At 67.9% G+C, this 47,696-nt stretch carries 53 protein-coding genes; 11 read left to right on the top strand and 42 right to left on the bottom strand.

What is annotated here, in order from left to right; translation table 11 throughout:
- From KME80_RS14105 to KME80_RS14135, 7 genes are all read right to left on the bottom strand, one after another.
- Positions 1 to 232 (bottom strand): transposase family protein (locus KME80_RS14105; RefSeq protein WP_219505121.1); only part of this gene is annotated, 232 nt, incomplete at its 3' end.
- Between the two features lie 40 nt (positions 233 to 272).
- Positions 273 to 620 (bottom strand): histone-like nucleoid-structuring protein Lsr2, encoded by a 348-nt coding sequence (locus tag KME80_RS14110; protein WP_219505122.1) that lies wholly within the window; start codon positions 618 to 620, stop codon positions 273 to 275.
- A 1,165-nt stretch (positions 621 to 1,785) separates the two neighbouring features.
- Positions 1,786 to 2,049: a hypothetical protein gene (locus KME80_RS14115; RefSeq protein ID WP_219505124.1), complete on the bottom strand. Its 264-nt coding sequence runs from the start codon at positions 2,047 to 2,049 to the stop codon at positions 1,786 to 1,788.
- Positions 2,042 to 2,395, bottom strand: coding sequence for a DUF6247 family protein (locus KME80_RS14120; RefSeq protein WP_219505126.1), 354 nt, complete (start codon positions 2,393 to 2,395; stop codon positions 2,042 to 2,044). Before KME80_RS14120 ends, KME80_RS14115 begins: the two co-directional genes overlap by 8 nt.
- A 115-nt stretch (positions 2,396 to 2,510) precedes the next feature.
- Complete coding sequence (locus KME80_RS53175) at positions 2,511 to 2,732, bottom strand: helix-turn-helix domain-containing protein (protein WP_219505356.1); 222 nt, start codon at positions 2,730 to 2,732, stop codon at positions 2,511 to 2,513.
- The gene (locus KME80_RS52705; RefSeq protein ID WP_219505127.1) at positions 2,660 to 2,878 is read right to left on the bottom strand and encodes an AraC family transcriptional regulator; all 219 of its coding nucleotides are present in this window, start codon (positions 2,876 to 2,878) and stop codon (positions 2,660 to 2,662) included. The genes KME80_RS53175 and KME80_RS52705 overlap by 73 nt, the downstream gene beginning before the upstream one ends.
- Positions 2,879 to 4,319: 1,441 nt before the next feature.
- Positions 4,320 to 5,258 (bottom strand): lytic transglycosylase domain-containing protein, encoded by a 939-nt coding sequence (locus KME80_RS14135; protein WP_219505130.1) that lies wholly within the window; start codon positions 5,256 to 5,258, stop codon positions 4,320 to 4,322.
- A 217-nt stretch (positions 5,259 to 5,475) separates the two neighbouring features.
- Between KME80_RS14135 and KME80_RS14140 the strand changes: the two genes are divergently transcribed.
- The 10 genes from KME80_RS14140 (at position 5,476) to KME80_RS14185 (ending at position 15,923) form a co-directional block, all read left to right on the top strand.
- Complete coding sequence (locus KME80_RS14140) at positions 5,476 to 5,862, top strand: hypothetical protein (RefSeq protein ID WP_219505131.1); 387 nt, start codon at positions 5,476 to 5,478, stop codon at positions 5,860 to 5,862.
- Complete coding sequence (locus KME80_RS14145) at positions 5,859 to 6,236, top strand: hypothetical protein (protein WP_219505133.1); 378 nt, start codon at positions 5,859 to 5,861, stop codon at positions 6,234 to 6,236. Before KME80_RS14140 ends, KME80_RS14145 begins: the two co-directional genes overlap by 4 nt.
- A 204-nt stretch (positions 6,237 to 6,440) precedes the next feature.
- Complete coding sequence (locus KME80_RS14150; protein ID WP_219505135.1) at positions 6,441 to 7,028, top strand: hypothetical protein; 588 nt, start codon at positions 6,441 to 6,443, stop codon at positions 7,026 to 7,028.
- The gene (locus tag KME80_RS14155; RefSeq protein ID WP_219505137.1) at positions 7,025 to 8,689 is read left to right on the top strand and encodes a hypothetical protein; all 1,665 of its coding nucleotides are present in this window, start codon (positions 7,025 to 7,027) and stop codon (positions 8,687 to 8,689) included. Before KME80_RS14150 ends, KME80_RS14155 begins: the two co-directional genes overlap by 4 nt.
- A gap of 8 nt (positions 8,690 to 8,697) precedes the next feature.
- Positions 8,698 to 10,140 carry an SCO6880 family protein gene (locus KME80_RS14160; RefSeq protein WP_219505140.1) on the top strand — a complete coding sequence of 481 codons (1,443 nt, stop codon included), beginning with the start codon at positions 8,698 to 8,700 and terminating at the stop codon, positions 10,138 to 10,140.
- A 52-nt stretch (positions 10,141 to 10,192) separates the two neighbouring features.
- Positions 10,193 to 10,714, top strand: coding sequence for a hypothetical protein (locus KME80_RS14165; RefSeq protein WP_219505142.1), 522 nt, complete (start codon positions 10,193 to 10,195; stop codon positions 10,712 to 10,714).
- Positions 10,711 to 12,225, top strand: a complete 1,515-nt coding sequence (locus tag KME80_RS14170; protein WP_219505143.1) for a putative type IV secretion/conjugal transfer ATPase — start codon at positions 10,711 to 10,713, stop codon at positions 12,223 to 12,225. The genes KME80_RS14165 and KME80_RS14170 overlap by 4 nt, the downstream gene beginning before the upstream one ends.
- A gap of 79 nt (positions 12,226 to 12,304) precedes the next feature.
- Positions 12,305 to 14,086, top strand: a complete 1,782-nt coding sequence (locus tag KME80_RS14175) for a type IV secretory system conjugative DNA transfer family protein (RefSeq protein ID WP_219505144.1) — start codon at positions 12,305 to 12,307, stop codon at positions 14,084 to 14,086.
- Positions 14,087 to 14,681: 595 nt separating this feature from the next.
- Positions 14,682 to 15,149 carry a DUF4913 domain-containing protein gene (locus KME80_RS14180; RefSeq protein ID WP_219505147.1) on the top strand — a complete coding sequence of 156 codons (468 nt, stop codon included), beginning with the start codon at positions 14,682 to 14,684 and terminating at the stop codon, positions 15,147 to 15,149.
- A 33-nt stretch (positions 15,150 to 15,182) separates the two neighbouring features.
- A complete protein-coding gene (locus tag KME80_RS14185; RefSeq protein ID WP_219505149.1) occupies positions 15,183 to 15,923 on the top strand; it encodes a hypothetical protein in 741 nt (246 codons plus the stop codon).
- Positions 15,924 to 16,464: 541 nt separating this feature from the next.
- Here KME80_RS14185 and KME80_RS14190 read toward each other — a convergent pair.
- From KME80_RS14190 to KME80_RS14350, 33 genes are all read right to left on the bottom strand, one after another.
- Complete coding sequence (locus KME80_RS14190) at positions 16,465 to 17,727, bottom strand: FAD-dependent monooxygenase (RefSeq protein WP_219505151.1); 1,263 nt, start codon at positions 17,725 to 17,727, stop codon at positions 16,465 to 16,467.
- Between the two features lie 1,409 nt (positions 17,728 to 19,136).
- Entirely contained in the window at positions 19,137 to 21,626 is a 2,490-nt protein-coding gene (locus tag KME80_RS14195) for a relaxase/mobilization nuclease domain-containing protein (RefSeq protein WP_219505153.1), read from the bottom strand.
- The gene (locus tag KME80_RS14200) at positions 21,623 to 21,973 is read right to left on the bottom strand and encodes a hypothetical protein (RefSeq protein WP_219505155.1); all 351 of its coding nucleotides are present in this window, start codon (positions 21,971 to 21,973) and stop codon (positions 21,623 to 21,625) included. Before KME80_RS14200 ends, KME80_RS14195 begins: the two co-directional genes overlap by 4 nt.
- A 917-nt stretch (positions 21,974 to 22,890) precedes the next feature.
- A complete protein-coding gene (locus tag KME80_RS14205; RefSeq protein WP_219505157.1) occupies positions 22,891 to 23,142 on the bottom strand; it encodes a hypothetical protein in 252 nt (83 codons plus the stop codon).
- Between the two features lie 402 nt (positions 23,143 to 23,544).
- A complete protein-coding gene (locus KME80_RS14210) occupies positions 23,545 to 24,105 on the bottom strand; it encodes a hypothetical protein (RefSeq protein WP_219505159.1) in 561 nt (186 codons plus the stop codon).
- A 700-nt stretch (positions 24,106 to 24,805) separates the two neighbouring features.
- Positions 24,806 to 25,132: a hypothetical protein gene (locus tag KME80_RS14215; RefSeq protein ID WP_219505160.1), complete on the bottom strand. Its 327-nt coding sequence runs from the start codon at positions 25,130 to 25,132 to the stop codon at positions 24,806 to 24,808.
- Positions 25,133 to 25,386: 254 nt separating this feature from the next.
- Entirely contained in the window at positions 25,387 to 26,271 is an 885-nt protein-coding gene (locus KME80_RS14220) for a YgjP-like metallopeptidase domain-containing protein (RefSeq protein WP_308125760.1), read from the bottom strand.
- Positions 26,272 to 26,327: 56 nt separating this feature from the next.
- Positions 26,328 to 26,870: a hypothetical protein gene (locus KME80_RS14225; protein WP_219505162.1), complete on the bottom strand. Its 543-nt coding sequence runs from the start codon at positions 26,868 to 26,870 to the stop codon at positions 26,328 to 26,330.
- The gene (locus KME80_RS14230; RefSeq protein WP_219505163.1) at positions 26,857 to 27,117 is read right to left on the bottom strand and encodes a hypothetical protein; all 261 of its coding nucleotides are present in this window, start codon (positions 27,115 to 27,117) and stop codon (positions 26,857 to 26,859) included. The genes KME80_RS14225 and KME80_RS14230 overlap by 14 nt, the downstream gene beginning before the upstream one ends.
- Positions 27,118 to 27,318: 201 nt before the next feature.
- Positions 27,319 to 28,347 (bottom strand): hypothetical protein, encoded by a 1,029-nt coding sequence (locus tag KME80_RS14235; RefSeq protein WP_219505164.1) that lies wholly within the window; start codon positions 28,345 to 28,347, stop codon positions 27,319 to 27,321.
- Between the two features lie 69 nt (positions 28,348 to 28,416).
- Positions 28,417 to 28,830: a hypothetical protein gene (locus tag KME80_RS14240; protein WP_219505165.1), complete on the bottom strand. Its 414-nt coding sequence runs from the start codon at positions 28,828 to 28,830 to the stop codon at positions 28,417 to 28,419.
- 2 nt (positions 28,831 to 28,832) lie between these two features.
- On the bottom strand, positions 28,833 to 29,366 hold the full coding sequence (locus tag KME80_RS14245; RefSeq protein ID WP_219505166.1) for a hypothetical protein: 534 nt from the start codon (positions 29,364 to 29,366) through the stop codon (positions 28,833 to 28,835).
- Positions 29,367 to 29,650: 284 nt separating this feature from the next.
- A complete protein-coding gene (locus KME80_RS14250) occupies positions 29,651 to 29,821 on the bottom strand; it encodes a hypothetical protein (protein WP_219505168.1) in 171 nt (56 codons plus the stop codon).
- A gap of 903 nt (positions 29,822 to 30,724) precedes the next feature.
- Positions 30,725 to 30,976 carry a hypothetical protein gene (locus KME80_RS14255; RefSeq protein WP_219505170.1) on the bottom strand — a complete coding sequence of 84 codons (252 nt, stop codon included), beginning with the start codon at positions 30,974 to 30,976 and terminating at the stop codon, positions 30,725 to 30,727.
- Between the two features lie 189 nt (positions 30,977 to 31,165).
- Complete coding sequence (locus KME80_RS14260) at positions 31,166 to 31,675, bottom strand: deazapurine DNA modification protein DpdA family protein (RefSeq protein ID WP_219505172.1); 510 nt, start codon at positions 31,673 to 31,675, stop codon at positions 31,166 to 31,168.
- Between the two features lie 6 nt (positions 31,676 to 31,681).
- Entirely contained in the window at positions 31,682 to 31,897 is a 216-nt protein-coding gene (locus tag KME80_RS14265) for a hypothetical protein (protein WP_219505174.1), read from the bottom strand.
- A 311-nt stretch (positions 31,898 to 32,208) separates the two neighbouring features.
- A complete protein-coding gene (locus KME80_RS14270; RefSeq protein WP_219505176.1) occupies positions 32,209 to 32,619 on the bottom strand; it encodes a hypothetical protein in 411 nt (136 codons plus the stop codon).
- 139 nt (positions 32,620 to 32,758) lie between these two features.
- Positions 32,759 to 33,250: a hypothetical protein gene (locus tag KME80_RS14275; RefSeq protein WP_219505177.1), complete on the bottom strand. Its 492-nt coding sequence runs from the start codon at positions 33,248 to 33,250 to the stop codon at positions 32,759 to 32,761.
- Positions 33,247 to 33,546 carry a hypothetical protein gene (locus tag KME80_RS14280; protein ID WP_219505180.1) on the bottom strand — a complete coding sequence of 100 codons (300 nt, stop codon included), beginning with the start codon at positions 33,544 to 33,546 and terminating at the stop codon, positions 33,247 to 33,249. The genes KME80_RS14275 and KME80_RS14280 overlap by 4 nt, the downstream gene beginning before the upstream one ends.
- A gap of 256 nt (positions 33,547 to 33,802) precedes the next feature.
- The gene (locus KME80_RS14285) at positions 33,803 to 34,651 is read right to left on the bottom strand and encodes a class I SAM-dependent methyltransferase (RefSeq protein WP_219505181.1); all 849 of its coding nucleotides are present in this window, start codon (positions 34,649 to 34,651) and stop codon (positions 33,803 to 33,805) included.
- A 162-nt stretch (positions 34,652 to 34,813) separates the two neighbouring features.
- A complete protein-coding gene (locus KME80_RS14290) occupies positions 34,814 to 35,725 on the bottom strand; it encodes a hypothetical protein (protein ID WP_219505183.1) in 912 nt (303 codons plus the stop codon).
- Positions 35,726 to 35,804: 79 nt separating this feature from the next.
- Positions 35,805 to 36,173, bottom strand: a complete 369-nt coding sequence (locus KME80_RS14295; RefSeq protein ID WP_219505185.1) for a hypothetical protein — start codon at positions 36,171 to 36,173, stop codon at positions 35,805 to 35,807.
- Between the two features lie 684 nt (positions 36,174 to 36,857).
- Positions 36,858 to 37,346: an NADAR family protein gene (locus tag KME80_RS14300; protein WP_219505187.1), complete on the bottom strand. Its 489-nt coding sequence runs from the start codon at positions 37,344 to 37,346 to the stop codon at positions 36,858 to 36,860.
- Positions 37,343 to 38,095: a PP2C family protein-serine/threonine phosphatase gene (locus KME80_RS14305; RefSeq protein WP_219505188.1), complete on the bottom strand. Its 753-nt coding sequence runs from the start codon at positions 38,093 to 38,095 to the stop codon at positions 37,343 to 37,345. The genes KME80_RS14300 and KME80_RS14305 overlap by 4 nt, the downstream gene beginning before the upstream one ends.
- Positions 38,096 to 38,103: 8 nt before the next feature.
- Positions 38,104 to 38,490, bottom strand: a complete 387-nt coding sequence (locus KME80_RS14310) for a hypothetical protein (protein ID WP_219505190.1) — start codon at positions 38,488 to 38,490, stop codon at positions 38,104 to 38,106.
- A 119-nt stretch (positions 38,491 to 38,609) separates the two neighbouring features.
- Entirely contained in the window at positions 38,610 to 38,774 is a 165-nt protein-coding gene (locus tag KME80_RS14315; RefSeq protein WP_219505192.1) for a hypothetical protein, read from the bottom strand.
- 84 nt (positions 38,775 to 38,858) lie between these two features.
- Positions 38,859 to 39,773 (bottom strand): DNA-processing protein DprA, encoded by a 915-nt coding sequence (dprA, locus tag KME80_RS14320; protein WP_219505194.1) that lies wholly within the window; start codon positions 39,771 to 39,773, stop codon positions 38,859 to 38,861.
- A 344-nt stretch (positions 39,774 to 40,117) separates the two neighbouring features.
- Positions 40,118 to 40,588, bottom strand: a complete 471-nt coding sequence (locus KME80_RS14325; protein WP_219505196.1) for a L5-gp82 domain-containing phage-derived protein — start codon at positions 40,586 to 40,588, stop codon at positions 40,118 to 40,120.
- Positions 40,572 to 40,949, bottom strand: coding sequence for a hypothetical protein (locus KME80_RS14330; RefSeq protein ID WP_219505198.1), 378 nt, complete (start codon positions 40,947 to 40,949; stop codon positions 40,572 to 40,574). The genes KME80_RS14325 and KME80_RS14330 overlap by 17 nt, the downstream gene beginning before the upstream one ends.
- Before the next feature lie 55 nt (positions 40,950 to 41,004).
- Entirely contained in the window at positions 41,005 to 41,238 is a 234-nt protein-coding gene (locus KME80_RS14335) for a hypothetical protein (RefSeq protein WP_219505200.1), read from the bottom strand.
- 14 nt (positions 41,239 to 41,252) lie between these two features.
- Positions 41,253 to 41,723 carry a winged helix-turn-helix domain-containing protein gene (locus KME80_RS14340; protein ID WP_219505201.1) on the bottom strand — a complete coding sequence of 157 codons (471 nt, stop codon included), beginning with the start codon at positions 41,721 to 41,723 and terminating at the stop codon, positions 41,253 to 41,255.
- Positions 41,724 to 41,913: 190 nt separating this feature from the next.
- Positions 41,914 to 43,443: a YifB family Mg chelatase-like AAA ATPase gene (locus KME80_RS14345; protein WP_219505204.1), complete on the bottom strand. Its 1,530-nt coding sequence runs from the start codon at positions 43,441 to 43,443 to the stop codon at positions 41,914 to 41,916.
- 104 nt (positions 43,444 to 43,547) lie between these two features.
- Positions 43,548 to 44,189, bottom strand: coding sequence for a hypothetical protein (locus KME80_RS14350; RefSeq protein ID WP_219505206.1), 642 nt, complete (start codon positions 44,187 to 44,189; stop codon positions 43,548 to 43,550).
- 124 nt (positions 44,190 to 44,313) lie between these two features.
- On the opposite strand from KME80_RS14350, the gene KME80_RS14355 reads away from it, so the two are divergent.
- Positions 44,314 to 44,739, top strand: coding sequence for a hypothetical protein (locus KME80_RS14355; protein ID WP_219505209.1), 426 nt, complete (start codon positions 44,314 to 44,316; stop codon positions 44,737 to 44,739).
- Between the two features lie 1,416 nt (positions 44,740 to 46,155).
- Here KME80_RS14355 and KME80_RS14360 read toward each other — a convergent pair.
- Positions 46,156 to 46,734 (bottom strand): recombinase family protein, encoded by a 579-nt coding sequence (locus KME80_RS14360; RefSeq protein ID WP_372455357.1) that lies wholly within the window; start codon positions 46,732 to 46,734, stop codon positions 46,156 to 46,158.
- Between the two features lie 187 nt (positions 46,735 to 46,921).
- A partial coding sequence (locus KME80_RS14365; RefSeq protein ID WP_219505219.1) for a tetratricopeptide repeat protein occupies positions 46,922 to 47,696 on the bottom strand: 775 nt, incomplete at its 5' end.

Here is a 47,696-nt window from a genome sequence, read left to right on the forward strand (position 1 = left end):
TCCCGAACAACGGCGCGAGCTGTCGCATCGTCAGGTTGGTGCGGTAGTAGACGGCCACCAGCAACACCCGCTCCGGCAGTGCGAGGCACCACGGACGCCCTCTGCCGCGGCCTTTACCGGGCCCCTCGCCGCCTCGCTCTCTCACCACTCGCACCAGCCGCTGGAACCGGCTCATCGGCAGCCCGGTGAACGTCTCCACCCACAACGGATCAGCCCGTAACACCCCGCCCATACACGAAGAATGCCCGCTCAGCTACTTTCTGCAACAACTTTTAGTGGGCAGCCTCATATTGCTCCACCACGGTGGAGGCGATGCGACCTCGCTCGCTCACTGGCAGGCCCTTCATCTTGGCCCACTGCCGGATCTCGGCGGACTTGTCCCTGCTTATGGCACGCGCTGTGCCCCCGGCCCCGCGTCGTCCTCGGCCGGCCCGCTCGGGCTTGACCGCGCGCGCCTTGGTGAGGAAGGGCGCTAGCGCCTTCCGCAACGCCTCCTCGTTCTTGGCTCCCAAGTCGATTTCGTAAGAGACTCCATCGAGGGCGAATCTGACGGTGTTCTCGGACTCCATCTGACTGCCGTCTAGGTCATCAATGAAAATTTCTTGAATCTGCCTGGCCACGTGGGACTCCATGTTCGCTAGCTTTTCCTGGCTACTGTAGCGAGCTTCAGCAGCTATGTCAGTCTGAAACCCGTCATGCTCGCGTTAAGACGCTCGCGAACCGGCACAGGTGGCATGAAGCCTGCAGTGCGCCTTGCACATCGGGCGATTATGCGGTCATGCTCTGCCAAGAGGCCATGTGACAGGACGGGGCAAGAGAAACCTCCGCCAACCAGCATCCACGCCTCACTCCGCGCGCTGGAGGCGTCCTGCTACTCCCTGCTGACCAGCGAGTCGCTGTTCCTTCCCCGTTCGCCGTGGATGTGGCGTGTCACCCTCGGGCGCCATCATGACGGCCCGGTTCTCTGTCACATTCACGACATGCGAGCTGGAGCTGATCGCCCCTCTATCGGCCGCCCCAGAGCGCGGCCCGCCTCAGCGATCTGCTCGATGATTCCATCGAGACGATACTCTCCTGCGGAAGGCCATGAGGTGCTCACTCTATCGAAGCAAAATTCAAATATTCCGCCACGACGGCCGAAACGCGAACAGTGCAAGGCTGGAGCTGCACGATCAGCGGGCAGGGCTTTTCTGCCCATCGACACCCTCCTGCTGAAGTACGTGGTGACGCTGACGCTTCCGGCCTGGCGCTGTGCACATGGGAAGAGAAGGGCGGTTCTGCCGGGAGGCCAGGCGTGCTCGCTACGCTGTCGCGTCGCCGCGTACGGGGTATCGCCTTCAAAGAAAGCTGGCATCAGGGATGTGAACCCGTGCACCACGATCGGGCGCGAGAATGCCGCGGGCGACCACGCGCCCCATGGTGAACACCGCTGCTTGAACCGCATCGCTCTCCCCCAGCGAGGGGTATCGGCGCCCGCCCGTCGTCAAGAAGGCGCTCATCGTCCATGGGTCCGACCTGCGCGCTGCCGATCCATGCCGGGAGTCAGGTCTTGCCCTTGAGGACTCGTGCGGCCAGGTCGAGGGCGGCGCGGGGAGGGCGCTTGGTCCCTTCGACGATTTCCGTGATGGCGGCGCTGGCCGCTGGATTGAAGGCGATAGGCTCGCCGCTTTGTTGCTCAGAGGCCAGCAGGGCGGTGAGGGCCGCGTCGATGTTGTTGCGACGCAGGTGGCCGTGAGCGAGGTCGATGAGGTGCTGGGCCCGCTCACCGGCACCTTCAGGGCCGTCTCAGTCCAACCACGTGATGCGAACGATCAACACTAGCTGAAGATGTTCGGCGACGATGAAGTGCACGAAACCGCGGCCGCCAAACAGGTCGAGGGTGCGAAGGCCGCCGCCGTGCAACGGGCCTCGGCCGGCGCCGGCCGCATCCGCTCCCAGGGTGGCCAGTTGGTCGGCCAGGCGCTCGACCTCTGAGGTGACCAGAGCGGGCAGCCCGGCGGCGACCTGTTCCTCGTCGGGATCGTACTCCCAGGCCCAGCTGTCACTCACCGGCGGCATCATGACCGGCGGCGTCCATGATCTCCCTGATCTCGGCCAGAAGCACAGTGGCCGTGCGTCGGTCGGAGGCGGCGGCGACTTGTTGCTCCAGCTCGTGCAGGCGGGCAGCCCGTCCGGGAAAGCGGTGGATAGCCACGAACTGGCCCCACTGCGCCAAGAAGGCGCGAAGCGGCGCCACGGTGCTCTGCCGAGCGGCCTGTTCGGTCGCCTGATCGAGATGTTCCACGAACTGGCCAAGGTAGGCCGGCGCTATGTGCGCCACCGCCGCGCGTAGCGCCGCTGTGGTCAGCGGCGGGCGTGGAATCAATGCCTCGCCATCCTGATGCGGGGTGGACACTGGGACCTCCATGTCTGGTTATGTACTCCACCGTATCGCCGTCGGCCCTGATTCGACAGCGATCAGGATCGGTGGGGCTTACGGATGATTGGGATCTCTCCGCAGGGTGGCGTTGTCAGGACTTCAGCGTGCGGGGCGGGATGGCCAGGCGCCTACGGTACTTGCTGGGCGACAGGCCCTCCCGGTCGGTGAATCGTGACGTGAACGTGCCGATGCTGGAGAAACCAACCTCGTGGCTGATGGCTGATGCTGATGTCCAGGCACTCAGTGATGTTGCGGCGAGCAGTCGCTTGACCTCGCGGATCCGAACCGGGACAGGAACTTTCCGAGCGGCAATCCGGTGACCCGCTGAACGAGATGTGAGAAATGAAACTTGCTGTAGCTCACCGTACGGGCCATGTCGTCGACCGTGAGCTGCTCGCCCAGGTTCTCCTGCATGCTCTCAAGCACTCGGAGGATTACTCGCTTGCGGGCGTCGTTCACGGTTGAATGTCGGCTGCAGAATCTCCTCGATGATCGCTGCAGCCGTGGTCGCCTCGTCCCCGATTCGGCTCACGACCGTGGCCATCACCTCGACTGCTGGCGGGGGGATTGCGCTGAATTGGTCGGTGGGAATCTCATCCCCGAGGATCTGATGGTGAGTTGACCTTGAGTCTGTCCGGGCGTGGCGTGCGACGTGCTGCGACTTGGGATGCATGGGGAGTTGTCCCTCCGGGGCCGGACGGTGGTTTAGGTACCAGGTGGTGGGGGTGCCTCAGTGGGGCCGGTCTGAGATGGTTGGTTGTTCTGCTGAGCTCTGCTGGGTGGCGGGGGGGCGTCGGTGGGCCCCATGGGGACCGCAATGTCCTTGGGGCTGGTCGGCGTGGCCGTGGGGCTGCGTTTCACTGTTGGACTGCGCTTGGCCGGGGGTACGACGGTCGGTCCGGCTGTCGGCCGGATTGTGTTGATGGTCGCCGACTTCACCGGTTTGGCTCTAGCCGAGCGGGTGGGTGTGTCGCTGGGTTGGTGGCTGCGTTCCCCTGTGCTGATCGGGTCGGTCGCCTCGGTTGCGGGGGGTGGTGGTGGGCTGTCCAGAATGGGGTCGCTGAAGGACGCCGCCACTGTCGGGGTGGCCGGGGCGGCACCGCCGCTGCTGGTCATGGACCAGATGCCGACCAGCAAGGCAAGGCCTCCTGCTGCCGTGCCGGCCAACAGTCCCAGGGGAATCCGGGTGCGGCGTCGGCGGCTTGCCAGTTCGTCCCAGGGGTCGTCGTCATCGTTGCGGTCGTCATCGTCGTCGTCGGACCAGAATTTGCGATCCGCTGGCACTCCGGCCATGAAAGCCAGTTCCCCGTCGTCGCCATCGGTGGCTGCACCGCGGTGGCGGCCGGATTCGTCTGATTGCCTGGCGGGCTCTTGTCTTGCCAGGTCTGCGAGGGGCTCCGTATGCGGTTGGTGGCTCGACAACTGTGTCAGTGCCGCAGACCCTGACAACGGGGGTCGGTCGGCGTGATGTGCATGCTGATCATCCCGCATAACCGGCGAGCATAGGAAACAGTCATCGCCACAGCAAGGACTTCTCCTGACTTTGTGTAAAGATAGCTATAAACACCTTGTTGGCTGTCGAGCATCCAACGCGACAAACGAATAACGGAGCCGCGCCCTCCCGGCGATTTGGACGTTGGAGGCGTATGGCCCCACCGCCTTGGGAAGCCGTGCCCGGTGCTGCCGTTCTCTTCCGCACCGCCGCGAACACCGCGTCCGGCGGGCGCACTGTCACCACGCGGTCGGCGAGCATCCGGCGTGCGCGTCCTTCGCGAGACCTGTCCACCCAGCATCACTTCGCATCCGCTATCCGGCGCACTCGAATGTGGCGGACCGGCTCCCAGCGCATACGACTTCTTCATGAGCGCGGATAGCTCACCGGATGCTATTGGTCCCTGTTCTACTTCATACTGATGTGCACGTGATCCCAATGGTTCTCGGTGATGGTCCCTCGATCTGACATGGGTCGCCAGCCTTCCCGCGCCCTTTCAAGGCTCCAAATGCGCTGCTTCCAGATGACGTACAGCACGCCTAAGCTGCTGGCGTTGGCTTGGGCCCAGCCTGCGATCGCATCCCCGCGCGCCAGTTCTCCGGGTGAGGGCATGCGCCCGTTCGACGACAGCATGAAGTCGCAGGCGCGGCCGCGTGGATGTTCACCACCGTCCTCGATCGCCCGGTAGCAGCCGATGCCGTGCGGCACTGCGAACTGCCTCTTGATCAGATCACGCATGTGCCGGGTGCGGGGGGTTAACCGGTCTGCGCCACTTTGCTGTTGGGGGGTGAAGCTGCGGCTGGTGCGCGAGGTGGTCGCCGCTTGTCGGTAGGAGCCGGCGATCGCCAGCACCTGCTCGACATAGGCCCAGGAGTGGTTGTAGCCATGTAATGCCTGACGTAGGTCGTCGGCGGCTCCCAGCGCACACAGGTACTTGACAGCTCCGTAGACGGCGTCGGCCCGGTTGTAGACATCGGCCCAGCCGTCTCCGTCGCCATCGGCCGCGTAACCGGTGAAGGGTGCGAACACCCGGATCTTCGTGGCGCCACCCCACGTGGAGATCAGGAACTGCATCGGCCCCGCGGCGCCGGCGGGGTTGGTGCCGTTCTTGACGCCGGGCAGGTTCGATCTGCCGTGATCGGTCTCGACCTTTCCGACTGCGGCCGGCACTGACCAGTGCAGGCCGGGGCAGGTGCGGACGGCGCTGACGTACAGCCGCAGCATCTCCGCGGGGATGCCCTCGACGTCCGTCGGATCCTCGGCAGCCGGTTGGGCGGTGAGTTCGGCGGTGGCGGTGTTGCCCAGCACCAGCAGCACGATCAGCGGCAGAAAGGCGGTGAACAGCACGATCGCCAGTCCGATCGCCGCAGAGGATCTCATTCCTCTTCATCACCGCGCAATCCCTCAACTGCTTATCGCATTTCTTGTCAACACCTGGTAAATATCTCTGTCAGGTGCCTAATCTGGCGGATCTACCCAAAGCGGCGCAAGGGGGTGAACGTTGCGACATGACACACCGGCTCGCTGGACGCTGATCGGCGCCCACGGCGGGGCGGGCACGAGCATGGTTGTCGACCTGCTCAATCATCGCCGCGCCCAGCCGATCGCCTTCGAGTTCGCCGGCCACATCCCCGACGGGCACCGTCCCGCCCTCGTCGTCAAAGCCACGGCCGAAGGCGCCGACCACGCTGCGCGCATGATCGCCTCCTGGCCCGCTCATCTGATGCGCCCGGCGCTGATCATCGTGGCCGACGCGCCGTTCCCCATGCCTCGCCTGGCCCGGTTCCGGCTGCGCGCTGTCAGCGGCGAGACCGCAATCACGGTACGGGTGCCCTACCTGTTCGCCTTACGACAGCTTGACCGCGCGGCGGCTCTGCGGGCCGGCGGCCGTGTTACCCGAACAGCCCGCACGCTGCAGCGGGCTCTGCTCTTGAAGGGCCCAGATTCGTGACCACCACCGCCCATCTCTGGCACGTACTGAACGACGCCTTCGCCGCAGCCGACCAGTTCGGCGGCCTGTTACCGAGCCCCGCCCCCACCACCGGCAACTCCGGCGGCGGCTTTCAGCTCCCCGACGTTCCACCTGCCCCGCCGCCTGAGCTGACCGGCTACTTCAGCACCTTTCTCGGCGCGATCAAGTGGATCGCGGGCGCGGTGGCCGCGCTGTCCCTTGGCGTGATCGCCATCAAGATGACCCTCGGCAAGTCCAACCGGCATCATCTGGCCGCCGACGGCGCCGCGTCGGTGCCCTGGGTCTTCGTCGGATTGATGCTGGCCATGACGGCCGTGTCTGTCGTGGGCTTCGTCGTCCCAAGCGGGAGCTAGCCGATGCCCACCACAGGCGAACTGGACAAGCTGGCACGCCGCCGTGCCCGCGGTGCCCTGGCCGGCGGCGTGCTCCTCTCCATGATCGTGACTGCGGCGGCCGTGGGCCTGCTGTCACAAGATCCCTCGGCCGAGCCTGCCACTCCATCGGCTGCCGGCACTTCACCATTGCCCAAGCCTTCGAACAGCCCGGCCATCGACCCCATGGATCCATCCAGCTACGTGCGCCCCACACGCTGGGTCCACCTGCCAGAACCCTCCGCCCTGCTGGCCGACCGGTATCCGGTGCGCTTCCCGCATTCCCCGGCCGGAGCGGCCGCGGCGGCGGCCGCCCTGTATCAGTCGGCCTGGACCCTTGACGCCGCGACGGCTGCCAGGGCGGTGCAGGTCTACATCGCCCCCGACGGCCGCGCCGCCACCCGCAGCGAGGCCCGGCAAGGGGCGGCCTGGTTCCGGGCTCAGCTCGGTGTCGACGCCGAGGCGGCGTTGCCTCCCGAGGCCAGCATCTTGGTCCAGCCCACCGGCGTGCGGTGGAAGTCGCTCGACACCGACAACGTCGTCGTCAACCTCAACCTCGAGGTCACCTTGCTGGCCAGCAGGCAGGAGCCAGTGACCAGCGCCTCCGCGGCCGTGACCGTGCACATGCGCTGGCACCCCGCCCTGCGCAGCGGCGACTGGCTGGCCGTCCGCAGGCCCGCCGACCAGATGCCCGCCCTGCGCTACGCCGAGTTGGGCACCGCCGAGTTCAACCAGCTCGGCTGGGCCGCCGTCAAGTCTGCGGGGCCGGGATGAACGCCAAGCGGCTCGCCCGCCCCACCCGGCTTCGTCGCCTCCTGCTACTCCTGCTCGCCGTGACGTCGATGGCCTTGCTCGTCGCCGGATCGGGTTGGGTCGGTGAGCGGCCCGCCGCCGCGCAGGACGTCGCGCATGCGGCAACGTCCACCCCCAAGCCTGTCCCGTCCACCACGCCAGCCACACCGGCTCCGAAAGCCGACCCGTGCTCCGGCGTGCAGATTCTGCTTCCTCACTGCACGGTGCGCGAGGTTGGCCAGCGGGCCACCAACGTGGCGGCCAACGCCCTGAACAAGGGCCTTCTTACTCCGCTGTCCGCGCTGATCATCGCAGCGACAGAAACGCTCCTGGGAATCTTCCTGCGCCTCTGGCTAACCCTGAGCAGCTTCGACCTGCACCAGCAGGGAGCCATGAGCCTGTACGGCATGACCATGGCCATCGGCATGATGATCGCCGTCCTGCTGCTCATCTGGCAGGCGATCCGCACGATGGTTCAAGGTAAGGGCCTGCCGCTCCTTGAGGCCTTGCAGGGGCTGGTCATCACCGGGCTGGTGTCCCTGTGCGGGGTTGCGGTCACCGGTGGTGTGATGCGCGCTTCGGATCTGCTGTCGGAGTGGATCCTCGGCGACCTGGTCCGCAACGGGCTGCTGAACAAGCAGATCACCGCCATGACGCTGTCAACGGGCTTGCCCGCCTGGCTGACCATCCAGGTGGCCACGCTCCTCATCCTGGTGCTGATCATCCAGATCATCGTGCTGTGGCTGCGCAACGCGACGATCCCGATCCTGGCCCTGATGCTGCCCATCGCGGCCGCCGGCAGCATCGGCACGAACGCGACCCGCGCCTGGCTGCCCAAGACCATCACGGCGATCTTGACCGTGGCCGCCTACAAGCCGATCGTGTCGCTGATCATCGTGTCGGCCGTCGCGCAGTTCCGCGACTCCACCGAGGTCGCCGGCCTGGTGTACGCGCTGATCATGTTCGTGGCGGCAGTGATCGCCATGCCTGCGCTGGTGAAGATCTTCGCGCCGCTGGGCCTGGCGGCGGGCGGCAGCGGCGCTGGGTCCTGGCTGAGCCAAGCCGGATGGATGGCCGCCTCACGACTGGGTGGCCGGGGAAACAGCGGGGGCGGCGGCAGCGGCGGTGATGGTAGTGGTGGTGCCGCTCCCATGTCAGTGATCGAGCACGAGCAGCGCATGGAGCACAGCCAAGCCAGCCAGCAGCGCACCCAGCAGAGCACGGAGCAGCACAGCGCGAGCCACTCGGGCGCCACACCTGGCATGCCGCAGGCGAGCGCCGACGATCCGCGCGGTACCCCGGCAGCGACCGGCAACCTTCCCGCAGGAGCGACGCCGGCTGGAGGGAGCGGAGCGACAGCGCACGGTCAGGCCGGCGCCACCGCCACGACGGCGGGATCAGCTGGTACGGGAGGCGCCGCCGGGGCGAGCAGCGCCGCCGGCGTGCCAGGGCCCGCCGGTGCCGCAGCAGGCGTGGCGCTGGAAGGCGCCGAGCGTCTCGGCCAGGCCGCTGCCGGGCACGTCTCGGCCCCGGAGCAAGCCGCCGAGCACGCCGGCAGCGCAGCGAGCGCCCATCCGCTGGAGCGCACCGACAGTGACGGTGGCTCAGGCGCGGGCCCCATCGTCGACCGGAACTACGGGTGAGTGAGCCGATGACCAGCACCACCACAGATCTGCACACCTACGGGGGATGGCGTCGCTCGCGCAGCTTGGGGCTGGGATCGTTGGACACCCGGCAGACCATCATGCTGTTGTCGGCGATGCTCGCGCCGTTGCTGGCTGGTCTGCTCATCGGCGTGCGCGCGGCCATGCTCCTGGCGCCGGCCGCGGTGGTGGTGGCCCTGCTGTCCGTCGCCCGCCGTGGCGGTGCCCTGGTGCTGGACGCAGGTTTGGCCTGGGTGCGCTGGCGGTGGGCGGACTGGCGCACGCACACCGTCGCTCTGGGGCAGATGGTCACGCCCATGCCGCAGCGATGGGACCTCCCCGGGGTGCTGGCTCCCACGCGGCTGCTGGACGTGGAGGATCCCGGGCGGGGCCGGATCGGTGTGGTGTGGAATCAGCGCAGCGGGCACATGACCGCCACGCTGCTGCTGTCGCCCGCCGGTGCGCTGCTCGCCGACCCGGCCACGGTCAACCGGCAGATCTCCAACTGGGGCCATCTGCTGGCCAGCTTGGCCGATGACACCGCCATCCAGCATGCCGCGGTGACCATCGAGCTGGTGCCCGAGCCCGGGACCCAGCTCGTCGACCACGTGCAGGGCCGTCTGTCCCCCAGTGCCCCCCAGCTGGCCCAGCAGGTGATCGGCGAGCTCACGGCGATGGCGCCGCGCGCTTCGGCGCAGGTGCGCGCCCGGCTCAGCCTCACCTGCGATCCATCGCTCGGCGCGAGCTCACCACGCGAGGTGCCGCAGGCGGTCGCCGAGGTGCTGCGCAGCCTGGGCGGTCTGACAGTCTCGGCTGCCGGGGCCGAGGTGTTGCGCCGCGCCAGCGCCACCGACCTGATCCGCATCGTCCGCACCGCCTACGACGTCGACGCCGAACCTGTCTCGGCCGGTTGGGAGAAGCTGCGCTGGGCTGATGCCCGCCCGGAGCACGCCCGCGACCGCTACGACCACTACCAGCACGACGGCTCCTGCTCGCTGTCATGGGTCCTGCTGGAGGCACCGCGCCAGCGCGTCTCCCACGACGTGCTTGTCAGCCTGCTCAGCCCCGGCCAGTACCGGCGCCGGGTCACCCTGACCTACCGCACGCTACCCCGTGACGTCGCCGGCGCGCTGCTGGAGCAGGAAGTCAACGCCGCCGCCGTCCGCGAGGAGTACAAGCGGCGCACCCGCCGCGACCCCACCGCCCGCGACCGCGCCGACGCCAGCCGAGCCGCCCGCGCCGCGATCGAAGAAGCGCACGGCGCGGGCCTGGTCCAGTGGAGCCTGTACGTCACCACCACCGCCCCCAGCCGCGCCGAGCTCGCCCAGGCCCGCCGTGAGGTCGAACAAGCCGCCGGACACGCGCGTCTCAAGCTCCGCCTGGCCTACGGCGGCCAGGCCGCCGCATTCGCCGTCGGCCTGCCCTGCGGGGTGTATCCCGATGAGGCGTGAACGGACCCTCAAGCGCAACATCCAGCCGACATGAGCAGAGGAGTAGACGCCGATGATCCTCCAGAAACGTCCGGCGAAAACCGACGACAACCGCGCCCGCATGACGCAGGACATGCGCGCACACGCGGAGGCAGGCCGCACCATGATTCCCCTCCTGAGCGTGCTCAGCGACGAACACCAGCAGGTGGCCGAACTTCGGCATCGGCCGCCGGAAGAGCTCCAGTCGCTGGCTCCCGCGCTCGCCACGCTGTACGAGCAGGTGACGCGGCCCCCGCATGCTCGAACGCCGCCCGGCGGCCTGGCCTTCCTGGCCATCAGAGACATGCCGATGCCTGAGCAGGCGCACATTCACCTGGCCGGCATTCTTGCCGGCGCTGAACCAAGCCAGCTGCGCGCCCTTCTGGCAGAACTGCGATCACTCACCGCCGACCCCGAGCCCGCGCATGTCCGTAGCCTCGCGGCCACCGCGCACACGAACACCACCACGACACAACCCAAGCCCACAGCGAACCAGAACCCCAGGACGGTGACGCCAACGCTCCCCACCGCGCCGCAGCGCACACGTGCACGATGAACAGCCAGAGCCGACGCGGCAACAACGGCGAGGGAGCAGGCGGCAGCCAGCGGCGACGACGCCGGTCACCACAGTCCGCCACCCTCATCCTTGACCCGCAGCGCGTCGCACCACGCCGGGGCTGGCCGCGTGGCCGTGCCGCTCACGTCGAAGCAGGCTCGATCTACCTGGGCACCAGCGTCCAGGTGGCGGGCCTCTTCCCGTTCGTCCAAGCAGGCTCGCTGCCGGCTGAAGGGGTGCCGATCGGCCCGGACCTGCTCGCGCACGAGCTGGTCTGCCTCGACCCGCCCGGGTGGGTGGGCCGGCTGACGACCAACCCGTCGGTGTGGATCCAAGGCCAGCCGGGCGCCGGCAAGAGCGCGATGGCCAAACGGCTGTGCCTCGGCCTGGTCGCCTACGGCTACCAACTGCTCGTGCCGGGCGATGTCAAGGGCGAGTACGCCGGACTGGTCCACGCGCTCGGCGGCCAGGTGGTCCGGATCGGCCGCGGCCTGGACGCCATCAACCCGCTGGACTCCGGGCCGCTCGGCCGCCACCTGACCAGTCTGGTCGCCGACGAGCGAGACCGGGTGCTCGCGGAGGTCAACGGCCGCCGCGGCGAGCTGCTGCACGCGCTGCTGGCCACCCCGCACGGCCTGACCCGCCGTCCCGGCGCTGAGGAGAGCACCGCGATCAACACCGCGGTCCGGCTCGCCGCCGAAGCCCGGCCCACCGGCGTCGACCCGACGATCCCGGACGTCATCGCCGTGCTGCGCGAAAGCCCGCAACCGCTGCGGGACCGGCTCATCACCCGGGACGAGAACGCCTATCTGCGCGCCGTGCGGCCGGTGATCGCCGCTCTGGAGAATCTGTGTGACGGCCCGTTGAGCGGCCTGTTCGACCGGCCCACCACCGCGCCGCTGGATCTGTCCCAGCCCGCGCTGGCGATCGACCTGTCACCGATCCTGTCGGCCGGCGACCAGGTGGTGGCCGCCGGGCTGCTGGCCACCTGGGCCTACTCCTACGCGAGTGTGGACACCGCGCGCGCGTTCGGCCTTTTGGACCGGCAGGTCGTGCTGCCGCTGGACGAGCTGTGGCGGGCCCTGCGTGCCGGCCCCGGCATGGTCGCCGCGATGGATGGCATCACCAGGCTGAACCGGTCCAAGGGCGAGATCAGCCTGATGATCACCCACTCGCTGCAGGATTTGGAGGCGCTGCCGACCGAGGAGGACCGGGCCAAGGCCCGCGGCCTGATGGAGCGCTGCGACACCCTGATCCTGGCCGCGATGCCGGTCAGCGAGCTGGCCAGGGTCTCGGCGCAGAAGCCGCTCACCGCCTCGGAGGTGTCACTGGTGGCTTCCTGGGCTTCCCCGGCCGCCTCGGGACTGGACGCGGCCGCCGCCGCCCATCCCGGCCGTGGCAAGTACCTGATCAAAATCGGGCAGCGCGTCGGCATTCCCGCTCGCCTGCAGTTGACCGACGCAGAACGGCACCTGTACGACACCGACGCGGCGATGCGGAGACGCTCATGAACACCGCCCGAGCCTGCCCCACTATCTCGGCACCACTCCGGCCACCAGGTCGGCATGCGAAGCGCGCAAGGAGAACGCGGTGAGCCCGGACGGGCGAGGCAGCGACCCCGCCGACATCGCCCCCTGGCTGATCCTCACGGGCATGGTGGCCGTGCTCGTTCTCGTCGCCATGATCTGGCTGGGCGGCACGCTCGGCGCTCTGGCCACCGGCGCCGGCTGGCATCCTCCGCCGTTCAGCTGGACGCTGATCCTGCGGCTGGCCGACGGCACGGAACAGCACTGGCCGGGAGTGCCGCCACTGGCGGTCTGGAGCGGCATCGCTGTCACTTTCGGCGCCACCACGGCGCTCGTCGTCCCCGCGGTCATGACCGGCTACCGATGGTTGTCCCGCCACCAGGGTTTGGCCGGGCTGCGGGAGCTTCGCGGATTCACCCCGCGCGGAGCGGCCAAGGGGGCCCGCCGCCTGCGCCCGTCGCTGTCGGGGGCCAAGGACATCCCGCCGGACCAGGCTGGCATGCTCCTCGGTGAGCACAACGGCGTGGAGTTGCGCGGTTCGTGGGAAGACGTCTATCTGGCGCTGATGGCCCCCCGATCCGGTAAGACCACCGCCCTGGTCGCGCCGATGGCCATCCGGGCGCCGGGCGCCGTGCTGATCACGAGCCGCAAGGCCGACGCCTACACCACGACGTGGGCGCCACGCAGTTCCCGCGGCCGTCTGTGGGTGTTCGATCCGCAGCAGATCGGCCACTTCGCGCAGGACTGGTGGTGGGATCTGCTGGCCGACGCGGCCACGGTCGAAGGCGCCCGCCGCCTGGCCGGCCACTTCATCGCTTGCGGCTTCTCCTCCTCCGAGCGCGGCAACTACTGGGCGCTGGCGGCCGGCAACCTGTTGTGCTCCATGTTCCACGCCGCGGCCACCAGCGGCGCCACCATCCACGATGTCCTGGAGTGGCTGGCCAACCCCGCCGACCCTACGCCCGTTGAGGCGCTGCGGCAGGCCGGTGCCATCGGTCTGGCCAGTCAGCTGCAGTCGACCAGCCGGCTGCCCGCCGAAACGCGCGGCGGGGTATACGACACCGCCGGCCAGACGGTTGCCTGCCTGCTCGACCCGGTCATCAACAAGTGGATCACCCCGGCCTCCGACAAACCTCAGTTCAGCCCGGAAGAATTCGTCACCGGATGCGACACCTTGTACTTGTTCAGCAAGAAGGGCGTCGGTGGCGCCGCACCGCTGGTGGCCGCCTTCACCGACGCTGTTCTGCAGGCGGCCATCGCCTCCGCTGAGCGTGCAGGTGGACGCAACGACCCGCCAGTCGTTCCCATCCTGGACGAGGCCGCCAACATCGCCCCCATCGAGGACCTGCCCGACCTGTACAGCTTCCTGGGATCGCTCGGCATCCCCGTCGTCACCATCCTGCAGAGCTACCAGCAAGGCGCTCGCGTATGGGGCCAAGCCGGCATGGATGCCCTGTGGGGAGCGGCCACCATCAAAATTCTCGGCGCAGGCCTGGACGACGCCGACTTCGCCGCGAAAATCAGCCGGCTCATCGGCGACCACCGCATCAAGGAGACCAGCGTCTCCCACAGTCGCCAAGGCCGCAGCGTCAGCACCTCCTCTCGTAAAGAGCGTATCTACGACGCGGCCGACGTTCGGGCTCTGTCCAAGGGCACCGCTCTGCTCCTGCTCACCGGTATCCGCGCCGCCGTGATCCGGTTGCGGCCGTGGATGACCGAGCCGTACGCCGACCGGCTGCGCGCCGCCACCAAGCGCGCTGAACACGACATCACCCGTCGCGCCGTGGACAAGCACCAGCACTCTACGAACCGTTCCCGTCACCCCGCGGAACCGTCCAGAAGGTGAGCCTCATCATGCCCACCATCCCTCAACCTCGATCGGATCGCCGCCCCTCAGGATCGCTCACCACTGCTTCTCTGGAGCGTCTGATCAAGCCCTCCGCCCGTCCTGTCCTCCACCTACTCGATCTTGCTGGCAAGGTGGAACTCGAAGTGGGGCTCATGTGGTGGCGCCAGGCAGTCGCACCGCATCATCGCCAGCCCGCGCCGGCACGGCCTCACGAGCCACCGGTTCACCCGGCCAATCACCCGGCCATGGCCAGGCAGGAGAACGTCACAGCGCTCTTGACGGAGATCCTCACTCATGCCAGCGATGCCGACCTGCAGACGTTCATCGGCGCCGCCGGAGAGCTGATCTCCTCCACGCAGGACCGGAGAGTCAGCGTGCCCACCGCACTACGGCGATTCACCGCACACGGCCAGCAGCTCTCACGACGCCCGGCGCAAGCTGACCCGCCTCGGCCAAACAGCGGCCGACAGCGAGCAGCTCAGCTGGGGTCGAATTCCGCCCCGACGCAGTGCCCTTCACCGGACCCGACGCAGCAGCCCAGGCCAGCTCCGCGCACGACGCCCCCGCCAGCATCGACGAAAAGGCGCACGCGGTGAGCGATGACATCACCGGCTCCCCCGAAGTGTACGAAGACGACGCTACGCAGCATGATGGCGCAGCCCCCACCTTCATCCTGCGCCTGGCCGACGAAAGCTTCACCCTGGAGCTGAACTTGCTCCAACAGTGGGTGGATGACCTGCTGGTGCCCACCTACATCCGGGAACCGAGCCCGACCGCGCCGTGGTGCCTGCGCTGGTGGGAGCACGAGGAGGCACTGGCACGTCTTCACGCCCTGTGGCTGGCCTGGCAGGAACTGACCGACCCCGCAGCCGGCGGATGGACCGGCCCAAGCACGTGGCACCGTGACCATCTCGATCCAACTCTGCGTGAGCTGCGCGCCCACGACGGGCCGCTGTGGCGGTGCATGACCGATGTGGCAAAGGCCAGGCATCGCGACGACGTCATCCTCGAGGTGGCTGCCATCCAGAGCCCGAGCCCTGCCAACGTCGCCGAGGCGTAGCCGCACGGCCATCACCGAAGGAGAGGCGTGCCCATGTCTGCAGTCCCATCACCCGACGCTGACCTGGACAGCGCATGTCAGGGTTTGGAAGAGGCAGCTCGGGATCTGGTCCCACCCGACGTGCTGGTCGACTTCCTTGAGATTCGCCTGAAATTCGCGTTGTTGAAGCAAGATCTCGGCATGGACCTCACCTTCGGAAACAGGATCGACATTGCCCTGGGGGAGTTCCGGCATGGCTTACCAGCCTCACAACTCGGCGCGGTCTGGCAGCAGCGGCAAGATGTGGCTCAGGCTGTGGCCAGCGTAGGCCAGCATGCCGGGAAGCTCAGCACGCGGCCGGAGTGGAACCGCATCAGGAACATCTATGGGCGAGTGCGCGACCTGGGGACCACGATCGAGCGGCAGCTCGGCGCCCACGGCGCCAAGGTGCTGGCCGATCCGCGTGTCAAGAACGCACTCAAAACCGTTGCCGATCTTGCCAGCAGGCGGATTGCGGCAGATGCCTGGGCTCTGAGCAAGGTCCTCGGCGGTGCCGGAGCCGGGCTGGCAAGCGTACGGCAAGCCGTGCATTGGCTAGAGAAGGCCGCCAAAGCGGGAGCATCTCGCGCCGATGAGGTCGCACGACAGCATGCTCAACGACGCGCCGCAGCCGCCACCGTACGTTCGAGCACGGGCGGCAAGCCCAGCCCGACCTCGTCCATCCCCGAGCCTTCCCGGACCATGTCCGTGCCTCGCCCGCATCGCAAGACGAGGGCCACAGCCACGACGCGTTGACGGATCTCTGAGCGTTGACCGCCGCTAGGTGATGCTTGCGCCGCAGATTATGTCCCTCCGAGGGCCCGAGGGCCGGGGCCGGGAGAACGGATCCTCGCCGGGCTCAGTCAACGCGACTTTGGAGGGAGATCGATGCGGCAATGCCCCGGCAGCGGCCGTCATCTGCGCGCTGGTGTCGCGGCACTGACGGGCGACCATCAACAGCGCCTGGCGAGTGTGCGCGGCGAGCATTGTGCGGTGTCAGGCAGGTCCTGTGGGCGGCCTTGTGCCTGAGGATCAGAGGGGAACTGCGCGGTGCCGTGGGGCTCTGCTACCAGGGCGGCGGCAGATGGAGCGAGGGCGAGGGCGGCTGGATCGGTGATGCTCGGCCCGGCCGAGCCGGCGTCCTCCGGGCTGGCCGCGTCTGGCCTTGTACCGGGCGTATAGTTTGTTCGCGGGCAAGTGTGTGAACGCCGACTTGCCGCAGTGGCGCGAGGCCAGGAACAGAACGGCTGCTGCGTCGATCTCGAATGTGTTGCCTCTGCGGGTATGTGTCTTATAGTCAGCGGGCGCGGGGCTGCGACCGCTTGGTGCCCAATTCCGTCGCAGAGGTGCTTCGTTCATCGGTATTCAGGATCTCCGGACGACGGCGGGGAGAATCGGTCGCAGTCGACGATCTGAGGGTGGCTGCGCTCGCGCGGGGCTGCAGTCCGAGGCGCTCTGCCAATCTGGGGCCAACTTCCAGAGAAAAGCGTACAGTGGGAAGCATGCGGCGTTCCCAGCCTTGCAGGGCAGCGGTGATATCCGATCCATAGCGGGAGCATTGGACCAGAGTGGCCGTCAGGTCGTTGATCTGCTCAACACCGTTGTTTGCCCCGCGGCCTGTTAACGGCGAAACGGGGGCGAGGGCATCACCGACCAGTACCGCATGGCCACGTCCGACCGGGAAGGCCATTTGTCGTGGCGGTTGCGTCGTCAGCAGTGGAGCGGCAGACCAACTAGTGGTTGCTTCCACCATGCGGACCGCATCTGGCGTTAGAATGCGGCGCGCCTCATCTAGCACAAGCTGCTTTGTCGTGTCGCTGATCTGGTGGGGGAGGATGAAGCTGCGTTGCGTAGGGGGCGCACCGCACACCTCAGTAAATCGGCTTTCGCTCATGGGCATGTAGAGGGCCCAGTCGCTACCGAGATCCCCATCTGAATGGATCATGGGGAAGACAGCTAGACGTGTCGACTCGGGCTCATACCGGGTGTAGTCTTGCAGATTTTTAGGTGCCCAGGCGCTCTGTCCTCTCCATGCGACGATGCCGGAGTACTCGATCAGCCGCTTGGGATCGAGAATGCTACGACCAATGGACCGGCGGCCGTCGGCGAAAACGACAAGGTCAGCGGCTGTTCGCTCTCCATTACGAAACTCAAGCTGGGGACGCCCGTCAGCGGCGACGCTAAGCCCCACGACACGTTTACCCGTGTGCAACGTGCCAGGGGGAAGGCGCGCGATAAGGCTTCTATTGATCAGATGCCAGGCGGTGTGGCGCCCTGGGTACAAGGTTTCAGAACGTCGAGACTCCGTGCGGTCCGCAATTTTTATCGATACGATTCGCTCGCTGGGGAAGGGAACAATCTCAGCCTGTGGGACACCGATCGTATCCAGCACGCCGAGTGCGGGGTGTTCTAGGGTTATCGCTCCGCCCGCTTGTGCTGTGGGTTCTGGCGATGCCTCGTAGACACGAACGTTGCTAAATCCCTCCTGATGCAAGCGAAGGGCTGCCGTCGGCCCAGTGATGGACCCACCTACGATCGCTATTTCAGGCTGAGCGAGCATCCCCAGGCTCTCCGTTCCATAAGGCAGGCATCAGTGCTGCAGAGCTTCCCACTCGGCAGGTGTGAGAGTGCGAACTCGATCGCCCAACGCTGCGACTCCGAGGAGTTGACCCAGCTTGCTCATGAGGTAAACGTGGCGTTCCGTGGTAACGACCGTCCCGACTTCGTACCAAGGCGAATCTGAACAGCCTGGCACTTCGACGTGGACGAACCAATGAGGCTCGATCTCGCGTGCGTCCCGATAGCTCATGCATCCTCCGTTCGATCGAACCATGATCCTCGCATGTACTATAGCTTGACAAGTGATAGACCGGATTTTGTTTGACTGCTAGTCAAGTCTGGGTTGTCGTCGTTGCCGTGCTCCGGTCATGACCGAAGCCGACGCCGCCACTCCAGATACAGGACCGTTCTGCCGAGAACGAATCGATGGTTGGCGCTGCTACCTCTTCGCCGCCGCACCTTCGTCTGGTAATAGGCTCATCGGTCGCTACCTTCGTTGGCGGATCCCGGTGAGGGGGTAAGCCCGGTACCTGGGGGGCGAAAAGCCGGGCAGGATATGGTGCACGCACACGCCGGTGCCATGGCTGGTGAGCACCATGAGGACCCTCTGGTTTCCTCCGGCTTTGAGAGCCGGCGGGGGCTGGCTGCAGCTCTGATGTTCGCTACAGCGGCTTACGGATCACACGCCGAGGTTTTCTAGATTGCCGTCGAGCCACGCCTAGACGATGTCGTTGAGCCGGCTGCTTGCATCCGAATCCGATGCGTTGCCAAGGCGTGGTTTTCACTGGTCTGGCACTGTTTCGCCGGAGCACCGCCAACGCCGCGCGGGCGCTTCTCGTCCATTCGCCGTGGCCGCGGGGCGCGGCCAGCCCGGCGGAGCATGTGCCCCGTCAGCGAAGCACTACCCGCCTGATGTGATCATCTGGAACAACGGTTCTTGATCGGCTTTGACCGCTGATCGTCGTGGCAGTGAGGCTGAGCTCCCTCGCCGTCGTGAGGCGTACGGCAGACCGCGCGCGGCCTCGGCCTTCCGTGAGCGCAGGCGGCCCTGGAAGCTCACCACGGCGAGGCAGGCACTCGAGCGCTGCCGATCACGGTCGGAGTGCGCATCCGCCGTGTGGCTCGGGGCGCGGGCCGTCGATCGGCCGGAGGTTGGTCACACCGACCGTTGACGTGAGGTGCTCGTTCATGGAGCGCAGCCTCCAGAGCAAGCCCGACCACTTCATACTGGACCGACAAAGGCGCGCCGAAATGCACGGTGAGTGACCGATGCGACGATTGGTCGATGGCGCCAACGCGCGTTGGACGTGAGATGGGCAAGAGGCCTGTGCGAAGACGACGCCTCTAGTGTGTAGATTGCCCAGCAGGTTGGACTTGTATCCGCTCTGCCCCGCCACCCCGCTACCGCCGCTATTGCGGCCTCGAACGCCGCTGCCGCTGCGCGGGAGGCATCTCCTCAGCGCGCGCCGGCGGTCTTGGCTTTTCAGACCGCACCGGCCAGCTGTGAGAAGTGGATGAAGCCAGCCGTGCCGCACGAGCCGATCGCCTGTTCATGCCATCACGCAGGGCGGACAACTGATCGGCGCCGACCTGGACGCTGTAGCCACCGTCTGCAACGGCGACAACGCCGCGCTCACACAGCAGCCGAACCAGATCCTTAGCTCTGGCCGGCCGTACCCACAGGAGTTGCTCCAGGTGTTGAGGTGAGCAGGTCTGAGTCTCCACGACGGCAACAACAGCTCGCTGGAAGACGCGGTCATCGTCGGCTTGGACGAACCGGCCAGCACCGTGCTCCGACGGGAGGCCGCCTCCCGCCGCTCCGTGCGGAAGGCAGGACGGGACAGCGTAGGGATGAGACATGGCACGTGGCGTCGACCGGCTTGACGTCTCCGTCTCCTCCAGCAGCCGGCGTAGCCGGCCGGTCAGCATCTGGACGACGCTATGCGCCGGGTTGCTCGGATCTTCACGTAGACGCCGACCGGACGTGGCCGAGCGCAGCGCACCCTCGACGTCATGCCCGGCCTGGCCGATCTCGGTCAGTACCGCAACCAAGCGCGGCCAGGCGGGATCACGGAAGATGCGATCGAGATCATCGCTTCCGTGCATGGCGCCACGAAGGAGCGCACGCATGCGCCGCTCATGTGCTGGCTTATTGTCAGCGTGCGCCAGACGCTGCACTTGCTCCGGCCACGGCCTGTCGCGGCTCGCGGGAGTGCGGTCGTCGCGGTCAGTGGGCGCCCGGCGCCGGCTGGCGACCCAGTTCTCCAGTCGCCAGAGAATCACCTGGGTGTCACGCCGCGCCGGGCTGGAGGAATCGTGGCGCAGGGGCTGCTGAGCGACGACGTCGGCCAGCGCCGCTGCCGCATCATGCCCGAGTCGCTCGATCCGGCTAAGCATCCCCGCGAGCGCAGGCCAGTCTCTCCCACGGAGGATGGCATCCGCATCGGCTCGCCCCTCAACCGCCCGTCGCAACGCCTGCTGCAGATCTGGTCGGCGCGCGGCCGCGTGGTCCGCCCGGGCCGCCGATCGGGCGCCCAGCAGCTCGGCGGCGTGCTGCAGATGCTCGCCCGCCAGGCGAGCTACCCGGGCGTGGGCGTGTTTGTGCCGCGCGGCCATGCGTCTGCGCAGCGCGCGCACCGCGAGCACGGTTGCGACCGCCAGCCCCAGCACGGCAGCGTTCTCGTCGGCGTAGCCCAGCAGGTGTCCGGCCTGCAGCAGCGACCGTATCGCCCGCCGCATCTGCGTCGCTGCCTGGTTCGACTTCTGCCACGGCTCTCGACCCAGCCGCTCCATCTGCCGGGCCGCAAGTTCCAGCTCGCGCCGTACCGGGGCGGGGGAGCGACTGGCTGCCACGGTCAGCAGGTCAGCAAGCGCTGCGGTGGTGGCGGCCGCATGAGGATTGTCCGCCTGCTGTAGCACAGCGGTGGCCGACCGGATCGCCGTCGCTGCCTCCTGCCACGCCGCGACGCGCACGTGTTCGGCGTAAGGTGACCGTGCGTCCAGGTCCGGTGCCAGGGCTCGAACCAACCCAGGCTCCGGCGTCGGCGTGGTCCAGCGCTGCCGCACGCGGGGCAGCGTCAGATCCGGCGCGAGCCTCGACCCCGAGTACCAGATCAAGCTCCCGTCACTGGACACATCGCCGGGCAACGCGACCGCGTAGCCGCCGACATCACCTGACGGCAGCCGTCGCGGCCTGATTAGCAGCCCTGCCTTGTTCAACCGGGTGAAGAAGTCCTCCTCGTTGTTGGCTTCCAGTGCGATCGGTCGCACCTGAGCCTGCAACGTCTCCCGCGCCGATATCTGAGCGCTGCGTAGCCGATTCGCTTTGGCCCGTTCGCCGCGCTTCGGTGCCGGCGCCGCCGTGCGATCGGCTTCGGCCGTCACTCGGATTCCGAAGTCGTGCTCCAGCCGCCGGCACTCCTCCCTCAACCGATAGAAGTCCCCGCGCAGGTCGGGCTGTTTGGCGTCGTACGGACTTTGTCCCTGGCGCACCAGCGTGGCCACGATGTGGATGTGGTCGTCGGCGTGGCGGACTGCCACCCACCGACAACCAGTCTCCTCTCTATCCGGAGCCAAGCCGCCTGCGAGGACCAGACGACGCGCGATCTGCCCCCACTGCGCATCGCTCAACAGGGGATCGCCGGGAGCCAGCCGTACCGAGGTGTGCCACACATGCTGCCCGATCTTGCCCGTGTAGGCGTCGACCGGCCGGTCCAGGTGCTGCGCCAGCGCGTACAACGCGGCATCACGCATGTGCTCGGGCTCGGCGGCAGGATCCGTCTCGTGTCCGTCCCAGGAGGCGACCAAGTGGGGGTTGATGTGTTCTTCACGGCGACCGGGGCCGTACAAGTATTTCAGCAGCCCATAGGTACGGCTGCCCTTCACTACCTTGGCGATCAATCCCGCTTCCCGTTTCGGGCGATATGGTCCGCCGCGGCCTCAACCTTGCGGATTGCGTGCCCGATCGAGCGCAGGACCGCCTGAGCCGCCAACTCCTCGTCTCCATTGGTAAGCGCGCGGACCAGCTGGTTGAGGTCATTGCCGATGCGGTTGAGCACCACCCGGGCGGTCACGAACTCGGCCATCTCCTGGCGGCGGTCCAACGGAATGAGCGTCAGCTGCTGCTCAGCCGCTGACACCGCTGCGATTGCTGCGAAAGCACCTACGTCCAGACCTTCGCGCCGGGCGGCGATCTTGAGGGACGCCATCTCCAGGTCGCTAAGAAATAGCGGGCCGACGCGGTTCATACGCGGCGAGTTTGCCCATCCTCGTCGTCCCGCCACCGCGGCCCCTCCCACCCCTTGACGCTATTTGACTCGATCAAACATGCATGCATGACCACCGTCAGGAGCGATCGTAATCGGCCAATGTCGCGGCTTGTGTACTTACTCCGAGTTTTCTACTAACTTGCTCCGCGCAGCGGGCCGGTGGGGTGGCACGCCGGCGGGGAGGGGCGGCATTTGCTGAGCGGCACAAATGTCAGTGGCAAACGACAACGGATGGCAGTCGGCGCGACAGCGATGTCAGCAAAATCTCTCACGCTTCGTAGCGGCACTTCGCGTGCTGACTGGTTCAGACCCGGGACCGCCGTGTAGGAAGCAGCCCAAATTCGGCTTCGATCCGATCGCATGTCTCCCGCATCCGGTACCAGTTGCCGCGCATCTCGGGAAGCCGCCCGTCCTGTCGAACAAGGGTGGCCACCAGGTGCACGTGGTCACGGGCGTGCCGGAGCGCGACCCATCGGCACGCTTCGACGTCGCCGAGCGAGGCGATGCCGACAGCGGCGATGAGCCGGGCGGCGATCCATGCCCGGGTGGTGTCAGTGAGGGGCCGATCGTGGCGGGCGGTCAGGGCGGTGGGTTGCTCTGCTGTTCGTAGCGGCTCTTGCCGGGGCCGTACAGTTCGCGCAGCAGATTGCGGGTGTTGGCGGGCGGCGGCGGGGTCGTCTCTCGACCGGATGGGCGGAGTCATAGGTCAGTATGAGAATGCGCCCGGTTTGGCAGCGACTTACCAGGTCCGATAGGGACGTGCCAGGTCCTTGGCACCCGTGGTCGGGAGGGATGGCGCGCTTCGGGAGCCGCCGCCCGTGCGGGAGCTGGCGGGGCGGCCAGCGTGGCAACGGCGGCGGCGTCGCTGGGGGGTGGGCGCGGACGGGATGGGGTGACTACTGGGAATCGTTCTGCTGGTCGGCGCGCTCGACGGCGACGATGAGCTGGGCAGCGGCCTGGAGCATCTGCTCGGAGGTGAGGAACTGCCTGCGTAAGCCCCGGGGGAACTGCACGGTGTGCTTGCCGTCGTTTTGGTCGAACAGGATTTCCAGTGGCAGATACTCGGCCTCTTCGCTGTCCGGCGCGATGGCGCGCACGTTGGTGAGGGCGGCGGTGAGGACTTCGGGCTGCTGTCTGGGGTTGTTCATGGCGGGGCCTCCGGGGCGGGTCAGACATGCGTATGAATCCTGTGATTGCTGCTTGTCGCACACGGGTGCGGATGAGTGGGGCCTACGCCTCAGAGCACAGTGCTCTGTCGCGCAGGAGCTCTCAAGGTCTTTCTCTTGCGGCTGAGGAGACGGCTTTTGAAGTCGCTCATGTGCTCGCGAAGCTGGGGAGAGGTTCGGTGCTTGAGTGTGCGGCGGGCCCGAGAGGACACGACAGGAGCTGCTCTGGGCGCTCGCGACCGTTGAGATCGGTCTCCTCGATGTCAATCAGTTGGGGAGGTTGCGTTGTCGAACCAAGGGTGCTGCCTGCAGCGGGTAAACGAAAGTGGATCACCCAGCGCTGGCCCGAGAAGTGTCACCTTGAACGCAGAGTGGATCGCCTAATTACTGTCTGGTGTAGACGCCGAGCACCTCGCTGAGGACTTCTATCGCCGCGTCCGGATGCTCCTGAACGAGTTTCCCTACGAGACATCTGAGCTTGTCGAGAAGGTTCCGCAGGTCGTGGACACGGCCCCATGGTTCCTCGAAGTCATTGTTGCCAAGATGGTGGTGGCGGGGCCTGTTGGCCTGGTAATCGAGGAGGGCATGGGCCAGCAGTTTCAGGGCGCTGGGCGGCCGGCCGGCGTCTGCGGCGAACTCATCGGCTTCGGCCATCAGTTCCCCCACGAGCCAGGCCGCTTCTTCCACGAAACCCGGCGCTTTGTAGTGCCAGCCGGTGGTGTTGTTGGCCTGGCCGATTTCCGCTGTCGCTGCGGTAACCCGGGCGAGGATCTGCCCGGTCTCGATGGGGTTGCGCCACTGCCCGTGCAGCGAGTGCGCGTAGGCCATCAAATCGACGATAAGCTCCGTGATCTTCTGCCGCGTGTCTTCCTCGCCGAACCCTGGCGCTTGGTCGAGGGCATGCTTGGCCCGCCAGATCCGTTCGGTGAGCGGGATTCCTTCCACCGGTCGTTCCCCTTTTGCCTGCATCGTCTACTCCCGTATGCGCGATGGTGGCGCCGGGTGTCTCCGGCGCCTGGGAGTTCCGTCTTCGGCGGCCCCGGGAGCGGAGGAAGGCTCGCCGATGGCGACCGCGCGCAGCGCGGCTTGGCCTTCCGGAGCGGAGGGTCGCTGATAGACCCAAGGCAGGTGCCGGGACACCTGCCGGACGCTGATCAGCTGGCCCTCGCACCGTGCAGGTGGTCACCTCGCGGGATTTCGTGAACGGGTCCGCGCCTGTGGGGGCCGCTACGCCGTGGCACGCAGTCGTTCGTCCCAGCAGCACTCATCTCTGACCCAACCGTGGGAGCGCTGGAGGGTTCGGAAGGTCGTCGACGTGAGCGTCGTACTGCGTTGTGCGCGAGTTCTCCCCTGCGAAGGGTGGCAGGTGCGGCAAACAGGAGGAGCCTCGGCGAAACCGCCAGGGCCGAAGGGTTCTGCTCCCTGCGTTCGCCATGCGCTCCGCCTGGTGAAGCCGTGGTGGCCGCTCTGGCCCCTGTCACTGACCGCCTGACTCGCCGAGGTCAGCACGGCCTCGCTGAGTGGAATGCCTGGAGACGGCGGGCCTTGTACTCCGCACCGCCTCCAGGCCGTCTGTGATCACGTCGGCCGTCTGTTGGCCGTGCGTTCTACTCCGGCCCGACTAGTTGCTCGTCATCTCGATCGGTCAAGCACCGATGATCTGGACGGTGGGCCCGTAGTTGATCGAAATACCGTCGCTGTCGCGCTCGACTGTGATCAGCCAGCGGTCGTTCATGGCGTTCCAGGAGACTGTTACCGACCGGGGCACGTAGGCGGGGTGGGTCGGGTAGGACCGGTCGTTGTCCACCTGCGAGATTTCGATCGGCGTGCCGATCTGGATCGCGGCCATGATTCGGCCGACGGCAAGGAGCAGGTCACCGGGCCGCGTCAGGTCGAAGCGGGTCGGCGCGTCGACCTCGTCGCTGAAGCTGATGTCCTCGATCTGGTTGCTGAGCTCGGCAGAGGGATACATCGTCTACCTCCCGTGGCTGGCCTCGGGAGGATCCCGAGCGCCTGGGAGTGGCGAGACCGGGCTGCCCTGGGAGCGGAGGAAGGCTCGCCGAAGGCGACCGCGCGGAGCGCGGCGAAGGCCTTCCGGAGTGGAGGGGCTGGCCGGTAGAACACAGGTGGGCGCCGGGATCCCCCGATCAGCCCAGGCCGTCCAACCTGGGAATGATGAGCCGGCGGGGGCGGGTGTGCTGGAGCTGCGACCTGGTAGGCGTGCATTCAGGCCAGCTGTTTCGGGCAGGTCGGGCAGCACCAGGGGTTCGTGCCGTACTCGACGGTTGCGGCTTCCCGCTCGGTGCCCGGCGTGATCGCTTTCTGGCAGAAGCGGCAGTACAGGTTGACGTCCGTGCGTCGCATCGCGGGGCGGGCGACGGCGCCGATCCAGGTGCGACGCCAGTCTTGCATCATCTGGTCGAGTTGGTTCGTCCAGCCCGGCATGCAGGCGTTCAGGCGCGCCTGATGCTCCCGCTTTCCGAGACGCCGCCCGGCCGCGACATGGCACAGCTCGCGTGCCAGCAGGTAGCTCGCGTGCGAGAGATCCAGCTGGGCGGCGGCCCAGTGCAATATCACGGTCGGTTTCGAGCCGAGCCGTACGGTGGACTGGTCTTCGCCGAGGTCGGCCGTGCGGTAGATGACGGCGTGCCGGATCCCGAGGCGTGAGTGCCACTGGCCGCTGGCCTCGACCAGATGCGCCTGTAGGTGAGTGCGGTACCAGTCGATGATGGCCTGGCCATCATGGGCCTGGGCGCGCTGGAGGCGAAGCCAGCCGGACGGGCCGGGCTCCAGACGGACCGCCGGCTCGCCGTCGTCATCGTCGACCAGGCGCAGCCGATGTGAGCGCCCAAGCCACGGGAACCCCTCCCCGCTCACGAGCTCTTTGATCGGGTGGTCCGGAACCGTCTGACGCGCGAGGCGCACCCGGCGGGCGATCCAGTTGACCTGGCCCGCGACCACCTCGGTGACCTGCTGCGGGGAGACCCCCGGCGGGATCGCCACGATGACCGAAGCATCACGTTCGACGATCAAGCCGATACGGCGGCGGCGCGGGTCGATGCGGACGTGCCACGGCCACGTGGCGGTAAGGGTGTGCAGGCCGCTTTCCACCAATGCGGCAACGGGGTCGGACGTGTCGGTGGGGATAGCCCCTGCTCGGCTCCGCGTCACAGCTGTCCGTCCATGTACGCGACGGCCTCGTGGACGCTCACGCCGGTCTCTAGCGCGTACCCGATCGACTCCAGCGCGAGCTTCGGCTCGATCGACTGCGTGAGCAGCAATGCGAACAACGCGCTTTGGGTGCTGTCGGCGGCTGAGCGGAAGAGGGTGCCGTGCTGGTCGACCAGTTCCCTGGCCATCCGCAGTCCGGTCAGCAGGTGGTCAGCCAGCGTGATCGGGTCGGCCGGCAAGTTGCCGACCTCGTGGAAACTGGCGGCGACGGAGCGCAGAAACTCGTCGTGGTGCTCGTCTTTCAGGTCGTCGAAGGAGGCATCGGAGCGGTAGCCGTCGAGCATGTCGTAGATGTGCGCGGCGTAGTCGCGGACGCTGTCACGGGTGCTGCGGTAGGCGGTCGAAGTCCAAGGGCCGACCTGATGCGCGAGGTATGTCCAGGCGATGGCGTCGAGCGCGTTGGTGATGCTGCCGCCGCGGCTGGCCAGGCATGCCTGGGCGGCCGCGAGAGTCCCGGGAATCCGGTCAGGAAACTTCATGGTGTTCCTTTCGGTGGGGCGGTGCGTCAGGCATGCGCTCGATGTGGGCCCAGATGACGTCGTCGACGGGATCGGGGTCGAAGCCGCGCTTAGCACCGTGGTAGGTGACCTGGTATGTCCCCGGCGTGACATCCACAACGGTGTCGGACCAGTCGAGGGTGGAGGGATCGCCACCGCGCTTCGCCAGCAGCTGCTGGTAGAACGGCCGCTGCGCGGGCGGGCGGCCGCGACGAGCGGGCCAAAGCACGTCGCCCAGCCGGCGATGGTGCCGTCGGCCGGGTCGCCGCAGCGGTCCCAGTTGGTGCCGGCCAGTCGCAACGTGCACAACGTGACGAGGTCAGCGGCGCGCAGCGTGTCTGCGGTGTCGGTGAAGCGGCCCATCGTGGTCAGGGACCAGGCTTGGGAATCGGCGGGGGTGAGACGGCGCGCCGAACATGTTCCTTGTCACTCAGCTGCTCACGCCCAGCATCTCGCCGGGCTGCTCCGCCAAGAAGTACCCCACCCGCGTGTCGATGGCGTGGTAAGTGGAGGGCTCGACTGGCTCAGTCGGCTTCTGGTCGTTCGGCGTGACCAGGACGTGGACATCCAGGACGCCGCCCAAGGCTCCGTGCCCGGCCATCCAGCCGAGCACCTTGTCGGGAAGGTCGTCCGCGACGATCGGGCAATCCGCGTCGCCGAATCTCACCCGGCCGGACGGCCGCTCGCCGTGGACGATCTCCAAACTGAACAGTTGCATACGCCGGGTGAGAAAGTGCTTCAAGGGGAGAGCGACGCGCGCTGGCCCGACGGGAACAAGGCCGAGTTCCTCACGTACGACGCCGCGGCCGAGCCATTCGAGATACCAGCGGCCGACAATCCGTCCGAGAGGCCCGTCCTTCGGGTCGTGGAAGACTGTGCTCCCGCCCCTGCCGCAGACGGCAAACTCGGTTCCCCAGATCGGGGTCAGGAACACCTCGTCGTCCTCGTCGGTGTCGACCTCGAAAGCGCAGCGCACCCACCAGCCCCGATTCGGCTGTCGGCACCTGCGGGGCAACCAGGCGACAACCTCGACGCTCTGGTTGACCGGGTCCAGATCGATGGCTGCGAAGGTGTTGCCGTCCCGCCCGGCTCGCAGGCTGCGCACGCCCGCGCGCAGCCTCCGCGCGACACCGCCAGCTCGCTCGGCGAGCAGTTCGACAAGCTCGTACGAGCCGATGTCGAACCGTTCGTCACCGAGCCGGTGCCACACGTCGCCGAGGTTGACCGAGCCGCCGTCCGGTACATCGTGCAGCATGGGCCACGCCTCGCGCCGCGCCGCCTCCTGCGCGACGATTCCAGCCGCACGCCGGGCCGCCTCGGCCTTGTGCTGGTCAAGCTGGTCGCGTTCGGCTGGGGTGACGGGCTCGCCAATCAGGTCGCGTTCCCACGCTTTCACAGCCTCGGCGCTGCTGTCATGCTGATCCATCGGGTTCACTTCCAAGGTGTTCTGCTGGTGCATATTCCGGATGGTGAGGTGCCTGCGTTCGTGCTTGTTGGATGTCGTTGGACGACAGAGCGATGGTGGTGGTCAGCCGTACCGCATCGACCGACGCTCGAGTCTGCGGCTTCGATCGAGTCGACGACGCTTTGTGTCAGTTCGACGACGGTCGTGGGGTGATCCCTTCGCATGCGGCACCTCGCCAGCTTCTGCAGGAGCATCGCGGCCCCGCCAGGCATCGCGGGCTGGACGCTCCGCCATGAGCTCGGCGTAGGGGCGCCAGTTGTCGATCGGCTCTCCGGCGTACCAGCGGCTTTCCTGGTCCCACAAGCGCGCGTAGCTCGTGAGAAGGTCGGTCTCGGCGTCGCGCTTGCGGTCGTAGCGGCCGCCGATGACGACGCCGGCGGCCGTGGCGTGGGTCCAGTGCCGGGTGCCGGCCCGCACGACCTTCCATGTGGTGGGCGGGTTGGCGGCGTGCTCATCGGGGCCGGCGAACAGTGTCATGGTCAGGCTTCGTTCCAGGCGCGGCTGATCTGGTCGAGAATCCAGCCGTAGTCGGTGGTGTGGTTGCGCATCTGGGTGTCGCGCGGCAGGGCCTTCCAGGCATCGGGGTGGATCCAGTGCGGCAGCTGAACGCGGGCCACGGCGAGCCGCATGCCGGGGTCGATGCCGGGGAAGCCACCGCCGGTGGCGACATGCTTCTCCAACTCGATCGGGTAGACGAGGCCGTGCCGGTCGTCGCCGAACACGGCCTTGTGACGGCGGTCCTCGGCTAGGGTGTCGCGGATGCTCCGGGCGGCGCGCACGGCCATCTCCGCGAAGTCGCTGCCGGTCGTCACGGCGGCGGAGAAGAGCTTGAGCATGGGCGAGCTGACCAGGACTACGCCGCGCTCCGCTTCGGCGTAGTCGTAGAACGGCGGCGCGACGTCGGCCAGCACGTGCGGCCAGTCGCGCGGCCCGAGAACGCTGCCGGTGCGGCCGAGGCCGTTGTTGCGGAGGGCGGTGTCGAGAGCCTCGTGGCCGTAGATGATGAGTCCCATGGTTCATGCCTCCTGGCGGTGGCTGTAGCGTCCGAGTTGTCCGGTGGCGGTGTCGGCATGTAGCAGCCGCCGGTAGGCGTTTTGAGCAGGCCGAGGCTTTGGTGGGTCGATACGAATGACGGCACTGTCCGAGCTGAGGACGAGCGCGCCCGGGCTCTCGAACGCGGCGTTGACCTGGTCCAGGTCGGCGTGGAGGAGGCTGTAGAGGGTGCGGCGGCGCTGTCGTCCTTGGCGAGCACGCCGAGCATGGCGAGCCATTTGAGCGTCTTCGTGGGGACAGGGCGTCAGAAGCTGCGCTCGATGTGCGCCCAGATCACATCGTCGGCGGAATCGGGGTCGAAGCCGCGCTCAGCTCCGTGGTAGGTGACCTGGTACGTCCCAGGCGTGACATCCACAACGATGTCGGACCAGTCGAGGGTGGAGGGGCCGCCTGCGTTCGAGGGTTGCGGCATCACGCGCCGCGAGGGCGGTGCGCCGGCGCTCCTCGATCGCGGTGGCGTCGAACAACGCCATGGCCGCGCAGGTATGGGAGGCGGGGATCGCGCCGGCGAGCGTCGATTCGGCCCGGCCCGGGCCGCTCGTCTCGATGTGGGCGCTTGCTGTGCAGCCGCACCGGTGAGTGGTGAGGGTGACGGCGTAGCCGCGGCCGGCGAGGGCGGCGGCGTGGCTGGCGAGGGTGTGGAGAGCGGCGTCGGTCTTGGCGACCGCGGCCGCTCCGGAGGGCTTGGCGGCGCGGACGGCGAGGTCACGGCGGCGGATTCCGAGGCCGGCGAGGACCTGAGCGAGGGCTGCGGAGTCAGGCTGGTGCGTCAGGGGAAGCTCCAGAGGCGTTGGGAAGGAGCCTGGCGTGGTCGCGGCTGGGGGCGTGGCGCTCGCATCGGGGTCCTTCGGCATAGGGCGTGGTCGGGGTTCGGCCGCATGGGCCGGGTCCGCTCATGCATGGCCCGTACAGGCGAGAGGACGGCTGGCCCGTCCGCTCACGGTGGCGGAAGGGGAGGGTCTCTTCGAGCGCAGCAGGGTACTCGGCGCTGGGCCTGTATGGGCCGCCGATCCGCTCGGGGCAGCGGCAGCCGGGCGTCGCGCACGCGCCGGAAGCGGTCACCCGCACGGTGTCGGTGCGGGCCGCCCACACTCCTGCTGACCAGGAGGTGTGACGGCGTCCCCGGGTGTGGCCCCCGTTGGGGTGCCCACACCGTCCGCACCCGCGGGCCAGCTCGGTTGTCGAGGGCATCCGTGGCCATCGCGACGAGAAGATGGTCATCGGCGGTGGTTCAGCGGCGCGGCGGGGCCGCGACAGGTCAGGAGAACGTTCATGTCACCAAGCGCTTCCAGCTAGGGGTGGAGTGTGCCTGGCGAGGTCAGAAGTTCGGGGGCGGGTAGGTGCGGGCGCGAAAGTTCCTGAGCTCCATCTCCACCACCTGCATGCTCGGGTGCTCGCTGAGCTGCTGGACTGAGAGGTCGTGCAGGTAAGCGACGAATGCTTGGTGCCGTTCGAGTTCGAGGCGGTTGATATGGGCGGCTCGATCGCGTGTGCGGACGCAGATGATGGCGATGGCGAGGGCGGCGAGAGCCAGGAGGGCCGTCGAGGCCAGGAGCACCGGGCCTGTCATCCGGCGTTCCTAAAGGTGTGCGGTTGGACCTCGGCGATGGTCGGTGGGGCCGACGGCAGCGGAACGCAAACGCGGCCCTTCGCGCGCACAGTGATGATGTCCGTGCGCGTGGGGCTGTGACAGATGCCTGCGATGATCAAAGCGATGGCGGCGCCTGCCGCTGCGATCAGCAGGGCCGCACGGGTGAGGTCATCGGGTGAGCGGCTCATGGGCCAGGTTCTCTCCAGGTCGTTGGCTAGGCACGATCGGCAGCTCGGGCGCCAGCGAGCGCAGCAGCAGCAGCAGCAGCAGATTTTCGGTTGTCAGGCGTTGGTGCTCGAGCGTCGACAGGCCGGTGCTCGCCCGTATCTCGGCCTCACACATGACGTCCATTTGAGCGGCCCAGAGCAGTTGGCCGAGCTCGGCGCGGTAGCGGCGGATGTCGTCGATGTAGCGTTGCGGCTCGATGCTCCACCGCGTCGGCGGGTGGGGGAGTGGCGGCGCAGGTGTATGTAGCCGCTGGAGTCCAGCGCCCACGGGCCTCGAGCGCGTGGCAGTGTGTTGGAGGCGGCGCATGCGGGAGTAGCTGACGAACAGGGGGATGTGTTCGTTGCCTTCCCAGACGCTGCCCTCGCGCCGCAGCCTGCTCGGTTCCGGGGCGCCGAGCAGGAAGACCGGCCGATGGCCGTCGGCTCGCGGGTGGCCGGGCGGGGCGGCCACGTTGATCTACGCCCCGATCCGCTGCTCTTCCAGCATGTCGAGGTATCGGCTGTGTTCTTCGGCGCTCATGAGCGCCGCGGCACCGTGGGTGAAGGAGCCTCGTCCGGCGAAGAACTCCTGCCGCTCACGTTCCCAGCGGCCGCAGGCTTCCATCCGGCGTGCGTGCACTGCCCAGGGCGCCCAGTAGCCGGGCGCTTCCTGCTCGTCGTAGCTGTCCCACATGCCAGATCCCTTCTGCTGTCCTGTCCCTGCTTGGCTCCGGGAGGTCGGGGTGCGGCGCCTGGGTCCAGGCAGCGGCGGATACCGCAGAGGGCGTCATAGCCACGGGTTTCGGCCTTGACGCGTGCAGCGGTTCCGCCGCACAACCCAGGAAGGCGCTGCACCCCGGCCGCTTTTCGTCCCGCTTCGTGTGTCGGCGGGCGCGTCGTTCAGCTCGCCGCAGCGCGGTTGACGCGGGTGAGGCTGTAGTCGGTGCCGAGGTGGGGTTGGCCGCTTTGAGCGTCCGCTGTTCGGGCTTGAGCGCGGCCCGTGGTTTAGGCTGTGCTGTCAGAACAGTGCCTGCTGAGGGTTGAGCTGTTCGGCGATGGTGTCGGCGAACGTGCGCTTACAGCCGGGGCAGGCGTCGGAGTGCTTGACCTTCTGCCGGGGGGGTCGAGCCTGATGTAACCGATCAGGTCGCCCAGGAGCCTGTCGGCGCGAGCCGCGAAGTAGGCCTCGCCGCGCGGCTCCGGAAGCACATTGAAGGCCCAGCCGCACTTGCATGCCCAGACGGGAATGGAGCGTTCGTATTCTTCCTGCTTGCGGTTCAGGAAGTGATCGGCCAGTCCACTGCCGGTGAGAGGTCCAAGGCAGAACTCGCAGGCTCCTGCGTGGTAGAGCTCGGCCAGTTCGGCGAGCACCCAGGCGGGGAACTCCTCTCTGTCGGGGTCCAGGTAGCCGCGCATGGTCAGGTAGTGGGCGGCGTCCTCCACCGCGGTGCCGAGGGCCGTGAGTCCGCCATGAGCGTCGAGCAGGCCGGGCGGTCGTTCAAGGACTGGGACGGGGCAGCGATCTCCGTGTAGTTGGCCGCAACCGTCGCACAGGTCAGCCACTGTGTGGTTCGGGAACGGGGTCCTTGTGGATGAAGCCGCGGGCGATGTCCCAGCGCGGAACCCGGCAGGTGCCATCGCCGAGCGGCTGGCGGTGAGGAGCGGCGGTGAAGATCCGCGTCACCTGTTCGCCACCGGTGAGGATGAGGTGAACGTCATCGAAGGCTTCGAGGGTTACGCCTTCCCACCGGACGGGATCTTTGCCCGCCAGGCTGAGCCTTAGGCCCATGAACCGCTCGGGCTCGCGTTCGATCTCCCATCCGGAGAATGGCGGCCGGTGCTCGGCCTGCCATGCGCGGTAGGCGCGGTCCAGCCGCCAGTACTCCGCGCGCTCCGGCGCCGTCGCCGAGTCCTCCACCCACAGCCGGTCGGACAGTTCCGCGTACCGGGCGGTCAGGGCGAGCGCGGCGGGGCAGGGGTTGCTGGTGTGGCTATCGGCCACCAACGCGTCGAGGTCGGCGTCGGTCCCGGTGAACGGCTCGCTCATGAGCGGCTGCCTTCGCCGCCCAGGGTGCGCTCGCCGAGCAGGTACGGGTCGAGTGCCCAGGTCCTGTCGGCCGCGCGGACGCTCATCTCAGTGGGCTGGGCCTGTGCCAGGCTCTGGCCGGGATGGAGTTCGTACACCACGGCGATCGTGAACGTCAGACCGGTGTGGTTGTCGAGGTCGCCGCGGAGCATGGCGGCGACCTGGCTGTCAGTGGCCTCGGCCAGGGAGACGTAGATGCCGACGATGCACTCGGTGCAGCGACAGTCGGGCGGGTCGATGGCGGTAGGGCTGCTCACGGGATCCTTTCCATAAGCGAAGGGGGTGGCTGATATCGGCCGTGAAGCGGGACCGTGGGTGGGGGACGCCTGGGCGTCGTCAGGCTTGGCCGGATCCGCGGACGTCAGCCGTAGGTAGATGAGGTGGCGGCGAAGCGCGGCAGCAGCCACACGATTCGCGAACGAGCTCGGGAGGTACGGCAGGTGCAAGGCACCGGGCCGGGCCCGCCGCCGGTCCGTGGGGAATGAGCAGCGGCGGGCCAGCGCGACCGGCTGGTTAGAACAGCGGGTCAGGCATGCCTGGCTTATCGGCCAGGACCGTGGCCTTGGTGGGCTCAGGGGCAGCCGGCCGTGCAGGTTGTGAGGTGGGATGTCCGGCTTCGCTGAAGTCGGCCTGCACCATTTCGACGCTGGGCCGTAGGCCATGCCACTCGTCGAGGTAGTAGGTGGCGTCGATCGCGCTCGAACCGAGCTCGATGCCGGTCTGGCGGATGAACTGCTGCAGGCGAGCGGAGGTGTTGCGTTCGGTCCGCGGGACGCCGCTGTAGAGGTAGGGCGCCGAGGCCTGCGGGATGATGAACGCGCCCAGCTGCGCCAGGTGCGCGGCCAGGTCGATGACGTGGTATTCCATCAGGGGGCCGCGGTAGCGGGGACTGGAGCGGCCGTTGAGTGCGGTGCTCCCGAACGGCGGGTTGGCCAGGGCGGTGTCGAAGCGGCCCAGGCCCATGGACAGCACATCGAATACATCGCCGCAGATCCAGGTGGCCTCAGGCAGCAGGCGCTGGCCGACGGCGACGTAGTGCGGGTTCTTCTCGACGCACACGAGCTGCAGGGGCGGCTTGTCGCGATCCCAGTCGTTGTCGTAGCGGCAGGCAAAGCCCCAGCTCATGTGACCGATGCCGGCGCACAGGTCGATCACGCGGGGGCCGGATGCGTACAGCGCGAGGTCCTTGGCCATCTGCACGGGGGTGAAGAACGCGCTGTCGAGCGGATTAGTGACGGTCGAGGCTTCCTGCCAATGGGTGAGCACGAACTCGACCTCGGCGTATGACAGGGTGTGGGAGGAGTCGATCAGGTCGGTTGCTTCACGATGGCGGCGGGCTTGCTCCTTGGTGAGTTTGAGCATGCGAGTAGCGCTCCTCCCGGGGTTGCGGTGCCGCGCGGCCCACGCCGAAGCGGCCAAAGAGGGTGCCCGTTCGCATCGCGGGCCGACGACGCCGACCCTCGCGGTTCTCCGGCAGGTCGGTCAGCAGCGTCTACAGGGCCACCGCGCCGATCTCCGCGCCGGTCAACCCGTCAGCTCCGCTGGTGCAGCGCCGGGTAACGAGCGGGGTAGCGCGTGAATATGCACCAGCAGATCGGTCAGTTCCTTGGGCGTCAGGCGAGCGACCACGTCGTTGGTGATCGGCGGCTGGTCGGTCACGTGGTAGTCGTTATCCGCCGATGCGGTGCTCTCCCAGGTGACAACGGCCAGTTCAACACCGGAGCGGTCGGTGGCGCGGACGATGGAAGCGCCATAACCGTTGGCGAAACGGTAGACGTGATGGACTCGGCCGTCCGTGGCCGAGGCCAGCACGGGTCGGAAGGGGTCGGCGAGGGAAGGTCCGCCGGCATCGACGCGGTCAGCTGCGCTGGCATACCGGCACACGGCTGGCTCGCCGTGATGACGGCCAGCGCAGGTGATGGCGCCGAGGCTGCGATCGTGGACGGTCAGCCGATGACGCACCTCGCCCTCCAGTCCGTCGATATGTTCGCCGTGGAGAGCCTCGTGAAGGCTGTGCCGTTCGGCGACCAGGACGGGATCCAGCGTGGCGTACACCTCAGGGAGGGCCTGGCGCAGCGCGCGCATGTAGGTGCCGAAGCCGGTGGCGTTCATCGGGTAGATATTGCTGATATCGCTGGCGACGGACATGATCTCGGCGCTGGTGCCGGGTCGGGTGTCCAGCCCGGCCGCGACCCGATCGAGCAGTTCACGGCAGTGTGCCCGGTAGGGGAGTTCCCAGCGCAGAAGCACCCTCGTCGCTTTGAGGAGCGAGAAGCTGTGCCACAGAGTGTCGGCGGCCCATGGGTGGCGTTTCATGGCCAGTTGCACCTCCTCCTCCGCCCAGGAGATGTGCTCGAAGACCGGGGTGAGGGAGGCGGCGAGGAGGTCAAGGCGTGCTTCCGCTGGTACGGACGAAAGCGGGATGAGTGACGGCATCGATCTCCCGGGATCCGAAGGGGAGCGTGCGCCCACCACCCGAACCGAGGTCGTGGGGTGCACGCGGAGTGACGTGCTGCTATCGGCGACCGACGGTGCAGGCGGGGTAGTAAGCCCCCTTCGGGCAGCTCCGGAAAGCGGCCTCCGTGACAGGGATCTCGCGCGGCTTGGCCGTGCCGTACTGGACGGTGATGTCCCAGTCCGCAGGCGTGAATGTGTTCTTCCAGCCGCAGACGGTCTTGGTTCCGGTCTTGTCGCACCCCCGCTTGCGGGTGAAGCTCGGAGGGTCGTAGTCGGTGTCGATCACCACACCGGTGGCAGGAGGCGCGGTGGGCACCGTGGCGGCACAGCCGGTGAAGGCGGCGCAGCCGGCGTGGATGCTCGTGATCACGGCAATGGCTGTCGCGGTGGGGGCGGGCTTCAGCCCGGTGGTCTCCAGGTCGAACACGTCAACGCCTTCCGACAGAGGGAAGTGGTCAAGGGGTGGGGAGGTCTCGGCCCTGGGTCGAGAGGCTGCCGGCACGTGCTCGAGGCTGCTCGGGCACGTGCCGGTCGAAGCCGCCAGGGCCTGCTAGGCGTAGGCGTGACACCCTGGCGGTGCTGGGACGGCGGGCGGCTCGGTGACCACCTGGCCGTAGGCGTTGTACTCCTGGGCGGCGGCCAGGCAGGCGTCTCGGACACGGCGCCGTTCGGGGCACCAGCCTCTTCGCGGACAACATCGGGACGTGCCTTGGGCCGGTGCAAGCGGCCGCTGCTCATGTAGGGGTGGGTGACCCACAGCTTCGCCTGCAGTTCGTCGAAGCGGTCGGGGTCCGGGTCGTCCTGGCCCATGCGGCAGGCGTTGTTGATACGCCACATGACCTGGTCCTTGGTGGTACGCGACATTCAACCTCCGAGTGCGTCGTGGATGGGCTGCTCGGGTGAGGAGCCTGGGCATCTGGTTCGTGTCGACGGCGGGATGCCGCCCAGTGCCTCAGGACCGTCCGGGTGGGGCGGCCTTGAGGCGCTGCGCGGCGGTTTCGCCGTAGCCCCAGGGAGGTGTCGGAGATGCGTGCCAGCCATGGCCGAGCCGCCGCCTGTCATCTCCCAGCGGCGGTGAGCTGGTGGCGGGCTGGCCGGGTGCTGGTCGGTGCTACCGGGGCGCCGGCCCGGCAGAGGTGCGCAGCAGGGCACGGTGCTCCATGAGCAGCTGCCCGAGGTGGTTGAAGCCGGCCGGGGCGCACACGGCGCGGCCGCACCGGCAATCGCCCCAGTGGTTGTCATGCCACGTGTTGCCTTCCACGAGCTCCTCCTCGCCGGTGCCGAGCAGGAAGGAGGCCACAGTGGAGGCGGGGGTGAACTTGGCCGCGATGATGGCGGCCATGGCGCGGTAGCGGACGTCGGTGTCCCATCCGGGCCGCAGGGTGACCCGGCGGCCGCGCCGCTTGGCTTCTCCGGGATCGTCGGACGGCGCGTCCGCGACCCAGCGGCGCTCGTCCGGATTGAGCGTCTTGGCCGCGTTGAAGGCGTGCTCGGCGGTGGCGTAGGTGATCCAGCCTTCCTCGAGCGTGGAATACAGCGTGACGGGGATGAGCGCGAAGTTGGACAGGATCCAGTTCGGCCCGGAGAAACGATCGATCATCGCTGCCTCGTGGCCGTGGCACGGCCAGAGGGTCTGACGGGCACACGGCTGAGGTCGGCGACGAGGGCTGAGGCGTTGTCCGCGCGCGAATCGGCATGGTCGATGGCGGCCCTGGTCAGGATGGTCGCTGCCTGCTCGGCAGTGCCCTGCAGGTAGGTGGCCAGGACGAGTCCGGCGTCTTCCAGCGGCTCGTAGGCGCCGTCCGATGCCAGCAGCAACCGGTCGTTCGGGCCGGGCAGCAGCAGCATGTCGGTGCCGATGGCCGGATGCTCGGTGAGGTGGCCGAGGTAGGAGGTGACGACATTGCGGGCGTTGGAGGCAGGCTCCCGCCCGTGATCGAGGGCGACCTGGCGCTTGTTGTGGTCCTTGGTCAGCCGCCGCAGCGGCTGTCCGGGGCTCAGCAGATAGGCGCGAGCGTCTCCGCACCAGGCCACCTGAAGGACATCGCCGTCGAGGAGGGCGACGACGGCGACCGCCCCTACCTTGTCGCCACCGTTGGCGACAATGCGGCGGCGGTCGGCCGCGGCGAGCGTGTGGGTGGCGCGCAGCCCCTGTTCAGCGTCGGTGCGCATCGCGGCTTCGCGCGCCAGGACCGCGGCGAACTGGCAGGTCCAGGCGCGCACCGTGGGGGAGGAGCCGATGCCGTCGAGCAGGACGTAGGCGCGCACAGAGCCGTTGGTCCAGGTGGCCGCGGCGTCGCACTGGTGGCTGCGGCCGCCGATGAGCTGGGCGATGGCGTGATGGGGCACGTGGACTCCTATCGAGATCGCTGGTGGGTCAGGTCGTGCACGGCACTCAGGTGGGCGCGGACCGCGGCGGCGAGGTCGGCGGCGGTGCCGTGTTCGGCGGTGAACCGCAGCCAGGCCGCACTGGCCTGCAGGGACGCGCACCTCGGATCCGGGATGTCGGCTGAATCGGTGAAACGCGCGCAGTAAGCGGCCAGTTCGTGCCAGACGACCTCGTCGTTCCAGCCGGCTGCGCGCCACAGTTGGGCGACCCGGCGCCCGGCGGGAATGTTGGCTTCGCCGCGGTGCAGAATCGCCGCCCAGCTGGTGGTCATGCGCAGTTCGATGCTGCTGGTGGGGGTGGAAAGGATCCATCGCAGCGTGTCGCGGGTGTGGCGGATGTGGCGGAGCAGGCTCATGGGAGGCGGTTCCTTCGCGTGCTGGACGCGGCGCGTATGCCCCTGTGTCCAGAGACGGCTGGGAGAGGGCCGGCCGGGGATGGTGGCGCGGGCTTGGGTCGCCGGGCGCCGCGGTGCTGTTACCTGCCGGCTTTCTTGACCTGGCGCGTGAGCTTCTTGGCGTCGTAGGTGCGGCCGTCGGTTCCGCATCTCGGGATGGCCTTGCGGGATTCGGCGAGGGTGTAGATCACGTCCTTGCCGTACTGCGCGGTCGCCTGCTCTGCGGTGATCCGCGTGTTGCTCATGGGTGGCGCTTCCTTCGGGTGGCGGGAAGGGCATGGCGAAGCCCTCGTCGAGCGGTTGACCCGGCGAGGGCACAGGAGCGGGGGTCAGGTCTGGAGAAGGCTGAGCAGGTGAAGCGGGTGACGCACGGCGTGAGCGTTCCGGTCGACGATCAGGTCGTTGCTTCCGTGCGATTGGGAGGAGGTCACGGGGCCTGGCACCGCCGCGAGGACCCGGTCAAGTTCACGGGCTCGGGTGGCGGTGTTCATGGTCCCGCTGCGCGTAGCGGCTTCGACCACAAGCGTGGCGAGCGAGGATGCCACCAGTCGGTTACGGGCCATAAATCGGGCTCGGCTCGGCTGGCTGCCGATCGGGTACTCGCTGACCACAGCGCCCTGCTGCTGGATCTGCTTGAGCAGGACCCTGTTCACCTGCGGGTAGGCGATGTCGACGCCGCAGGCGAGCACCGCGATGGTCGTCGCGTCGGTCAGCAGGGCGCCCTGGTGTGCGGCTGTGTCCACGCCGAGCGCGGCGCCGGAGATGACGCTGAGCCCGGCCTCGCTGACTGCGGTGGCGAACTCGGTGGCGGCGTGCCGGCCGTAGGAGGTCGCTGCCCGGGATCCGACGATCGCGACGGATCGGCTGAAGGCGCCCGCCAGTGGCGCCTTGCCCTGCACCCACAGCGCGTGCGGCGCCGACACACCCAGGTCGTTCAGTTCGGCGGGCCAGTCGGGGTCGCTGGGAGTCACCAGGTCGGCGCCCAGTTCATGCCCCGCCTGAAGGTCGGCTTCCGGGTTGGCCGTGACCAGCCGGGACCGCCATCGCCGGCAGGCCTTCGCCCAGCGTTCTTCGTCGCCGTCGTTGTGCACGGGCGGGGCGTACTGGACCAGGTTCGCGCTGCTGCGGAGCGCCTCGACAGCACCGGCGGGGGTGAGCTGAGCGGCCAGGTGGCCCAGGCGCCGGTCCTCGGGGTCGGCTATCCGCTGCAGGATGAGCCGGGCGAAAAGGTCCTGATCAGACAAGGGGCCTCCCTGGTTCGGGCGTTGTCGCCATCGACGGAAGGGCAGCCGGGCCGGACTCCGGCGCCTGGTTGTCGTGGACGGCGGATGCCTCGGAGTGGGTCAAGGCCGCGGTTTGGGCCTTGACGCGCGCAGAGGTGTCCGCCGTAGACCCAGGGCGGGCGCCGGTGTTCGACCCGGGGGATCACAGGACTCTGGGGAAGTCATCCACCGACGTGCGCCCTGTCTGCGCTGGTGGCATGGGGTGAGGGAACTCGCCCTGCCTTCGGCTTGCTTCACCTGGTACGGCGTCATGCGCACCAGGTCAGGCCACTGTCACGAGCTCGGCTTCAGCGTGTTGTAACGGCTCAGCCCGGCTGATCGTCACGATCACCTCGGCTAGCTGGCGGCCACACCCATGCGTAGCCTCGGGCTGGGTTGTCCGGCGCGCAGGCGAACAGCACCCGGGCGGCCTGCCGTACGGGAACGCCGTCCGGGCCGGTGAAAGTCGCGGGCCGTTCGGGTGCCGGGTTGTAGGTCACCTGGGTCAGGCCATCCAGGACCACCGCCTCGGGCAGCGCTGTCACGGTGCCCAGCACCCATGCGTGCACAGTTCGATGGCGCAGCCGGTGAGAGCGAGCCCGGCCCGCCTTGGACACTTTGAAGACGACGTCGGCGAGCTCGATGGCGGGCACGTTGGCGATCACCCGGCCTTTGTCCGGACCAGCCTGTGCTGTCACCGACCAGCGGTGTGTGTGCAGGTTGACGTGGACCTTGAGCCGGTGCCCGATCAGGATGTTGGGGTCGGCTGAAGCCTCGGCCTTACTTGGTGTGCCCATGGCCGCTGTCTTCCGGCTCGGCGTGGCCGGGCGTAGTCAGCTGGTGGAGGTAGGTGCTCAGCCATGCGATCAGTGCGTCAACATCTCGTGTGGGAGAGGAGTACACGACTCCCACGAAGTGCTCGTCGTTGTCCTGAAGCGCGACGCTGAAGCCGCGGCGATCGTCGAGGTCGTAGGTGAGGGGCCCGTCTCGGTCACCAACCGTGAGGGTGCCGATGCCCTCGATGGGTACCACGATGAGGTGATCATCGGCTCCGGCCACGTGGTCCAGCCAGATCGGGCAGCCTACGAGCTCGTCGATCCGGTGGAGCGCCTCCATCACCTTCGGAGGCCACGGGCATTTCGCTGAGGAGTTGACCATCCGCAGTCCTTCCGGGAAGAGGAGCCGGGGTGGGGGATTCCGCCCGGCGAAACATTCAGCGGGGGTAGCGACTGCTACGCAAGGCCAGGGCCGCGATCCGCTCCAGGGTGACGTGCAGGGCGGTGATAGCTCCGAGGGGCTTGTCGTAATCGATCAGCTGCTGGCATCGAGCGCTGGCAACCTCAGCGATGAGCGTCAGGATCTCGCCGTCGGAGTGCGCAGCGCGGATATCGAAGGCTTCTACCTTGGCCAGTTCAGCGGCCATGGTCTCGTCCTCGGGAAAGTCCATCTCGTGTGTCCCCTTCAGGCCGAGGTCGTCGCCGGCGTACGCAGGACCGTGAGCCCTGCCTTCGTCCCGCGCCCGGCGCGCCCGATCAGTCCTTCGTCGATCAGGAGGCTCTTGGCGGCTCGGACCACCTCGGTGTTGGTGTCGTAGTGCTTGATCAACTCGCGCTCGGTCGGGAAACGGTGGTGGAGGCGAAGCTCGCCGGAGGTGATCCGGGTCCGCAGATCGTCGGCGATCACGTCCGCGCTCGTCATGATGCGCTTGGCCTGGTACGGGCGGTGCTGCAGGCCGAGCTTTCGGCACAGCCGGATGATCTCCTCAGCTGAGGCCGGCCAGATCTCGGCGAGGGCCTGGAGCACCGGTCCGGCCTCGGCGTAGGCGATGTGCAGTTCCCAGCGCGGCCCCTCAGCCGTCGGCGCACTGATCAGGAGGTTCGCGGGGCTGGGCGGAATGGCGTAGAAGTTGCTGCGTGGCAGGTCGGCGTCCATGTCATCGCTTCTTTCGGGGATGCGGGTCTCTGTGACCTGTGCGCTGGGTGGTAGCCGCAGGTCCGCTGCTCCTCCACTTCAAGATCACTAGAGATTTGGCGAAGTAGAGAACAGGCCTAGTTCCGATCCGGGTAGCGTTCTCGGCGGAGGGGGTCCCGCTCTGCCGGCCGTGGAGCAGGTCAGGTCTCTGTCATGTCCTGATGTCGTCGCCGTGGTGCAGAGCCAGCGCGGCGGCGACATCGTCGTGGTCCGGCGCTGGTTTTCCGGTGAGGTCGGCGAGGGTCCAGGCGATGCGCAGGATCTGGTCGGCTCCGCGGGCGCTGAGGGCGCCGCGGTCCGCCGATGCGGCGATCGGCTTCAGCGCCGCGTCGGAGAGGCCGAAGTCGGAGTGGAGAGCTGAGGCCGGGATCTCCGCGTTGGTCCGCCACGGCGTCGCGGCCGAGCGCTGGGCGGCGCGTCGCCGCGCGTGCATCACGCGCTCGGCGACCGCCCGGCTGTTCTTGCGACGCTCCCGGGGGGCGGTGACGTTCTGGGGGCGGGGCGGGGTGAGGGCGACGGTGATGGCGATGCGGTCGCCGAGCGCTCCGGACAGCCGGGCCAGATGGCGGCGGCGAACCGCCGTCGAGCACTGGCAGGAGTGTTCGACGTCGGCGGGGACCGAGCAGGGGCATGGGGTGGTGGCCAGGACGAGGATGAATCGTGCCGGGAAGGTCAGGGTGCCGGCGGATCGGGCGATGGTGACCTGTCCGGCGTCCAGCGGCTGACGGAGCCCGTCCAGCACTGATCTTGGCAGTTCTGGGGCCTCGTCCAGAAAGCGGATGCCGTGATGGGCCAGTGAGCAGACGCCCGGCCGGGCGACGGTGCGGCCGCCGCCGAAGATCGCCGCGGGCGAGGCGGTGTGGTGGGCGCTGATGAACGGCGGCCGGTTCATCAGCGGCGGGTGTGGCGGCAAGGCCCCGGCGATGGAGTGAAGCGCCGTCACCTCGTAGGCGTCCTGGGGCTCCACGTCGGGCAGCAGGGTGGCCAGACGTTCGGCGAGCATCGTCGTCCCGCTGCCGTTCGGGCCGACCGTGAGGAGGTGGTGACCGCCTGCGGCACTGATCTCCAGCGCCTTGCGGGCCTGCGCCTGACCGGCGATGTCGGCCAGGTCGACCTCCGGCTCGGACGGGGGCGCGACGGAGGCGGGGATGGGCGGCAGCTGCTGGCGGTCGTCGCGCAGCCAGGTCACCAGCTGCTGCAGGTCGTCGGCGGGCACCACCTGGACGCCTGGTACGAGGGCGGCTTCGCTGGCGTTGGCGGTGGGCACGACCACCACGGCGTCGCCGGTCGCGGCGGCGCCGAGCACCGCCGGCAGCACGCCGCGGATAGGCCTGATGCGGCCGTCGAGTCCCAGCTCGCCCAGGAAGAAGGTGGCGGCGATGCGGGCGGCCGGTATCACGCCCGTCGCGGCCAGGATGGCCACGGCGATGCTCAGGTCGAGCTGGGTTCCGCTTTTGGGCAGGCTGGCGGGGTAAAGGCTGACCGTGGTGCGCATCTTCGGCCACGGGAGTGAGCTGTTGATGGTGGCCGCCCGGACCCGGTCACGGATCTCAGGCAGGTGTGTGTCGGACAGCCCGATGAGATGGAATCGGGCCTGGCCGTGGCCGACGTCGGCCTCAACCTCGATGACGCGGCCGGTGGTTGCGATGAGGGTGATGGTGCGGGTGCGGACGACGGCCATCTAGGCTCCCTCGTCGGCGTGGCGAGGGATGAGCGGCTGGTTCAACAGGTTCTCCTTGGACGAAATAGGGTGCGCCGATGTCGGCAGGGCCGCTTCTGACGCGATCATGGCCGGGTCCGGGGCTCAGCCGGCGGCGGCCAGCACGGGGCGAGGCGGGCTTGCGCGGCGCGCCGGATGAGGTCGAGCGCTCCACGGGGCCCGTACTGCTGAGTCAGGTAGGCGATCTGGGTGCCGGTGCCGCCGTTGTTCGTCACCGTCGCGGCGGCGCTGGCGGTCTCGTGCACGATCTCGTCAAGGGCGTCTTCCTGTACGCCGAGGGTGGTGGCGTAGGCGGCGAGGCTGTCGGTGGCCGCGTCAACGGCTGCAGTCTCGATCAGGAGGTCGTTGCGGGTGGCCAGCAGGAGCTCCAGGGCCGCGCGGGCGGCATCGGATCCGCGAACTCCGTGAGCGATGACCGAGCAGATGTGCAGCGGCCTGCTCGCCCACGCGGCATGCGGACTTACCTGGACGACGACGATGAAGACACCCTCGTCGTCTCCGACGACTCGCCAGATGTTGATGTCCATCAAGGCGGGGCATGCCCGCAGATCGCCAGGGTCGCGGTCCGCCAGGGCGGCCCGGGCGGCCGACAGCACGCTGGCGATGTCGTCGACGGTCCTGACGGCGAAGTCCGCCGACACGGGGTGCTCGGCGATGACGGCGTTCCACTGGTCGTTCGTCAGGTCGAACAGGGTGATGTCGAACACGATGCTCCTTTTGGGACCGGGGCAGGGCCTCAAGCCCAACCGTCAGAGGCGGAAGCAAGCCGGGAATGTTGGGAGAAGCCGAAGGTCTTCCCTCCTGCCCACACGCGCTTTACCGTGATCTTTTATGGACGTCAGCAAGCAAGTCAGAGAATCGGATCTTGAAGGCCGGGCCCGTTCCATGCTGGAAGGCCGGATCGACGTTCTCCTCGAGCTCGACACCTTGGACAGCAAGGTCACCGAGCTGGCGGGGAAGCTGGCCGAGACAGCGCGCGCCCGTGAGGAGTGCTACGCCAGAGCGACCAAGCAGGGATGGAGCGAGACGGATCTGCGCGCGCTGGGCATCCGGCAGGAGGTAGACCTTGCCGCTCCCGCGCCCTCGCGAGGACGGCGAGCGGGCGGAGCTCGCCGCTCACCTGCCCAGCCGTCTGGCAAACCGGCGACGCCGGCTTCGTCGTCGGGCAGCACCGCGCCCTCACCAACGGGGCACGCGCTGTCGCCGTCGCCGCCGGCCTCCAAGGAGGCACCGGCCGTCGCGGGGAGGACCTGGTAGATCACCTTCCGCCATGGCGGTCCTGCCGCCGCTCGGACCATCCGCGGGCGGAGCCGAGTGGCGGCTCTCGCGCGTTCAGAGCGCCAGCGCGAGCTGACGGGGTCCGAGCAGGCTGGCTTGCCAGGTTTGTCGAAGGTAGGGTGCGTCTTGTCATGGGCCAGCACCGGTGCCCGCTAGGACCGGGTTGATGTAGCGCAAGGCGAGGAACTGGATGCCGTCGGTGTGAATCTCCCGCGGTCTGGCAACGGTGCCGAGCAACAGGTGCAGTTGCTCCAGGGGAGTCGGGCATGCGGGGGATGAACGCGCCGGCCTCCCACCGGGCCTGGGGCGGGAAGCGGGTTTCCGGATGCGGCCGCAGATTGCAGACCTCGCGGATGAACCGGCCGGTCGCACCATCCAGCTCAGGCAGGGTCAAGGTGGCCTGAGCGGCGCGGTCCTTGCTGCCCTTGGGGGCGTAGCCGGGCAGGTGGGCCAGGGACATCCGGTTCATGGTCTCCATGAACCGTTCGATCCTGCCGTGGCCGCTGGCCCTTCTTGCTGAACACCGGCCGCACCCGCAGGTCGGCCATCACCTGTTCCAGATGAGAGGAGGTGAAGTCGCTGCCGTGATCGAAGTGGAACACCTCGGAGATCCCGTGCACGTGCCAGAGCCTTGCGCCAGATCGCCTGCCGGAATGCTAGCGCGGTGGGCAGCGCCGAGGACGTCTCCAGGTTGACCGCCTACCCCGCGATCGCGCGGGAATGGTCGTCCTCGATCGCGGTCAGCCAGGGTCGTGCCGGTTGCCCTTGGGGTCCAGCACCCAGATGTCCAGCTCGGTGTGGTCGGCCCGCCAGATCTGGTTCGGCTTGGACGCCTCCCTGCGATGCACCAGCTCAAACACCTCCCGGTACCGTTTGGGTGCCTTCCACTCCGAGCGCGACAAGCGCCGGATCAAGGTTTCGGACGTTCTCGTGCACGGTGGAGTAGCCAGGGACCGGCCACCCTCGTGCGGTGGCGACGCTCGCCGCCTGCCGGTGGATCACCGCGACGCTTCTACGCGGTGGCCGCAGCGCCAGGCCCTCGACCAGCAGCCGCAACGGCTCTGGCATCCGCGTCCGGCCGCGGTTCGAGCGCGGCCTGCGCACGGTCCGGCCGCCGGCCTGGTAGGCGGAACGTCACCGGCGCAATGTCCGCTCGGGGACCCCGCAGGACGCGGCCACCTGGGCCAGCGGGACATCGTCTTCGAAGTGGGTCGCAGCAGCCGCCAACGCTCGATCGCCTCCAGGCGTAGAGCCTCGCTGAAGCCCATCAGCGGGGCGGGTCACCGTCCTGTGCGGCTGCTTCCATCGACCGGCCCCCTGACCGCCATGCCTCACCGTGTTGGCCCGTTTCGGAGTGTTCCCGCTCCGCTCACGAAACTCGCCAACGTAAGGGAGTCATGCAATATGAACGGCAGGGGCGGCGACCGACTGGGGCCGCAGGTAGCTGTACATGGTCTCGCGGCTGATTCGGAACTGTCTGGCCAGCGCGGACTTGGGTTCACCGGCGGCGGCGCGCTCGCACAGCTGGCGGGCCTGCTCGCGGGTGGGGGCGAACTTGCGGCCGGTGAAGGCGCCGCGCTGCTTGGCAGCGGCGATGCCCTCGCGCTGGCGTTCCAGGATGAGCGCGTGTTCGAACTCGGCGAACGCGCCCATGACCGACAGCGGGAGCGTCGCCATGGGCGAGTCCTCGCCGGTGAAGACGAGGCTTTCTTTGATCAACTCGATCCGGATGCTCTTGCCGGTGAGGGTCCGCACGATGCGGCGCAGATCGTCCAGGCTGCGCGCGAGCTGGTCCATAAAGTGCACGATCACGGTGTCACCGGCGCGGACGAACGCCAGCAGTTCCTCGAGCTTCGGCCGGGTGGTGTCCTTGCCGGACGCCTTGCCGGTGAAGGTCCGCTCGATCTCGATTCCGTCCAGTTGCCGGGCGGTGTTCTGATCGACGTTGGAGACCCTGCTGTAGCCGACGCGCACCGCCGTAACCCCTTCCACTCCAGATTGTGGTGGAACTCTGAGATCCGAGCAGACAGGCGTCGATAAATCCGGGAACGGACCCTAACTTGACGTAGTTCGCCTGGCCTCCCGAGTGTGGTGTTGGGGTACACCCTGCCGGACAGGCGTCGGCGAGGGGCACACAGCGCAGCCGACAGGAGTACGACTCTCAGTCTCCTGGGCCGGTTGGTGGTTGCCTGACCCAGTCGGGGACTTCCGAGCCAGTGATGTCGCGCCACTCCTTGGCGACCCCGGCCGCATCCTTCGCATAGGCGTGGCGCAGCAAGTCAGCAATCGTTTCTGTGATGTCCTGGGCGTACTCGGGCAGTTCCCGCGAGGTCTGCAGCGCTTCGACCAGCGGAGTGACCGCGTCGCCGTACCGGGAGCCGAAGAGCAGTACGTAACCCATGGCGGTGAGACTCTTCGTGTAGCCAGGCTGGTAGGCGTCCCGGTTCAGCGCCACCAGTTCCCGGTGCAGACGCACGGCTTCCTCGCTGACCGGCACCGCGTCCTCAGCTCGGCCCACCTCTGCCAGCAGAGTGGCGTGATTGTTCACCGACGCGGCCAGGTCGGGCAGGTAGGCGTCCCGGTTGAATGTCACCAGTTCCCGGCGCAGACGCACGGCTTCCTCGCTGACCGGCACCGCGTCCTCAGCTCGGCCCACCTCTGCCAGCAGAGTGGCGTGATTGTTCACCGACGCGGCCAGGCCCGGCAAGTAGACATCCCGGTTCAGCTCCACCAACTCCCGGTAGATGCCAATAGCTTCCTTGCTGACCCGCGCCGCGTCCTCAGCTCGGCCCACCTCCGCCAACCAGGTGGCGTGATTGGTTACCGACATCGCCAGGTCGGGCAGGTAGGCGTCCCGGTTGAATGTCACCAGTTCCCGGCGCAGACGCACGGCTTCCTCGCTGACCCGCGCCGCGTCCTCACCTCGGCCCACTCCC

The organism is Nonomuraea ceibae (assembly GCF_019396325.1).
Lineage (GTDB): Bacteria > Actinomycetota > Actinomycetes > Streptosporangiales > Streptosporangiaceae > Nonomuraea > Nonomuraea ceibae.

Bases quoted from the DNA above. Each gene is read 5' to 3' on its own strand.
- KME80_RS14140 (WP_219505131.1), top strand. From the start codon at position 5,476: ATGGTTGTCGACCTGCTCAATCATCGCCGCGCCCAGCCGATCGCCTTC.
- KME80_RS14150 (WP_219505135.1), top strand. From the start codon at position 6,441: ATGGATCCATCCAGCTACGTGCGCCCCACACGCTGGGTCCACCTGCCA.
- KME80_RS14155 (WP_219505137.1), top strand. From the start codon at position 7,025: ATGAACGCCAAGCGGCTCGCCCGCCCCACCCGGCTTCGTCGCCTCCTG.
- KME80_RS14160 (WP_219505140.1), top strand. From the start codon at position 8,698: ATGACCAGCACCACCACAGATCTGCACACCTACGGGGGATGGCGTCGC.
- KME80_RS14165 (WP_219505142.1), top strand. From the start codon at position 10,193: ATGATCCTCCAGAAACGTCCGGCGAAAACCGACGACAACCGCGCCCGC.
- KME80_RS14170 (WP_219505143.1), top strand. From the start codon at position 10,711: ATGAACAGCCAGAGCCGACGCGGCAACAACGGCGAGGGAGCAGGCGGC.
- KME80_RS14185 (WP_219505149.1), top strand. From the start codon at position 15,183: ATGTCTGCAGTCCCATCACCCGACGCTGACCTGGACAGCGCATGTCAG.
- KME80_RS14190 (WP_219505151.1), bottom strand. From the start codon at position 17,727: ATGCTCGCTCAGCCTGAAATAGCGATCGTAGGTGGGTCCATCACTGGG.
- KME80_RS14200 (WP_219505155.1), bottom strand. From the start codon at position 21,973: ATGAACCGCGTCGGCCCGCTATTTCTTAGCGACCTGGAGATGGCGTCC.
- KME80_RS14205 (WP_219505157.1), bottom strand. From the start codon at position 23,142: ATGAACAACCCCAGACAGCAGCCCGAAGTCCTCACCGCCGCCCTCACC.
- KME80_RS14215 (WP_219505160.1), bottom strand. From the start codon at position 25,132: ATGTATCCCTCTGCCGAGCTCAGCAACCAGATCGAGGACATCAGCTTC.
- KME80_RS14225 (WP_219505162.1), bottom strand. From the start codon at position 26,870: ATGAAGTTTCCTGACCGGATTCCCGGGACTCTCGCGGCCGCCCAGGCA.
- KME80_RS14235 (WP_219505164.1), bottom strand. From the start codon at position 28,347: ATGCACCAGCAGAACACCTTGGAAGTGAACCCGATGGATCAGCATGAC.
- KME80_RS14240 (WP_219505165.1), bottom strand. From the start codon at position 28,830: ATGACACTGTTCGCCGGCCCCGATGAGCACGCCGCCAACCCGCCCACC.
- KME80_RS14245 (WP_219505166.1), bottom strand. From the start codon at position 29,366: ATGGGACTCATCATCTACGGCCACGAGGCTCTCGACACCGCCCTCCGC.
- KME80_RS14255 (WP_219505170.1), bottom strand. From the start codon at position 30,976: ATGACAGGCCCGGTGCTCCTGGCCTCGACGGCCCTCCTGGCTCTCGCC.
- KME80_RS14265 (WP_219505174.1), bottom strand. From the start codon at position 31,897: ATGTGGGACAGCTACGACGAGCAGGAAGCGCCCGGCTACTGGGCGCCC.
- KME80_RS14270 (WP_219505176.1), bottom strand. From the start codon at position 32,619: ATGCGCGGCTACCTGGACCCCGACAGAGAGGAGTTCCCCGCCTGGGTG.
- KME80_RS14275 (WP_219505177.1), bottom strand. From the start codon at position 33,250: ATGAGCGAGCCGTTCACCGGGACCGACGCCGACCTCGACGCGTTGGTG.
- KME80_RS14285 (WP_219505181.1), bottom strand. From the start codon at position 34,651: ATGCTCAAACTCACCAAGGAGCAAGCCCGCCGCCATCGTGAAGCAACC.
- KME80_RS14290 (WP_219505183.1), bottom strand. From the start codon at position 35,725: ATGCCGTCACTCATCCCGCTTTCGTCCGTACCAGCGGAAGCACGCCTT.
- KME80_RS14300 (WP_219505187.1), bottom strand. From the start codon at position 37,346: ATGATCGATCGTTTCTCCGGGCCGAACTGGATCCTGTCCAACTTCGCG.
- KME80_RS14310 (WP_219505190.1), bottom strand. From the start codon at position 38,490: ATGAGCCTGCTCCGCCACATCCGCCACACCCGCGACACGCTGCGATGG.
- KME80_RS14315 (WP_219505192.1), bottom strand. From the start codon at position 38,774: ATGAGCAACACGCGGATCACCGCAGAGCAGGCGACCGCGCAGTACGGC.
- KME80_RS14325 (WP_219505196.1), bottom strand. From the start codon at position 40,588: ATGGGCACACCAAGTAAGGCCGAGGCTTCAGCCGACCCCAACATCCTG.
- KME80_RS14330 (WP_219505198.1), bottom strand. From the start codon at position 40,949: ATGGTCAACTCCTCAGCGAAATGCCCGTGGCCTCCGAAGGTGATGGAG.
- KME80_RS14335 (WP_219505200.1), bottom strand. From the start codon at position 41,238: ATGGACTTTCCCGAGGACGAGACCATGGCCGCTGAACTGGCCAAGGTA.
- KME80_RS14340 (WP_219505201.1), bottom strand. From the start codon at position 41,723: ATGGACGCCGACCTGCCACGCAGCAACTTCTACGCCATTCCGCCCAGC.
- KME80_RS14345 (WP_219505204.1), bottom strand. From the start codon at position 43,443: ATGGCCGTCGTCCGCACCCGCACCATCACCCTCATCGCAACCACCGGC.
- KME80_RS14355 (WP_219505209.1), top strand. From the start codon at position 44,314: ATGGACGTCAGCAAGCAAGTCAGAGAATCGGATCTTGAAGGCCGGGCC.